The organism is Ruminococcus sp. AF31-8BH, from assembly GCF_003460605.1.
GTDB classification, from domain to species: Bacteria; Bacillota; Clostridia; order Lachnospirales; family Lachnospiraceae; genus Blautia_A; species Blautia_A acetigignens.
Genome location: NZ_QTVN01000002.1, coordinates 240,781 through 294,402 on the forward strand (window position 1 = coordinate 240,781; position 53,622 = coordinate 294,402).

General features: G+C 43.0%; 75 protein-coding genes, 2 pseudogenes and 1 riboswitch (1 of these 78 only partly in view). Of the genes and pseudogenes, 73 read left to right on the top strand and 4 right to left on the bottom strand.

The window, feature by feature from the left end; genetic code table 11:
* The 49 genes and pseudogenes from DWZ38_RS22095 to DWZ38_RS03835 all read left to right on the top strand — a co-directional run.
* A pseudogene (locus DWZ38_RS22095) lies at nt 1-302 on the top strand (hypothetical protein); the annotation flags it as partial.
* A gap of 127 nt (nt 303-429) precedes the next feature.
* Complete coding sequence (locus DWZ38_RS23075) at nt 430-564, top strand: hypothetical protein (RefSeq protein WP_278308848.1); 135 nt, start codon at nt 430-432, stop codon at nt 562-564.
* A gap of 7 nt (nt 565-571) precedes the next feature.
* On the top strand, nt 572-748 hold the full coding sequence (locus DWZ38_RS22100) for a hypothetical protein (RefSeq protein WP_178105266.1): 177 nt from the start codon (nt 572-574) through the stop codon (nt 746-748).
* Nucleotides 749-1,366, top strand: a complete 618-nt coding sequence (locus DWZ38_RS03620; RefSeq protein WP_117850102.1) for a single-stranded DNA-binding protein — start codon at nt 749-751, stop codon at nt 1,364-1,366.
* Nucleotides 1,356-2,018 (top strand): single-stranded DNA-binding protein, encoded by a 663-nt coding sequence (locus DWZ38_RS03625; RefSeq protein ID WP_117850105.1) that lies wholly within the window; start codon nt 1,356-1,358, stop codon nt 2,016-2,018. The genes DWZ38_RS03620 and DWZ38_RS03625 overlap by 11 nt, the downstream gene beginning before the upstream one ends.
* Nucleotides 1,963-3,990, top strand: coding sequence for an AAA family ATPase (locus DWZ38_RS03630; protein WP_117850108.1), 2,028 nt, complete (start codon nt 1,963-1,965; stop codon nt 3,988-3,990). The genes DWZ38_RS03625 and DWZ38_RS03630 overlap by 56 nt, the downstream gene beginning before the upstream one ends.
* Nucleotides 3,991-4,014: 24 nt before the next feature.
* On the top strand, nt 4,015-4,245 hold the full coding sequence (locus DWZ38_RS03635; protein WP_117850110.1) for a hypothetical protein: 231 nt from the start codon (nt 4,015-4,017) through the stop codon (nt 4,243-4,245).
* Nucleotides 4,246-4,247: 2 nt separating this feature from the next.
* On the top strand, nt 4,248-5,486 hold the full coding sequence (locus DWZ38_RS03640) for an HNH endonuclease signature motif containing protein (RefSeq protein WP_117850112.1): 1,239 nt from the start codon (nt 4,248-4,250) through the stop codon (nt 5,484-5,486).
* 154 nt (nt 5,487-5,640) lie between these two features.
* On the top strand, nt 5,641-6,585 hold the full coding sequence (locus DWZ38_RS03645) for a recombinase RecT (protein WP_117850115.1): 945 nt from the start codon (nt 5,641-5,643) through the stop codon (nt 6,583-6,585).
* Nucleotide 6,586: 1 nt separating this feature from the next.
* Nucleotides 6,587-7,192: a hypothetical protein gene (locus DWZ38_RS03650; RefSeq protein ID WP_117850117.1), complete on the top strand. Its 606-nt coding sequence runs from the start codon at nt 6,587-6,589 to the stop codon at nt 7,190-7,192.
* A 2-nt stretch (nt 7,193-7,194) separates the two neighbouring features.
* Nucleotides 7,195-7,794, top strand: coding sequence for a hypothetical protein (locus DWZ38_RS03655; RefSeq protein ID WP_117850120.1), 600 nt, complete (start codon nt 7,195-7,197; stop codon nt 7,792-7,794).
* A 181-nt stretch (nt 7,795-7,975) separates the two neighbouring features.
* On the top strand, nt 7,976-8,740 hold the full coding sequence (locus DWZ38_RS03660; RefSeq protein WP_278308849.1) for an MBL fold metallo-hydrolase: 765 nt from the start codon (nt 7,976-7,978) through the stop codon (nt 8,738-8,740).
* A gap of 13 nt (nt 8,741-8,753) precedes the next feature.
* Nucleotides 8,754-9,236 (top strand): hypothetical protein, encoded by a 483-nt coding sequence (locus tag DWZ38_RS03665; protein ID WP_117850126.1) that lies wholly within the window; start codon nt 8,754-8,756, stop codon nt 9,234-9,236.
* A gap of 2 nt (nt 9,237-9,238) precedes the next feature.
* The gene (locus DWZ38_RS03670; protein ID WP_117850128.1) at nt 9,239-9,562 is read left to right on the top strand and encodes a hypothetical protein; all 324 of its coding nucleotides are present in this window, start codon (nt 9,239-9,241) and stop codon (nt 9,560-9,562) included.
* Between the two features lie 3 nt (nt 9,563-9,565).
* Nucleotides 9,566-9,922 (top strand): hypothetical protein, encoded by a 357-nt coding sequence (locus tag DWZ38_RS03675; RefSeq protein WP_117850130.1) that lies wholly within the window; start codon nt 9,566-9,568, stop codon nt 9,920-9,922.
* Nucleotides 9,923-9,927: 5 nt separating this feature from the next.
* The gene (locus DWZ38_RS03680; RefSeq protein WP_117850133.1) at nt 9,928-10,116 is read left to right on the top strand and encodes a hypothetical protein; all 189 of its coding nucleotides are present in this window, start codon (nt 9,928-9,930) and stop codon (nt 10,114-10,116) included.
* A 6-nt stretch (nt 10,117-10,122) separates the two neighbouring features.
* A complete protein-coding gene (locus DWZ38_RS03685; protein WP_117850135.1) occupies nt 10,123-10,533 on the top strand; it encodes a single-stranded DNA-binding protein in 411 nt (136 codons plus the stop codon).
* 57 nt (nt 10,534-10,590) lie between these two features.
* Complete coding sequence (locus tag DWZ38_RS03690; RefSeq protein WP_117850138.1) at nt 10,591-11,181, top strand: GIY-YIG nuclease family protein; 591 nt, start codon at nt 10,591-10,593, stop codon at nt 11,179-11,181.
* Nucleotides 11,182-11,320: 139 nt separating this feature from the next.
* The gene (locus DWZ38_RS03695; protein ID WP_117850414.1) at nt 11,321-12,121 is read left to right on the top strand and encodes a site-specific DNA-methyltransferase; all 801 of its coding nucleotides are present in this window, start codon (nt 11,321-11,323) and stop codon (nt 12,119-12,121) included.
* 13 nt (nt 12,122-12,134) lie between these two features.
* A complete protein-coding gene (locus DWZ38_RS03700; RefSeq protein WP_117850140.1) occupies nt 12,135-12,443 on the top strand; it encodes a hypothetical protein in 309 nt (102 codons plus the stop codon).
* Nucleotides 12,440-12,733 (top strand): hypothetical protein, encoded by a 294-nt coding sequence (locus DWZ38_RS03705; RefSeq protein WP_117850143.1) that lies wholly within the window; start codon nt 12,440-12,442, stop codon nt 12,731-12,733. The genes DWZ38_RS03700 and DWZ38_RS03705 overlap by 4 nt, the downstream gene beginning before the upstream one ends.
* The gene (locus DWZ38_RS03710) at nt 12,693-13,079 is read left to right on the top strand and encodes a hypothetical protein (protein ID WP_178105268.1); all 387 of its coding nucleotides are present in this window, start codon (nt 12,693-12,695) and stop codon (nt 13,077-13,079) included. The genes DWZ38_RS03705 and DWZ38_RS03710 overlap by 41 nt, the downstream gene beginning before the upstream one ends.
* A gap of 35 nt (nt 13,080-13,114) precedes the next feature.
* Nucleotides 13,115-13,474, top strand: a complete 360-nt coding sequence (locus DWZ38_RS03715) for a hypothetical protein (RefSeq protein ID WP_117850147.1) — start codon at nt 13,115-13,117, stop codon at nt 13,472-13,474.
* Between the two features lie 30 nt (nt 13,475-13,504).
* Nucleotides 13,505-14,134: a hypothetical protein gene (locus DWZ38_RS03720; RefSeq protein WP_117850150.1), complete on the top strand. Its 630-nt coding sequence runs from the start codon at nt 13,505-13,507 to the stop codon at nt 14,132-14,134.
* 2 nt (nt 14,135-14,136) lie between these two features.
* Complete coding sequence (locus DWZ38_RS03725) at nt 14,137-14,430, top strand: hypothetical protein (protein ID WP_117850152.1); 294 nt, start codon at nt 14,137-14,139, stop codon at nt 14,428-14,430.
* Entirely contained in the window at nt 14,427-14,645 is a 219-nt protein-coding gene (locus DWZ38_RS03730; protein WP_117850155.1) for a hypothetical protein, read from the top strand. The genes DWZ38_RS03725 and DWZ38_RS03730 overlap by 4 nt, the downstream gene beginning before the upstream one ends.
* Nucleotides 14,642-14,986 (top strand): DUF551 domain-containing protein, encoded by a 345-nt coding sequence (locus DWZ38_RS03735; protein ID WP_117850157.1) that lies wholly within the window; start codon nt 14,642-14,644, stop codon nt 14,984-14,986. The genes DWZ38_RS03730 and DWZ38_RS03735 overlap by 4 nt, the downstream gene beginning before the upstream one ends.
* Nucleotides 14,987-15,139 carry a hypothetical protein gene (locus tag DWZ38_RS22105; protein WP_178105269.1) on the top strand — a complete coding sequence of 51 codons (153 nt, stop codon included), beginning with the start codon at nt 14,987-14,989 and terminating at the stop codon, nt 15,137-15,139.
* 111 nt (nt 15,140-15,250) lie between these two features.
* Nucleotides 15,251-15,565, top strand: a complete 315-nt coding sequence (locus DWZ38_RS03740) for a hypothetical protein (protein WP_117850160.1) — start codon at nt 15,251-15,253, stop codon at nt 15,563-15,565.
* The gene (locus DWZ38_RS03745) at nt 15,566-15,946 is read left to right on the top strand and encodes a hypothetical protein (protein WP_117850163.1); all 381 of its coding nucleotides are present in this window, start codon (nt 15,566-15,568) and stop codon (nt 15,944-15,946) included.
* Between the two features lie 3 nt (nt 15,947-15,949).
* The gene (locus DWZ38_RS03750) at nt 15,950-16,189 is read left to right on the top strand and encodes a hypothetical protein (protein WP_117850166.1); all 240 of its coding nucleotides are present in this window, start codon (nt 15,950-15,952) and stop codon (nt 16,187-16,189) included.
* Between the two features lie 22 nt (nt 16,190-16,211).
* Nucleotides 16,212-16,853: a hypothetical protein gene (locus DWZ38_RS03755; protein WP_243000139.1), complete on the top strand. Its 642-nt coding sequence runs from the start codon at nt 16,212-16,214 to the stop codon at nt 16,851-16,853.
* Nucleotides 16,850-17,092, top strand: a complete 243-nt coding sequence (locus DWZ38_RS03760; protein WP_117850171.1) for a hypothetical protein — start codon at nt 16,850-16,852, stop codon at nt 17,090-17,092. Before DWZ38_RS03755 ends, DWZ38_RS03760 begins: the two co-directional genes overlap by 4 nt.
* Entirely contained in the window at nt 17,085-17,240 is a 156-nt protein-coding gene (locus tag DWZ38_RS22110) for a hypothetical protein (protein ID WP_178105270.1), read from the top strand. Before DWZ38_RS03760 ends, DWZ38_RS22110 begins: the two co-directional genes overlap by 8 nt.
* Nucleotides 17,237-17,539 carry a hypothetical protein gene (locus tag DWZ38_RS03765; protein WP_117850173.1) on the top strand — a complete coding sequence of 101 codons (303 nt, stop codon included), beginning with the start codon at nt 17,237-17,239 and terminating at the stop codon, nt 17,537-17,539. The genes DWZ38_RS22110 and DWZ38_RS03765 overlap by 4 nt, the downstream gene beginning before the upstream one ends.
* The gene (locus DWZ38_RS03770; protein WP_117850176.1) at nt 17,540-17,731 is read left to right on the top strand and encodes a hypothetical protein; all 192 of its coding nucleotides are present in this window, start codon (nt 17,540-17,542) and stop codon (nt 17,729-17,731) included.
* Nucleotides 17,724-18,086: a hypothetical protein gene (locus tag DWZ38_RS03775; protein WP_117850178.1), complete on the top strand. Its 363-nt coding sequence runs from the start codon at nt 17,724-17,726 to the stop codon at nt 18,084-18,086. Before DWZ38_RS03770 ends, DWZ38_RS03775 begins: the two co-directional genes overlap by 8 nt.
* On the top strand, nt 18,087-18,989 hold the full coding sequence (locus tag DWZ38_RS03780; RefSeq protein ID WP_117850181.1) for a hypothetical protein: 903 nt from the start codon (nt 18,087-18,089) through the stop codon (nt 18,987-18,989). It begins immediately after the preceding gene.
* A complete protein-coding gene (locus DWZ38_RS03785) occupies nt 18,976-19,467 on the top strand; it encodes a hypothetical protein (protein WP_117850183.1) in 492 nt (163 codons plus the stop codon). Before DWZ38_RS03780 ends, DWZ38_RS03785 begins: the two co-directional genes overlap by 14 nt.
* Complete coding sequence (locus DWZ38_RS03790; protein WP_117850185.1) at nt 19,460-19,726, top strand: hypothetical protein; 267 nt, start codon at nt 19,460-19,462, stop codon at nt 19,724-19,726. Before DWZ38_RS03785 ends, DWZ38_RS03790 begins: the two co-directional genes overlap by 8 nt.
* Before the next feature lie 10 nt (nt 19,727-19,736).
* The gene (locus DWZ38_RS03795; RefSeq protein ID WP_117850188.1) at nt 19,737-20,027 is read left to right on the top strand and encodes a hypothetical protein; all 291 of its coding nucleotides are present in this window, start codon (nt 19,737-19,739) and stop codon (nt 20,025-20,027) included.
* Complete coding sequence (locus DWZ38_RS03800; protein ID WP_117850190.1) at nt 20,011-20,295, top strand: MazG nucleotide pyrophosphohydrolase domain-containing protein; 285 nt, start codon at nt 20,011-20,013, stop codon at nt 20,293-20,295. Before DWZ38_RS03795 ends, DWZ38_RS03800 begins: the two co-directional genes overlap by 17 nt.
* A complete protein-coding gene (locus DWZ38_RS03805; protein WP_117850192.1) occupies nt 20,288-21,409 on the top strand; it encodes a DUF4317 domain-containing protein in 1,122 nt (373 codons plus the stop codon). Before DWZ38_RS03800 ends, DWZ38_RS03805 begins: the two co-directional genes overlap by 8 nt.
* Nucleotides 21,410-21,431: 22 nt before the next feature.
* Nucleotides 21,432-21,953 (top strand): HNH endonuclease signature motif containing protein, encoded by a 522-nt coding sequence (locus DWZ38_RS03810; RefSeq protein ID WP_147342970.1) that lies wholly within the window; start codon nt 21,432-21,434, stop codon nt 21,951-21,953.
* The gene (locus tag DWZ38_RS03815) at nt 21,946-22,854 is read left to right on the top strand and encodes a phage replisome organizer N-terminal domain-containing protein (protein WP_178105271.1); all 909 of its coding nucleotides are present in this window, start codon (nt 21,946-21,948) and stop codon (nt 22,852-22,854) included. The genes DWZ38_RS03810 and DWZ38_RS03815 overlap by 8 nt, the downstream gene beginning before the upstream one ends.
* Complete coding sequence (locus DWZ38_RS03820; RefSeq protein WP_117850199.1) at nt 22,851-23,405, top strand: replicative helicase loader/inhibitor; 555 nt, start codon at nt 22,851-22,853, stop codon at nt 23,403-23,405. Before DWZ38_RS03815 ends, DWZ38_RS03820 begins: the two co-directional genes overlap by 4 nt.
* Before the next feature lie 226 nt (nt 23,406-23,631).
* The gene (locus DWZ38_RS03825) at nt 23,632-23,826 is read left to right on the top strand and encodes a hypothetical protein (protein ID WP_117850201.1); all 195 of its coding nucleotides are present in this window, start codon (nt 23,632-23,634) and stop codon (nt 23,824-23,826) included.
* Between the two features lie 51 nt (nt 23,827-23,877).
* Entirely contained in the window at nt 23,878-24,063 is a 186-nt protein-coding gene (locus tag DWZ38_RS03830; RefSeq protein WP_117850204.1) for a hypothetical protein, read from the top strand.
* 81 nt (nt 24,064-24,144) lie between these two features.
* Entirely contained in the window at nt 24,145-25,767 is a 1,623-nt protein-coding gene (locus DWZ38_RS03835) for a recombinase family protein (protein ID WP_117850206.1), read from the top strand.
* Here the strand turns inward: DWZ38_RS03835 and DWZ38_RS03840 are convergent.
* Nucleotides 25,692-25,922 (bottom strand): alpha/beta-type small acid-soluble spore protein, encoded by a 231-nt coding sequence (locus DWZ38_RS03840; protein ID WP_117850209.1) that lies wholly within the window; start codon nt 25,920-25,922, stop codon nt 25,692-25,694. The genes DWZ38_RS03835 and DWZ38_RS03840 overlap by 76 nt on opposite strands.
* 165 nt (nt 25,923-26,087) lie before the next feature.
* Here DWZ38_RS03840 and DWZ38_RS03845 point away from each other — a divergent pair, with 165 nt between their 5' ends.
* Together DWZ38_RS03845 and DWZ38_RS03850 are read left to right on the top strand one after the other, a co-directional pair.
* Complete coding sequence (locus DWZ38_RS03845; RefSeq protein ID WP_021926962.1) at nt 26,088-26,324, top strand: GyrI-like domain-containing protein; 237 nt, start codon at nt 26,088-26,090, stop codon at nt 26,322-26,324.
* Between the two features lie 75 nt (nt 26,325-26,399).
* Nucleotides 26,400-27,485, top strand: a complete 1,086-nt coding sequence (locus tag DWZ38_RS03850; RefSeq protein WP_021926961.1) for an endonuclease/exonuclease/phosphatase family protein — start codon at nt 26,400-26,402, stop codon at nt 27,483-27,485.
* Here the strand turns inward: DWZ38_RS03850 and DWZ38_RS23270 are convergent.
* Nucleotides 27,469-27,636, bottom strand: coding sequence for a DUF6783 domain-containing protein (locus DWZ38_RS23270; RefSeq protein ID WP_347518737.1), 168 nt, complete (start codon nt 27,634-27,636; stop codon nt 27,469-27,471). The genes DWZ38_RS03850 and DWZ38_RS23270 overlap by 17 nt on opposite strands.
* On the opposite strand from DWZ38_RS23270, the pseudogene DWZ38_RS23275 reads away from it, so the two are divergent.
* Nucleotides 27,574-27,789: pseudogene (locus tag DWZ38_RS23275) on the top strand (DUF6783 domain-containing protein); the annotation flags it as partial. The gene DWZ38_RS23270 and the pseudogene DWZ38_RS23275 sit on opposite strands and share 63 nt — an antisense overlap.
* Here DWZ38_RS23275 and DWZ38_RS03860 read toward each other — a convergent pair.
* A complete protein-coding gene (locus tag DWZ38_RS03860; RefSeq protein ID WP_178105276.1) occupies nt 27,749-29,326 on the bottom strand; it encodes a DNA methylase in 1,578 nt (525 codons plus the stop codon). The pseudogene DWZ38_RS23275 and the gene DWZ38_RS03860 overlap by 41 nt on opposite strands.
* Nucleotides 29,327-29,503: 177 nt before the next feature.
* Here DWZ38_RS03860 and DWZ38_RS03865 point away from each other — a divergent pair, with 177 nt between their 5' ends.
* The 6 genes from DWZ38_RS03865 to DWZ38_RS03895 all read left to right on the top strand — a co-directional run bounded on the left by DWZ38_RS03865 (nt 29,504) and on the right by DWZ38_RS03895 (nt 34,707).
* Nucleotides 29,504-29,920, top strand: coding sequence for a YolD-like family protein (locus DWZ38_RS03865; RefSeq protein WP_117850214.1), 417 nt, complete (start codon nt 29,504-29,506; stop codon nt 29,918-29,920).
* 284 nt (nt 29,921-30,204) lie between these two features.
* Complete coding sequence (locus DWZ38_RS03870) at nt 30,205-32,262, top strand: ATP-binding protein (protein ID WP_117850217.1); 2,058 nt, start codon at nt 30,205-30,207, stop codon at nt 32,260-32,262.
* Between the two features lie 347 nt (nt 32,263-32,609).
* Nucleotides 32,610-33,005 (top strand): methylglyoxal synthase, encoded by a 396-nt coding sequence (locus DWZ38_RS03880; RefSeq protein WP_021926957.1) that lies wholly within the window; start codon nt 32,610-32,612, stop codon nt 33,003-33,005.
* Nucleotides 33,002-33,556: a 16S rRNA (guanine(966)-N(2))-methyltransferase RsmD gene (rsmD, locus tag DWZ38_RS03885; RefSeq protein ID WP_117850221.1), complete on the top strand. Its 555-nt coding sequence runs from the start codon at nt 33,002-33,004 to the stop codon at nt 33,554-33,556. Before DWZ38_RS03880 ends, rsmD begins: the two co-directional genes overlap by 4 nt.
* Before the next feature lie 9 nt (nt 33,557-33,565).
* Nucleotides 33,566-34,054, top strand: a complete 489-nt coding sequence (coaD, locus tag DWZ38_RS03890; protein ID WP_021926955.1) for a pantetheine-phosphate adenylyltransferase — start codon at nt 33,566-33,568, stop codon at nt 34,052-34,054.
* A 17-nt stretch (nt 34,055-34,071) separates the two neighbouring features.
* Nucleotides 34,072-34,707, top strand: coding sequence for an ATPase (locus DWZ38_RS03895; protein WP_117850224.1), 636 nt, complete (start codon nt 34,072-34,074; stop codon nt 34,705-34,707).
* Nucleotides 34,708-34,771: 64 nt separating this feature from the next.
* Here DWZ38_RS03895 and DWZ38_RS03900 read toward each other — a convergent pair whose 3' ends face one another.
* Nucleotides 34,772-35,695 (bottom strand): nucleoside recognition domain-containing protein, encoded by a 924-nt coding sequence (locus tag DWZ38_RS03900; protein ID WP_117850227.1) that lies wholly within the window; start codon nt 35,693-35,695, stop codon nt 34,772-34,774.
* Between the two features lie 269 nt (nt 35,696-35,964).
* Between DWZ38_RS03900 and DWZ38_RS03905 the strand changes: the two genes are divergently transcribed.
* From DWZ38_RS03905 to DWZ38_RS03975, 15 genes are all read left to right on the top strand, one after another.
* The gene (locus DWZ38_RS03905) at nt 35,965-37,416 is read left to right on the top strand and encodes an aminoacyl-histidine dipeptidase (protein WP_117850229.1); all 1,452 of its coding nucleotides are present in this window, start codon (nt 35,965-35,967) and stop codon (nt 37,414-37,416) included.
* A gap of 207 nt (nt 37,417-37,623) precedes the next feature.
* Complete coding sequence (locus DWZ38_RS03910) at nt 37,624-38,457, top strand: M23 family metallopeptidase (RefSeq protein WP_243000140.1); 834 nt, start codon at nt 37,624-37,626, stop codon at nt 38,455-38,457.
* Nucleotides 38,458-38,599: 142 nt separating this feature from the next.
* On the top strand, nt 38,600-39,445 hold the full coding sequence (locus DWZ38_RS03915; protein ID WP_117850232.1) for a GTP pyrophosphokinase family protein: 846 nt from the start codon (nt 38,600-38,602) through the stop codon (nt 39,443-39,445).
* Nucleotides 39,446-39,486: 41 nt separating this feature from the next.
* Nucleotides 39,487-41,397 carry a YgiQ family radical SAM protein gene (locus DWZ38_RS03920; protein ID WP_117850234.1) on the top strand — a complete coding sequence of 637 codons (1,911 nt, stop codon included), beginning with the start codon at nt 39,487-39,489 and terminating at the stop codon, nt 41,395-41,397.
* A 10-nt stretch (nt 41,398-41,407) separates the two neighbouring features.
* Nucleotides 41,408-42,019 carry a hypothetical protein gene (locus tag DWZ38_RS03925; protein WP_021926947.1) on the top strand — a complete coding sequence of 204 codons (612 nt, stop codon included), beginning with the start codon at nt 41,408-41,410 and terminating at the stop codon, nt 42,017-42,019.
* A gap of 11 nt (nt 42,020-42,030) precedes the next feature.
* Nucleotides 42,031-43,029, top strand: coding sequence for an RluA family pseudouridine synthase (locus tag DWZ38_RS03930; protein WP_021926946.1), 999 nt, complete (start codon nt 42,031-42,033; stop codon nt 43,027-43,029).
* Nucleotides 43,013-43,582 (top strand): signal peptidase I, encoded by a 570-nt coding sequence (gene lepB, locus DWZ38_RS03935; RefSeq protein WP_021926945.1) that lies wholly within the window; start codon nt 43,013-43,015, stop codon nt 43,580-43,582. The genes DWZ38_RS03930 and lepB overlap by 17 nt, the downstream gene beginning before the upstream one ends.
* Nucleotides 43,583-43,584: 2 nt before the next feature.
* Nucleotides 43,585-44,115, top strand: coding sequence for a Holliday junction resolvase RecU (locus DWZ38_RS03940; RefSeq protein ID WP_117850236.1), 531 nt, complete (start codon nt 43,585-43,587; stop codon nt 44,113-44,115).
* 303 nt (nt 44,116-44,418) lie between these two features.
* Nucleotides 44,419-45,555: an ATP phosphoribosyltransferase regulatory subunit gene (hisZ, locus tag DWZ38_RS03945; protein WP_021926943.1), complete on the top strand. Its 1,137-nt coding sequence runs from the start codon at nt 44,419-44,421 to the stop codon at nt 45,553-45,555.
* Nucleotides 45,552-46,187, top strand: coding sequence for an ATP phosphoribosyltransferase (gene hisG, locus DWZ38_RS03950; protein WP_021926942.1), 636 nt, complete (start codon nt 45,552-45,554; stop codon nt 46,185-46,187). The genes hisZ and hisG overlap by 4 nt, the downstream gene beginning before the upstream one ends.
* 73 nt (nt 46,188-46,260) lie before the next feature.
* On the top strand, nt 46,261-47,574 hold the full coding sequence (gene hisD / locus DWZ38_RS03955; protein WP_021926941.1) for a histidinol dehydrogenase: 1,314 nt from the start codon (nt 46,261-46,263) through the stop codon (nt 47,572-47,574).
* Nucleotides 47,571-48,158, top strand: coding sequence for an imidazoleglycerol-phosphate dehydratase HisB (hisB, locus tag DWZ38_RS03960; RefSeq protein WP_021926940.1), 588 nt, complete (start codon nt 47,571-47,573; stop codon nt 48,156-48,158). Before hisD ends, hisB begins: the two co-directional genes overlap by 4 nt.
* Nucleotides 48,159-48,173: 15 nt before the next feature.
* Complete coding sequence (gene hisI, locus DWZ38_RS03965; RefSeq protein ID WP_021926939.1) at nt 48,174-48,512, top strand: phosphoribosyl-AMP cyclohydrolase; 339 nt, start codon at nt 48,174-48,176, stop codon at nt 48,510-48,512.
* A 28-nt stretch (nt 48,513-48,540) separates the two neighbouring features.
* On the top strand, nt 48,541-49,971 hold the full coding sequence (locus DWZ38_RS03970) for a VanW family protein (RefSeq protein ID WP_117850239.1): 1,431 nt from the start codon (nt 48,541-48,543) through the stop codon (nt 49,969-49,971).
* A gap of 156 nt (nt 49,972-50,127) precedes the next feature.
* A riboswitch (cobalamin riboswitch) is annotated at nt 50,128-50,326 on the top strand.
* Nucleotides 50,327-50,528: 202 nt separating this feature from the next.
* Nucleotides 50,529-53,622, top strand: the 5' portion of a protein-coding gene (locus DWZ38_RS03975) for a hypothetical protein (RefSeq protein ID WP_117850241.1). It continues 296 nt past the right edge of the window; the window shows 3,094 of its 3,390 coding nt (coding positions 1-3,094); the start codon lies at nt 50,529-50,531; its stop codon lies off the right edge, out of view.

Genomic DNA, 53,622 nt, shown 5'->3' on the forward strand with positions numbered 1-53,622 from the left:
CAGCGGCAACCAATACCGGATATCAGTCAGCGGCAACCAATACCGGATATCAGTCAGCGGCAACCAATACCGGAAATCGTTCAGCGGCAATTGTAGGAGGAAAAGAAAGTATTGCATTAGCTACAGGAATTAATTCAAAAGCTAAAGGGAAAATTGGATGTTTTATTGTTTTAGCAGAGTGGAAAGAGATCAATTATGAATATCATATTGTAGATGTTAAATCAGCAAAAGTAGATGGGGAAAATATCAAGGAAGATACTTTCTATACGCTAAAAGATGGAAAATTTGTAGAAGCAGATTAAGTGTCCTGGAAGGTGCTGACACACCAACCAGGACGGTATCTAACTAAGAATGAGTTAGTTAAATACAGGATTATTATATCACAACCTCCTGTATTTGACAAACAAAAATATAACAGGAGGATTTTTTATGCAAAAAAATGGCGAAAATCAGCCACTTTCCAGTGAAATCATTGCTGATCTGGAGGAAAAGCTGATGGCAAGAAATGTAATTATCGCTATTCTGGCAGCTGCACTTGCAGTAACCACATCCAGAAGAAAGTGAGGACAAAATGAAAGAGGTGGTAAAGACAATAGGAGAAATATTTGTAGGAATAGGGATGTTTACAGTAATCTTCTCAATCACATGGATGCTTACATCATTTGATGCTATCGGGGTGTTCTTTGTATCAACAGTCTTATTCTCAATGGTGTTTCTTCCTATTATATTGGAAATGGAGGAAACGTAAATGCAAAGATTAAATAAAGTAAGATTATCCGGTAGAGCCGGGGAAATAGTGTTCAGCCACGAACATTACGGAAGATACTATTACAAATTCATGCTGACAGTCATTCGTAAAAGCGGTGCAGTGGATATGTTTCCAATCGTTATAGAAGATTCCGTTGTGCGTGACAACGATTACAACGGAAAAGAAGTTTTGGTAACAGGAGCAATAAGAAGCATGGACACTTCTAAAAATCCAAATAAGCACCACAATGTTAATTATATCGCAGCTGACAAGGTGGAAGTTCTGGAAGAACAAGTTCCGGAGGGCGATATAAACGAAGTAGAGTTTATTGCCAGAAGTTGCACGAAAGAACCATATGCAAAACTTACACCAGTAACGCACAGGAAAGTTTTAAATCTTTTCGTGGCAATTCCAAGGGATTATTCGGAAAGAGCAGACTTTATTCGCTGTACTTTATGGGGAAAAGGTGCTGATCTGGCGGTAGATGTTAAAAGGAATGATTACATTAAAGTAACCGGAAGGTTAATGAGCCGTGATGTTTATGTTAATGGGGAAGAAACGGAAACAGTATATGAGATTTCCGTAAAAGAAATGGAGAAATTGGAGGATGAAGAATAATAAGAATGAAGTTCAGATATTTGGCGTAATAATGGATATTCAGCCAGGAACATTTTTTAAGGACGGAGAAAAGTTTTTAAGATTCTATATTGGTATAAAGCGTACCAGTGGGAACGTAGATTTGCTTCCAGTAATTGTTGAAGAAAAGCAGACGGAAGGCTTAAAGATTGGAAAACACGTCTATGTTGAAGGAAGATACAGTTCTTCAAACAAACATGAAAGCGGAAAGTCACATTTGATTCTTGAAATCAAAGCGGAAACAATCTGGTGTGGGGCTGGTGATGGGAGCGCAGAAGGTGAAAACAAAATCATTCTGGAAGGTTATCTTTGCAAGCCTCCTATTTACCGCAAAACACCAATAGGAAAAGAAATCTGTGATTTGATGATTGCTTGCAATGAATATGACTTGCGAAGAACAGATTATATCCCATGTATAGCATGGTGGAAAGAAGCCAGAGAAGCTGCTAATTTCAAGGTCGGAGATTTCGTAAAAATAATCGGAAGAATCCAGAGCCGGATTTATCATAAAAAATTATCTGGTGATGAAGTAGAGCTTAGAACTGCATATGAGGTATCAATAGGGAGGATAATCGAGCATGAAGGTGGAAGTAAAAAAGATTTCGTTGGAGAATTACAAGAAGTTTCCGAGTAAGTCTGTAGATTTGTTTCCAAGAACAGAGATTTCTGGCAGAAACAGAGAAGGGAAATCCACATTGCAGGACGCATATTTGGACGTTCTGACAGGAAAGATGGCAAATGGTACAGAACCTACTTCTATTCGCAGAAAAGAAAATGGCGTGGAAGTGCCAAAGGTTGATGTTGTAAGAGAGCTTACACTTTCGATTGATGGGAAAGAAAAAGTGATCCGCAAAATCACAAAACAGAAGTGGAGAAAACCGAGAGGACAGTCAGAAGAGGTATTCGATGGAAATGAAACTTCATATGAAATTGACGGATTCCCGGCTAAATCAAAGGATTATACCGAGTTCATCCAGTCAATAGCAGAGCCTTCAACGCTTCTGATGTGCAGCAATCCAAAACCATTTCTGGACACATTACAGAAGTCAACAGCAGAATCCAGAAAGGTACTGGAAAAGATGTCTGGTTTCGATATTGCTCAGTTTATGGAAGAGAATCCACAGTACGCTCATGTGGAAGAAATTACAAAAGGATACTCCGTAGAAGATACATTAAAAAAACTGCGAAAAGAACTGAACGCGCAGAAGAAAAAGGTTGATGCAAAAAATACAGAGATTGCATATGAAACCAATCGAAGCGTTGAAGCAGAAGACACTTCTTCCTTGGAACCCAAAAAGCAGGAGCTTAATGCGGAGATTTCCAGGCTGGAAGAACAGGAACAGATTCTTGAAGATTCAGCAAAAGGCTATGACAGCCTTTCATATGAAATCCGTGGTTTGAAATCTTCCAGGGATGGTCTGGTTAGCAAAGCGAATGAATGGTTAAGAGCCAGACAAAAATTTATTTCTGATACAGTTTCCGAACTTATGTTAAAAAAATCAGAAAAGGAATCAAGCATTCGTATTATTGGAATGGAACTGGATAACCACATAAGGGAAGCACAACAAGCAAAAGCTGACTTGGATAGAGCCAGACAGGACTATCCAAGAATCAAAGAAAAGGAGTGGAATGATTCTAGACTGAAAGCTATTGAAGCTGAAACATTCAATGATTCTGATACCATTTGCCCCACCTGCGGACAGGAACTGCCGGAAGAACAGGTTGCCGAATTGAAAGCCTCCTTTGAAGAAAAGAAGAAGTTTAGAATTGAAACTGAATTAACCCAAAAGAAAAATTGGGAATCAGTAAAGCAGAACCAGTTAAAAGGAATTTGCGACCTTGGAAATTCTGCTTCTGCAAAATTAAAGAAAACCAACGAGGAAATCAACAAATTACAGTCGGAAATCGGCGCAGCACAGGATGAAGTTGCTGAACTCACTAAACAGATTGAGGAAGAACAGTCCAAATTTACGGAGCTTCCAGAATCTGTAGATATGACAAATGATGAAGAATATCTTGCGGTTACAGCGAGAATTGCAGAACTTGAAGATAAATTAAAATCATTTGAAGATGTTCCTGGAAAGAAACAGGAATTGAGAATGCAGATCAGCAATGTTATGAAACAGATTTCCAATGTGGATGCAGACATTAAGATTGCACAGGCAGCAGTCACAGAGAAAGAAAAGCGAGTAGCCGAACTGAATGAGGAACTGAAAAACCTTGGACAAGTTCAAGCCGATATTGAAAAGAACATAGACACCGTTCTTAACTTCTCAATCCAGAAGAATAAGGCACTGGCAGAGAAAATCAATCCATACTTTAAGCATTTCCAGTTCAGTTTCCTTGATTACACGATTGAGGGAAATCCAGTGGAAACTTGCAAAATGATCTGTAATGGAATCGACTACAATAGCGGATTAAATCATTCCGACAAAATTCTTTGCGAGGTTGATTTACTGAATGGATTACAGGAAATGAACGGTCTGAATCTTCCGCTCTGGATTGATGATTCGGAGAGCATTGACAAAAAAAGAATCCCTGTATTAGACAGACAGATGATTGTTCTGAGAGTGACGGATGGGGATTTGATGATAAATGAAATTTAAAACAATCAGTTAGGGGGAAACATTATGACATTAATGGAATTACAAAAAATTTTAGGAGAAAGAATTGAATTAACAAACAGTATGGATGTTACAAGCGAGGAAGCAAAAAAAGAAAACGAAAAATCGGATATGATTGCTAGACTTGCAAAACAGATGATTAACAATGCAGATGTTGTTCTTAGAACGGATAAGTTGATTTCTGACGGAAAACTTGGAAAAGAAAGTATTATTTCAAAAATGGTTGGTGAAGAATAAGTATGCGTGGATACACAGAAGAACAATTGAAGTGGTTAGAAAAAAACTGCAAAAAGCATGGTTCTTATAGAGAAATGACAGATATTTTTAATTTTACATTCGGGGAATCGAAAAAATGGAAAAATCTTCATTCTGTATTAAAACGTCATGGATATATTGATTGTGATGGGCGTGGTAGTATATTTTCAAAAGAACAAAAAGAATTTTTACAAAAAACACTTCCACTTTTTTCGTATGAGGAAACCACTAGAAAATTTAATGAAAAATTCGGAGAAAGAAAAACCAGAAAACAGATAGAAATGTACTGCACAGACAATAGAATTAAAAGGAATTTGCCACAGCCAGAAATTGGTTCAGAGCATATAAGCGGAAACTATATTATGGTGAGAATAAATAATGACAAGGATGTATCAGAACATCAGCATTATAAAATGAAACAACATGTTGTTTGGGAAAAACATCACGGGAAAATACCAAAAGGGAAAATTATTGTTTTCCTTGATAATAACAGTTTAAATTGCGATATATCAAATCTGTATTTAACAGATAGGAAAGTGCTTAATCTTTTGACTGTTAATAAATGGCATTTTACAAATAGAGAGCAAAAGTTAGCTGCTTTAAAATGGTGCGAATTATATTTTGCTCAAGGCAAAGACATAAAAGAAGAGAATCCAAATAAGCGAATTTATATTCCAATGTCCTATGAAGAAAGATATAGAGTTTGCCCTGTATGTGGAAAAACATATGAAGTATTTCAGCGGAGAAAAAGTGTTACATGTAGTAGAGAGTGTGCAAGCACATTAAATCATGGTGAATCTCTAAGAAAATATATGCTTGCAAACCCAAGAAAAAGAAGTATATGTAAAGTTGAAGGGTGTGGAAAGTATGTAAAAGAACTAGGGTATTGTGATTTGCACTATAACCGTTTTCGGTCAACAGGAGATCCTCTTAAAATAAAAAGAATAACATGGAATTCAAAAGCGGATGCTCAATCATTGGAACGTGAAGTACCGAACAAAGATATTAGATTACTTATGAAAGAAAAAAATTTAAGATCATACCAACTGTCTAAAGCAATGGGGTATGCACCTGGATGGCTTGGTAAGAAAATGTCAAAACCTATGTGTGAAGAAACTAAAAAAATGGTTCTAAGCACAATTTATCAACTAGAAAACAAAAAGGAGATTATATGTCATCAGGAAGACCAACAACAGACCCAAAGCCCCACACTATTGCTGTGAGGGTAAATGAACAGACTATGTATAAGCTTGAACAGGAAGCAACCAGGACAGACAGAAAGGTTTCTGAAATTGTTCGGGATTTAATAACGCAGAACTTTAAATAATTGAGCAATATTTCAAAATATCCCAATAAAGAAAGAAAAGGAGAATTAAAATGGCAAGTAAAACACAGTTATCAACAGCAGGAGAACAACAGGCGGCAATCGTAATCAACAATTCATTCATTGATGGGCTGACAAAACAGTTAGAGGAAAAAACTAAATATGGACTTTCTTTTCCGAAAGACTACAATCTCAGCAATGCACTGATGGGAGCATATTTAACTCTGAAAGAGACAAAAGACAAAAATAATAAGCCAATTCTGGAAGCTTGTAGCCAGATCAGCATTGCAAACAGCCTTATGAACATGGCAACACTTGGTCTTTCGGTGCAGAAAAAGCAAGGATATTTTATTTCTTACGGAAATCAGTGTCAGTTCCAGAGGTCTTACTTTGGAAACATTACAATAGCCAGAAGATACGGTATGAAAGATATTCATGCGGAAGTCATTTATGATGGTGATGAATTCAAATACCATATTGAAGATGGAAACAAGGTGCTTGATTCCCACGAACAGGATTTTATGAATATTGATAATGATAATATTCTTGGGGCATATGCAGTAGTGCTGATGGAAGATGGTTCAAAACACCTGGAAGTTATGAATATGAAGCAGATCAAACAATCTTGGTTACAGGGCTATGGGTACAAAGAAAACGGCAATGGAACACACCAGAAGTTTACCGATCAAATGGCAAAGAAGACAGTTATTAATCGTGCATTAAAGCAGATCATCAATAGCCACGGTGATGCTTTTGTACAGGAAGCTGACGAAAACACAGAGAATATTCCAAAACAGGATATTATTGAACAAGACGTTGCTTATGAAATTAGTGAGAATGCAAACACAGAAGAATTCATTCCACAGCCAGAAGCAATCGAAGAAAAGCCAAAGCAGCCAACCGTAGCCGAAACCGTAAAAACAGCAGAGAAAGAGCCAGTTCCGGCAGCAGGTAAAGAACCAGAAATTCCGGATTTTATGAAGCAGGAGGAAATGTGATATGAACAATAAAGAAATTTTACAGAAAGCAAAGGAACTGGTTGAACTCTTGGAAAAGCAGGAAGAATCTGGAAAGGTTGAGTTATCAACACTGAAACGAGGAGATGTGTTCCAGACCACCGGAAAGCGTAAATACATGGTTCTGGAACAGTATGAAGATACAACGAAAATTATTTCGCTTGATCTGGTGAAAGAAAATGTAGAGTTTGGTGATACCTCAGATTACAAAACATCAAAGGTAAAGAAACTGTGTGACACTGAAATTCTGAAAGACTTCGAAAAAGAATTCGGGGCAGAAAATATCGAAACACACACAGCAGATATTATCACTGCGGATGGACAGAAATTAGGGACTGTTGATTGTAAAATTCGACCGATTACGTTTGATGAAGCGCGCGGATATACAGATATCACACCGAATCCGTGTTTAAACGATTGGTATTGGACATTATCGCCATGGTCAACGAAAGAACGTGGATGGGAGAAAGCCTGTGCCGTTGTTTCCCCTTCGGGCCTTATTTGCAACAACAATTGCGTCAGCGAAAATGGTGTTCGCCCAGCTTGTATCTTAAAATCTAATATCTTTGTATCTAAGGCGGAGGAATGATTATGAAGAAAAATCTGAAATATTTTGAGGATGAATTATCCCGATTAAGTAAAGAGTTCACGGAATTCAAGAAAAAGCACATCGGAAAGCCGGAAATCGGAAAAGCTATTGAACTTGCAGGTATGGAATGGCTGATTCTGGATAAGACAGAAAAAGGATATTTTGCCATTTTGAATGGATTTGATGGAAAAGAAAGAACATTTGATTCAGCTTCAAATAACTGGATTTTGAGTAAACTGAGAAATGAGTTAAATACTCGTTTTCTTAAAAAAATTACGGACGAGTTTGGAGAAGATGCAGTTATTGAGTTTGATCGAGATTTGCTTTCTTTGGACGGCCAGACAGAATACGGACATTGTAAAGATAAGATTTCGATGTTGACGGTGGATGAATACCGAAAATACAGAAAATTCCTTCCAAATATGGATAAATGGTGGTGGCTGCTTACTCCATGGAGTACACCAGCAAATGGTTACAGTGTAACGAATACCGTTGTTTCCCCTTCGGGCAGTTTTGACAGCAGCCTTTACCTCAACGAAATTGGTGTTCGCCCAGTTTGTATCTTTTCTTCTTCAATCTTTGAATCAGAGAATGATAAATGATGGCAAATGAAGATTTAAGAGTTATCACAAAAGCGAAGCAATTAGCCAAGCATACGTTAATTATGACTAATCTTAAGCGGACAAGAACCTTCTAAAAAATCCAAAAAGTCATTGGAGGATTTAAGAATTTCCTTACACGCCGCACAAATTACATATTGAAAGCGAGGTGATGAAAATGTTCATGCGAGTGGTAAACACAGGAAGCCAACATGGAAACTGCTATGTTCTGAAATCGAACAACGGAGAAATGCTTCTTCTGGACTGCGGATGCAAATACAAAGACATTTTGAAAGCTATTGATTACAGAACAAGTGATGTTTCTGGCGTATTGCTTAGTCATGAGCATGGAGATCACATCAAATCATTTCGAGAACTTATGAATGCTGGCATTCAGATTTACACCAATGATGAAACCGTGGATCATCTGCAAATCATCACTGGTGAGTTAATGAAAGACATTCCAGAAAAAAGACCGTTTCGTGTTGGCTCATTTACAGTAATACCGTTTTATTTGCCACATACCACAAGAGATAAGGATACAGGACAACTTATTCCTTGCTTCAATTATGGGTATCTCATAGAGCATGAAGAAATGGGAAAGTTGTTGTACATGACTGACTTTGAATACTGCAAGTACAACTTCAAGGCAATGCGATTGAATCACTTGGTTATTGAGTGCAACTATTGTAGAGAATTGGTTGACAAAACAGCTGAAAATTACACGCACAGGCTTAAAGGGCATTGTTCTTTAGATACTTGCAAAAGCTTAGTAAATACGAACCATACGGCGGCACTACGGACGGTAACGTTGGTGCATTTGAGTAATGAAGCAGCTGACCCGGAACAGATTTTGAAGGAAATAAAAGAAGCAGTGGTTTGGGATGATGCACTGGTTCAGATTGCAACACCTGGACTGGAAATTAACTTGGACTTATGCCCGTTTTGAAAGGAGAAAATTAATGCCAAAAAAAATTAGAAACTATGTAATTAAAGGACAGGAACATGTAGACCGCAAAACAGGAAAAACAATTCCTTCACCTAGTGCATGGCGTTTAGTAAATGACTCACTTCCAGAACCCCCAATTGGTGATACTGCATGTTTGTATTATGTAAAGCTGAAAAACTCTGAAAGAATCATCATGCTTGCATATACTGGAAATGGCGAATGGACTGACACACTAGGAAAAGAATACAAAGGTGTAGAGACATGGCTTGAATATATGCCAAAAGAACATCCAATAGTCGAAAGAAAGACTTTCTTAAATGAAGATACTTTGAAAGCTATTGTTTCTGATTATATGGAAAAAACTGAAGGAGTTACGGTTAATACAAATAATGTATTTTTTAAAGTAGGAAGAAAATCTGTCGGCTATGGAATGAGTGAACATGAGGAATTGGTATTTATTGGATGCGATGTGATAGCTATAGGGGAGGAAAATTGAAAATGAGCGTATTCAGCGTACCAGTAACGATTGGTATTAATGAGGAAGAAATTGCAAAGGAAATCCGTAAAAATGTTGAGGACAGGGTAGTTGAAAAAATTACAAAGGAAATTAAAGAGGCTATTTACGAAAAATCCACATACGGAAGTAGGGATACAAATGAGCCGTTGAAAAGAATGGTTCGTATGCAGATTGGAGAAATATTGGAAAAGAACGAAAACGTGATCGTACAGGAAGCGGCAAAAGCCTTAGCAGATAAGATGATTAAAACCAAGGCTGTGAAAGAAGCGATAAAAGAAACTATTGAAAAGGTCAATGAGGATTAACACATGAAAATCTTCTTAAAAACACTTGATAAACTGAAAAAGCCAGAACCTTCCGAACATGAATGCAAGTATGATAAAGGATGGAATGATGCAATCAAGAAAGTTGAAGAACTGATTTGTTCCTACAGCTCTGCGGATATGCGGATTCCAACAGATGTGAAGTTACCGCCGGAACCAGACAAAGGAGAAAACCCGGGAGATTGGAAAGAATATGCAGTTACAATTGATGGAGGTGTTCTTACAACAAGTCTTACTTATTTAGGAGACGGCGAATGGGGAAGCGTAGAAGCGTATGGGTTTGAGTATTACCCAGTCATTGCATGGCAGCCAATGCCACCAGTTTACAAAACAGGGAGGTAACACCATTGGAAATTACAATCGGAATTTGTGCAGAGGAAATCAAAGAAATCCTTGTTGAGCACATCAAGACAAAAGGGTTCAACGTAACAGAAGATGATATTTCCTTTGTTATCGGGAAAGAAGAAACTGTAACAGGAAATACAAAGAAAATCAAACACGCACTTATCAGGTGCGACATTCAGATTGAGAGGTGATAAATTGTGAATATTGTTATTCTTTCTGGAAGATTAACTGCTGACCCAGATATCAGAATGGGAACGAATGATACCAAAATCGCAAGATATATTTTGGCTGTCGAGAGAAGAGTGAAAAAGAATACAGAAAGAAAATCTGACTTTATCACTTGCGTATGCCTTGGAAAAAATGCAGAATTCGCAGAGAAATATCTTAAAAAAGGCACGAAAGTAAATGTGCGTGGAGAATGGCAGACTGGAAACTATACGAACAAAAATGGCGAAAAAGTCTACTCAAATGATTGCCTTGTTGCAGAACATGAATTTGCAGAAAGAAAGAAACAGGAAGCAGACACACGACCAGTACCACCGACAGAACCTAGTTTCATGGATGTGCCAGATTTAGGCGGTATGGAAGATGAATTTCCGTTTAGTTAGGTAATGAAAAACGAGTGTAGAAAGCTTGTGGATCAAATAGAAAAGGAATGAAGCAAGTTGGATTATAAAAAACTTAGACAGGCAAAAGCTATTGAAGCAACAAACCGTGAAAGATGGTTAAAAGTTAATCCGAATCTGAACGACAAATCTGGAATTTATATGCTCACTAGATGCGACGAAGAGGGATTCAAGTATGCGTACATAGGACAAGCAAAGCATATTTTATCAAGACTTTGTGGACACAACATGGGATACAAGTCGCATATTGACAGAAGCTTAAAAAAACATGGGGTACTTTCAAAAATTAATCCATATGGATGGAATGCGACATTTATAAATTGCCCTATATCAGAGCTTGATGAAAAGGAAAAATTTTACGAAAGACAATTTGCAGACCACGGTTATCAACTTAGAAATAAAACAGGTGGCGGTCAAGGAAAGGGGAAGAAACAAATTGACGAATTTCGTCCGGCAAAAGGATATAGAGATGGAATCCAACAGGGCAAAATAACCCTTGCAAGAGAACTAAAACACATCATTGATACTCACTTAAACGTATCAATAAGACCAGAAAAAGTAAATAACAAAGTATCTATTAAGGCGTTGGAAAAATTCAACGACTTACTCAATGAAGAAAACTATCACTGATTCTAACACACCAGTAGTTCTACTGGCTAAATTCAAAAGATAAAAAATAAAAATGAAAGGAGCTTGCCTTCAGCTGACGTAAGGGTGCACCGGGCTTCTTTTGAAAATGAAATTAAAGTGTGAAATATATCGTGATTCTATGCAGAACTATAAAAAATACGCAATTCCAAGAGCGCAACTCGTAATTGCTGATGTTCCATACAATGTAGGATGTAATTTCTACGGAAGTAATCCTATGTGGTACACGGGCGGAGACAACAAGAACGGCGAAAGTAAACTTGCTGGTAAAGCAGCATTCAATTCAGATTTCAATTTCAATCTGTATGAATACTTCCATTTTTGTTCAAAAATGTTGAAGAAAGAACCAAAAAAGGCAGGTGTAAGAGGAAGAAGTTCAGACGCACCATGTATGATAGTGTTTTGTTCATTTGAACAAATTCAAACTCTGATTAATGCGGCGGCGAAACATGGATTTGTTCACTATATACCGCTTGTATTTATAAAAAACTACAGCCCACAGGTGCTTAAAGCAAATATGCGTGTGGTAGGTGCTACAGAATATGCTCTTGTATTCTACAGAGATAAACTTCCAAAATTCAGAAATGGAGCGCAGACGGACGAAAACGGAAAGACTATTCGTGGAACCGGGAAAATGGTATTTAATTGGTTCCAATGGGAGAAGGACGGAAAAGATATTCCGAAAATTCATCCAGCGCAGAAACCAGTATCAGTTCTAAAACGACTGATTGAAATATTTACTGACCCTGGGGATGTAGTGATTGACCCTTGCTGTGGAAGTGGCAGCACATTGAGAGCCGCCATGGAACTTGGCAGAAGTGCATATGGATTTGAAATTGACAGGAACTTTTATAGCAGAGCAAAAAACGAAATGCTTGTTTTTGAAAATGATAGCCAAATGAGCATAGGAGATTTTATATAAGGAGCATGATTAAATGTCAGAAAATACAAACGAATGTGTAATTGAGTGGATTCCCGGAAGAGATTATGTAGGGGTTACTGCTAAGAACGGAAGTTCCTGGAAGAATAGATGTGAGGAATTAGAAAAGGAATTTCCAGACGATGTGAAAATTCTTGCCAGAAATAATGATGGATCTATTTTCGCTCACTTGCCGTATTCCTACATTAAAATCAATCCACCAAGAAAATATTCCGATGAAACAAAGAAGAAAGCTGCGGAAAGATTAAATAAAATGCGTGCAGAAAAAAGTAATACTGCGGAAGAAAATCCGTTTTGCCTATGAATTACCGTCAGAGGAAATATAATGAGGGGCAATCTTCTAGAAATGATATTTACGGATTTCTTGTCAAGTATTTTGAGAAACACGGATACATGCCTTCTTACGAAGAAATCATGGATGGAACAGACCTCACAAAGTGTACCGTCCAGAGACATATGCGGCAATTGGAGATGGATTCTCTGATTGCCACAGAACATCCGGGAGTATCAAGAGCGTACCGTTTGACGGAATACAGATACGAAAGGAAAAAATATGGGAAGCAAATTAAAGATGAAAGCGCCAAAGAAAAATAGGGTGTTGGAATGTGACAATCAGATGTCACAGGCATTCGCCAGAGCCATGCAGAATTCACGTAAAGAGCTGGAAGTCATGCAAGATCAAGCCTATAACGATGGATTCAATACTGGTGATGACTGGGTGAATACGATCAATTCCGTAACTATGATGTTGGCATTAAGAAAACTGCATGGATTTTCAACCAAAAGGATTTTAGACGTAATCAATTGTGCAAATGAGTTTGTGGGACAAGCGAACCGTGGCGAAAGAAGCTTTATGAGCATGATTGAGGAATTGGAATCTGAAACAGATGTACGGATTCCAGATTTGAATAAAGAATTGGTCAGAAGGTTCGGAAAATAAAGGGAGAAAATCTAAGTGAGGAAAGTGAGGACACAATGACAGAACAGGAAAAGAAGGAACTTCTGGATGAACTGGAAAAGCGCATTGACGAAAAATACAAAGGTTGTCTTACCAGAGAAGATGTTGCAACCACATTAAAAGCACCGAGAGAAAAGTGGTTCAGAGACGAGAATGGGAACGGAAGAAATTCTCTGATGACGGATGCTTTTGATTCATCTATTATCTCATGGCAGGTTTGGGAAACAATCAGAAAATTAACTTGCGTTATATGTGGTAAGCAGTATGTAAGACATCTTGCAAATGTAGAGAATGCGGATGAGATTGCAGAGAAACTTTGCCAGTTTGTCTATGATTTAAAGATGGGATTTAAGAATCAGGAGGACACAAAATGTTAATCAGAAGTCAGGATAAAGGGAAAATGGAATATGAGTAAGTTTGTAGACTTAACAGGAAGACGTTTCGGGAGATTAACAGTAATAAAGCGAAAAAAAACGGACGATACCAATAGAACATATTGGATATGCCAATGTGATTGCGGAAACATAAAAACCGTAGAAGCATACGCGCTCAAAATAGGAAGAACAAAATCGTGCGGTTGTTTAAGCGTTGATATTGCAAGGCAAAAAGCTACAAGACACGGATTAAGGCATACAAGGATATATAACATCTGGCGCAATATGAAATATAGATGCGAGCACAAAGATCACCCACAATATATTGATTATGGCGGTCGTGGAATATCTGTTTGTGAAGAATGGCATGATTTTATGATGTTTTATAAATGGGCAATAGAGAATGGGTATCAAGACAATTTAACGATTGACCGCATTGATAATAATAATGGATATTCGCCTGACAACTGTAGATGGGTGGATGCAAAAATACAAGGAAATAATAAAAGAAATAATTTGATTGTAGAATTCAAAGGAAAGCCAATGACAATTTCTCAAATTTCAGATCTTACTGAAATTAATTATGAAAAATTAAGAAAGGCATTTCATTCTGGCCGTATATATAAAATGTTTAATGAAGAGCCAGAAGATAGTGAGGTGTGAGTATGAGGTATAGAAAAAAACCAGTTGTAATTGACGTGGTACAGTGGACTGGTACAAATCATCGAGAAATGTTCGATTTCCTGACGGACTATCAGTGTACAGACCAGTACATGTCGGCAGAAGGTAAGAATTTCTATATTGACCATTGGAAGGTCCCGGGCGGATTGGTTATTAAGACACTAGAGGGCGAACATCTGGCAAATATTGGTGATTATATCATCCGCGGTGTACACGGTGAATTTTATCCGTGTAAGCCAGATATATTCAGAGAAACTTATGAGGAGGTAGAAGCATGAAGTATAAATGCGTGAAGGCGTTCACATTAGATACATACGATGGTGATGGATTTTACGTTGACGGATACATGGAAATTAAGGTAGGCGAAGTTTACGAAGTAGGAAATGAAAATATTATCGATGGAGAAATTCATCTTGACGGAGCGAACGTTAACAGATGGATTGAAATATCGAAAGAAACGTTAGAAAAGCATTTTGTAGAGGTGGAAGCATGAGTCATATCAAAGACAGATTATCGGATTATCATGATTTCATGAAGAAACTTGCGGATGGCCACCAGATGGTTTTAGCAAGTGATGTTCTGGAAATGATAGAACAGATTAAGGATGATCTGGAACAGGACGAGAAAGAAAATGGTTGGATTCCTGTCAGTGAGAGATTACCGGAGAAAAATAAAGATGTAATTACAACTGTTAAATATAGTGGTTTTATGGGAATGTACGGAAGGTGGTTAAAGACAGCATTCATTGATGGCTATGGCGAATGGAATGGAGAATGTATAGGCGGTGAAGTTATTGCATGGATGCCACTACCAGAACCATACAAGGAGGACTAAATGGGATATTGCAAATTAGAGTGTCCAGACGGTGAAACGCAATGTTGTATCTGCTGTGAGAAACAAGACGGTTGCGATAACCGGTGTGATATGATGGATAGCTACGAATATGCAGAAGATTGCGAAGATTATGTTGAGGAGGATGAGCCATGATTACATTCTTATTAGGACTTGCACTTGGAATCATAGTCGGAGTGGTTGGTCTTGTATGCGTAGCGATCATGTACGACAAACACCACCCAGACGATTAGAAAGGAGAACGGTATGCTGACAAGGAATAAGAAACTGAAAGACTACGGTATTCCGGCTGAAGATATTGAAAAACTGAATACGATGCTGAAAGACTTCCCGGCAGAATACGGATACCTGCTTTCCGGTGCTGCCTTGTCAGCTTGCCCGAAGAACACGGTGATAGCGGATATGGTTATTGAGAATATCTTGCACCGGAAAAGTTACAGGAAAATCAGCAAAGAAAGATATATCCCGATGAACCCGAAAGACTTCTACGGATACAGACGCAAGACCGTCGCTGTACTGTATGAGAGGATGCGGTTGTTGGGAGTGTGGGAGGAAAAATAAATGAAAGAATATAAATGTCCAAAGTGCAATAGTAAAAACCTTTTTGTCAAGAAAGTTGGGAATAATACGGGATTGTATTGCGGGGATTGCGGTGCATGGATTAAATGGGTCGGGAAAAATGAGCTGAGAGCGTTTGAATATTTAACTAAGCAGAAACACGTAGACGATGCTAATAGCAAACAAGACGATATTGCAAGTATCATTTATAGCACTCTCGATCATATGTATTGCGATAATTGCAGATTCGATAGTGAAATTCAAGAAGATGATAGTGACGAATGGTGTTGCGATGATTGCCATAGAAAATATAATGGGTGGGGAATTTCGATGTATACAAGTAATGAGATTGCAAAAGAGATTTTAAAACGGTTAGGAGAATGATATATGAGCAGATTAATTGATGCAGACAAAATAATTGACTCTCTTGGAAATTCGGATATGGATTTTGCAATAGGTGCAGTTATTGACGAACAGCCGACGGCTTTTGATGTAGATGAAATTGTTCAACAGTTGGAAATGTTAATCGAAGATAAATGTTCAGAATCAGGTGACGATTGGTATACAGCCCAATGTCTGAATGAAGCAGTTGAAATTGTGAAAGGCGGTGGAGTAGATGGCAACTAAACCGATTTTATTCAACACCCAAATGGTTCGAGCAATTCTGGACGGAAGAAAAAGCTGTACCAGAAGAATTGTAAAACCGCAATGGAAAGAGTGCCCGAATTGCAAATATGTTCACAACGAATACATATATGATAACCTGGCAGAGAACGTATACTGTGCAAGATGTGGCTATCCGCTGGTGCCTGAAAGAAGAGCTCCCTATCAACCGGGAGATATCCTGTATGTCCGGGAAACATGGGAGCGTTTTGAATGTTGGAACTGTGAGGGAGACGAAAAAGGAAATTGCCCCAAAGAACCAAAGAAAAGCGTTTTGGATAAAACTTGTGGTTGCTACATGTATCGGGCAACAGATGAAATAAGTGGAGACGCGAAGTGGCACCCATCCATCCACATGCCGAAAGAAGCCGCACGTATCTGGCTTAAGGTTACGGATGTTAGGGTGGAGCGGCTACAGGAGATCACTGCTGATGATATTCGCAATGAGGGACTCTCTTCCGCAGCTGTTCACTGCGGAGATATGGAGATTGCGTTAAAAGAATGGGAAGATCTCTGGAATAGCACCATCAAGAAATCTGACCTTGGCCGCTATGACTGGAATGCATCACCGTGGGTCTGGGTAATCGAGTTTGAACGGTGTGAGAAAATGCAGGAGGAACACAAATGAGTAGCGCAAGCGTAAGATTCGGAACAAAAGCGTATGTATGCGCAAGGTACTTCATCAGACCTGGAAAGTGCTTCAAATACATCGACCAGCGTGGCGAGGATGTCACAGAACACGTTTATGAGGTCATGGCATTATACTCTTATTGTGTATTGTTAAGAGATACAAGAAACGGAGTCAGAACTTGCCCGGGATATAACACTTTGAGCCTGATGCTGAGAGGAAGTGAAGCGAGTGAGTAAAGGAAAAGACATTTCGACTATGTTTACAAGAGAAGAAAACAAAAAGAACGGAAGACTTGGATATTGTCAGGCTACAAGAGAAAAAGATACTATCATTAGTCCTTCGCAATATGGAGCATTCTTGCAGAAAAGAGGTAGGAGAAGATGAGTAAATCGGTATTGGTGTTTGATACGCCGAAAAATTGCTATGATTGCCCGTTCGGAACTGAATATTGTGGAAATCTTGAATATGAGGGACGTTGTGAATTAGCTGACTGTTTAGATTATGATGCAATTCTGATGACAGAAGAACATTATGATTGCGAAAGCAAATCAAGACCTGATTGGTGTCCACTTATGGATTTGCCAGAGAAAGACAATGGAGATTATCCAGCTAATACATTTGATGCGGGATTCGCAGAATGGTGGAATCAGTGTATTGATGAAATTACAGGAGAGGTGAAGTAAATGGCAAGGAATAGGTATCCAGGAACTTGTTATTGTTGCGGTGAAAAAGTCCCAACAGGTTATGGACATTTCGAAAGATATAAAGGTGGTTGGAGAATCAAATGTGTAAAATGCGCAAGTGGTAGAGTTGTCAGAGATTCTGATAAAGAGGTAAAGCGAGCAATAAGATTAAGGGAGGAAAAATATGATTAATTTAACAGGAAAAAGCGTGTTCGTAAAGACACAGGAAGAATATTTGAGCGTTCTGAAAATAGCAAGGTTTCAGGGATTCACATGGGCGAGAGAAAACCATTTAAACCTTATCGAAATTCCATTTCCAAACATATTGAATTTCTGCGACGGCAAGATCGCTACTTACAGCTGTGTTGAAAAGACATTGTATGAAGCGTCCAAAATCGTCGAAGATGAAGAAAGAATCAAGGATGCAGTAAACCTTGTCAGAACATTCGCTAAATACCCAGACAGAACAGCATTGACGGATACATTCATTGAATCGTTGAAGCTACTTGCAGATACTGTAGAAAGCCAGATGGAAGAGGTGAAGTAGATGACTGATGAAATTTTCGGTCTTATGGAATGCTTCCCCGGGAGCTACATAAACAGATTTGGGAAAATAATTCTTTCCGAAAAAGGAAACGTATATTTCACAGCAAAGAATTGTACCGATAAAGAAGATATTATCTGCAAGCTGCTTGAACACTGTTCAAGATCAATGGCAAAAGGAGAACCATACAGTTCACCTAAAAGGAACAATGAATGGAGAGAACAACTGATATCAAGCCTTAACAGATATCTGGGTACAAACTTTGACCAAGAGGATATGTACTGGATTTACGATCAACTCGGAAATTCTGTAAATCATAAACTGACATTGAGGTTTATTAGAAGCGATTTCAATATGGCAATTATATATCAAGAAGCAAGGGGGGGTAGAATGATGGAAAAGATAATACTTGACGATATGATAAAGGCACTTAAATGCGTTGCAAGTCAAGATGCCAATGGCGATTGCTATGCAGACCACGAAAACTTCATGCATATGAAGGATGAGCATAAACGCATTGTCTGTGGAACTGGAGAGGATTTAAGAGATTATATCAGTGGGAAGGAAGCGGTTGGTTGCCCGTATCACCAGAAAACGTATGGGACTTGCTGCGAAGATGGAGAATTGTATTGGCTGAAAGACGTTGCAGAGCTGTTGGAAGAGTTAAAGTCTTATAAAGACTTAGAAGAGCATGGCTTGCTTGTGAGATTACCGTGTAAGGTTGGAGATACGGTGTATAAGTTTTGGTATTATGATAGAAGTCCATATAAAATCCAACAACATGTGACCAGGACATTATCTGAAATTTGCGAGCTTATAGAGAGTAAAAAGCTTGGAAAATCTGTTTTCCTCACTCGTGAGGAAGCCGAGAAGAAGTTGGAGGAGATTCAAAATGACAAGACCTGAGATTACAGTAAAACTATCAGCAATGATCGAAAAGAAAATCAATCCTCACAATGATCCACGTATTTATTGGGCTAAGGAAGTGACATTCGATTATTCGACAGATCATGCGGTAAGGGTGGATTATATGCGGTTCGTGCCGGTGAATAATAGCGTGTCCGGGATAGAAAAAAGTGACTGCTATTGTTATGAGGTTAAATCATCAGTTGAAGATTTTCGTTCTGGCCATGGGTTGAATTTTATTGGCGATTATAACTACCTGGTTATGCCGACAGATGTATGCGCTGCGGTATCCCTTGAAATTCCACATTATGTAGGAATATATGTACCAGAAGCAAATGATCTTACATGCATCAAAAAAGCAAAGCGAAGAAATCGGACAAGGCCTGTGTCTGAAATACTTTTGATGATGTTCCGGTCTGCGAATAGGGATTATAGAAAAGCAGTAAAACAACTGGAGGAGATGAAGAAGAATGATTGAAGTGATAAAAGAAATTTTTATGGCAGTGGGAATGTGTGTAGTTGCTGTTATTATTTACGGATTGTTCTGCACAATAATCAATAAATTAAATAGATGGCGCAAGAACGGTTGCAAAATAAAATGCCTCTGCAAACCACATAAATATAAATTGGTTTGGTATTGGAGAAATACTGAGGAAGCTGTTTTGGAATGCAAGAAATGCGGTAAAAGAAAGCAAGTATTCATTGATTATGATTCCATTAAGGATAAATTTCATTAGGAGGATTAACATGAAACCAGAAGAAGCATTAGAAGAATTAAGTTACGAGGACACAGCTTATGGCGGTAACTGTACGTATGAAGTTAGACAAGAAGCTATTAAAGCATTGCAAAAACAGATTCCAAGGAAGCCGATTGATAAAACAAAACCAGATGATACCGCAAGCCTTGCTTATGAAAATTGTAATATTATTGTTTGTCCAACCTGCAGCAGACGGTTGAAACTGAAATCAAAAGGAAAATATTGCGATAAGTGCGGGCAAAAATTAGATTGGAGCGAAAAAGATGGCGTACAACATTGATGAAAGCGTTATTTCTAAAAGCATTAAATATTACGGAGCAGAAATTCAGTCTACCGTCTGCATGGAAGAATGCGCAGAACTTATCCAAGCAATCAGTAAGGCAAAGCGTGGAAAAATCAACCGTGATAACATGATAGAAGAAATTGCAGATGTGCTTATCTGTATCGAAATGTTAAAGCAAATGTACATGATTTCCGATGAGAAAATTAATAAGTGGATTGAGAAGAAACAGGCAAGAGAAGCAGAAAGGATGGAAAAAAATGAATAAGAAAGAAATCGCAGAGATCAAGAAACAGTTTACACCAGCAAATTGTTCTATTACACGCATTTGTGGTTGTTATGTGGATGCAGAAAAGAATAAGAAAACCAAAATTAAAGAAGCATTCCTGTCTCTTCCAGAGGAAGAAATGTTTAAGTATTTTGACATTTTCAAGAAAACTATGTCTGGCAGACTTGGAAAAAACCTTATGAACCTTGAATTCCCATTATCACAGGAAAAAGAGGGTGGAACACAGGAATTTCTTATGCGAATCAGAGCAAGTAAGCTTAAAGATGATGAACTTTTGGACGAGTTTTATGATAAAGTGATTGAAAGTTATGATTATCACGAAAATTACTACATAATTCTCATTCATGCAGTATATGACATTCCCGGAAAAGCTTCTGATGGAACCGAAATGCACGATGCATCAGAAGAAATTTATGAACACATTCTGTGCAGCATTTGCCCGGTGAATCTTTCAAAGGCTGGGCTTAGCTATGATGTGGCTGAAAATAACATCAAAGACAGAATTCGTGATTGGGTAGTCTCAAGACCAGAAACAGGATTCTTATTCCCTGTATTCAATGACAGAAGCACTGATATTCATGAAACCTTGTATTTCAACAAAAACACAAATAATATTCATACAGACTTCATCGAAAACGTTCTTGGAACACCAATTCCACGTATACCAGGCAATGAGAACAATGTCTTTTCGGATTTCATCATGGGTAATTTCAATGGAAATACAACATTCAATTTCACGGAAAGTCTAGTTGAATCTTTGCAGGAAGTAAGAGAACAGAAGAAAGACAGCCCGGAGATGATAACTGTATCATGTGACGAAATGGAACAGATTTTTGGATATTGTGGAGTTCCAGACGAGAAGTTATCAGATTTCAAGGAAAACTGGGAAATGTATTTCAGCAATGAGCCTGTTGTCCTTGACAATATCCATAATTCAAAAACTACAAAAATTGTAACACCAGATGCAACAATCTGCATTCAGCCAGATAAAATTGCTCTGATTGAACTGAAAGAAATAAACGGCGTTCCATCCCTTGTAATTCCAGTAAATGGAGAACTGAAAATCAATGGAATTGAAGTTGAATTAAAATAAACACTTTTGAAAAAGCCAGGAATTGGAGAAAGGAATTTTAGAATTGGCAAATAAAAGAATGTTCACAATGAAAATTGTTGATAGTGATCAATTTTTAAATATGTCAATTGAGGCACAATGTGCATATTTCCAACTATGTATGCGCTCAGATGATGATGGATATTTAAGAAGCTGGAAACGCACAATTAGAATAATAGATGCAAAAGAAGAATTCGTATCTGAATTAATAAGTAACGGATATTTGGAGAAAAAATCTGAAAATGTATATAAATTACCATTGTTCAAAGAAACAACAGGATATGGAGAAAGAGATAAACAAAGGCACACTAAAGAATATAAAAAATGGAGAAAAGAGGTGCTTAAAAGAGACAATTATATTTGTCAAATGTGTGGAAAACCAAACTCCAATATTGCACATCATAAAGTAAGGTTTAGAGACTGCTATGACGATAAAAATATTGTTTATGATATAGGAAACGGAGTTTGTTTATGTAAAAGATGCCATAAAATAGCACATGGAGGGGGCAATTACATTAATGGCTAAAGTAAGCTGGATTAAAATAGAGATTGAAATGTTTAGTAACCGAAAAATTAAGCAAATAAGGAAAATGCCTGAGGGAAACAATATTGTTCTTATTTGGGTAATGCTTTTGACAATGGCCGGCAGATGTAATTCAAACGGAATTATTTTTCTCACTGAAAATATTCCATACACAACAAAAATGCTTGCAGATGAATTGGATTTTGAGGAAAGCATTATTCAATTAGCACTAACAGTTCTGGAAAAGTTCGGGATGATTACCAGAGATTCTGAATTACTTTCTATTCCTGGCTGGGAAGAGCATCAAAGTGCAGACGAATTGGAGAAAATACGAGATCAAAACAGAAAAAGGGTTGCAGAATATCGTGAGCGTCAAAAAAATAAGGTCGCTTTGCTTTGCAAGAAAGATGATGTAACGTTACAGAAACGTTACAGTAACATTACTGTAACGGAACAGAATAAGAATAAAGATAAAGATTTAGAATTAGATTTAGATACAGAATTAGATAAAGATAAAGAAAAAGATATAAATGATTTAATAGTATCTAAAGATACTATTCGTCAGACTGACGTCCAACGAATTATTAATGAATGGAACAGCCTGGAAGAATTTGGTATCAACCCTGTAAAAAGAATGACACCAAAACGAGAACAAGCAGTAAAAGCAAGAATCCGTCAGAACCATATAGATGATATCTTAGAAGCCATTGAGAACATTCGCCATAGTAGTTTCTTACAAGGGCAAAATAAAAATGGCTGGATGGTTACGTTTGACTGGTTCTTAAAGCCTGGAAATTTCGCAAAAGTATTTGAAGGGCAATACGCAGACAAGTCTACGAATAGACCGTGCAGCTACATGGAGAAAATTCAAAACAGAGTAAGCGAGGTGGATAATTGGGTATGAAAAGAGAAGAATGGGCGGTACTCGTAAAGGCAATGAAAGCTGTGTACACTTCTCCATCATTTCTGCCAGATCAATATGCTTTTGATACTTGGTACGGATTACTGAAAGACCTAGATTACAAGCTTTTAAGTTTCGGATTAAAGAAATATATGCAGACTGAATGGAAAGAGCCATCAATAGCCGCATTAAGAAAATGTGCCGATAGCATTGCGCCACAATCCACAGAATTGAACGAAACGGAAGCCTGGGAAAAGGTGTCCAAAGCAATCCGAAATTCCGGGTATCATGCAGAAGAAGAGTTTGCTAGGTTACCGGAATTAATACAAAAAGCTGTTTCAAGCCCAGGACAGCTTAGGGAATGGGCATTATCTGAAAATGTGGATGGAACATGGTTAAGTGTAATTCAATCAAATTTTCAAAGGACTTACCGGGCAGAAGTGCAAAGAGAACAAGAACGAAGAAAGCTAAGCCCAGACCTTTTGAAAATTATGGATGTTGCCAAATTGGGAGGTGCGGAAAATTGCCAGATAGAAAACCATGGAGAGAATTAAAAAGCACTGAAATTATAGGCTTAAAGCGGAGACAATGCTCGAAATGCGACTATTACAGCAAAAGCGAAAATGCATGGAGTACAAATGCAACCTGTGATTATATCTTGATCGAAGAGCATAGCAGAGGATGTGATCCGAGGGATTGTGTTAAAAATGGTATCTTCAAGAAGAAAGCGAGAGGAAATTCAAGAGTAAAGCGAGTGATTCTATGAGGAAGATAAGCGAAATGTATAAGCGGTCTGGTGGTACAGCTTATCAGCATACCTGTTCAGATTGCAGATTCTTCCGTGATGGAAAGCATCCGCAGTGCCTGCAATACGAACTGGAAATTGATTGGAATCCAGATTATATAGCTTGCAAATTTTACAATCTGGAAGAATCTCAGATTGATGGACAGGTAAACATCTTTGATTTGTTGTAAAATGTGATAATTGTGTACTTAAAATAGTGCAGAATCGTTCAAAAGAGAATAATGGTAGAAATTATAGGGCATACAAAAGATAAAGAAAAACAGCACTTAAAACGAGATAATTATATGGAGGGACAATTAATGGAAAAAGCTATATTGTATGCCATAAACGAAAGAATGTTCTCACTTGGTCTGATAGATGAGAAAACAAGAGATAAAATTAAAGCTGAAATCAGCATTAGAAAGTAACGAAAATGTATTGAGTGGAGTTATGTGAAGTGTTATACTTTATATGATTCCACTCCCTGTATATTGAGGGAGAAATGCACTATGAATATTTATTATGTCAGAGAAAAATTAAGGAGTTGTTCTATTTACGACATTGAACTGAATGTTGCTTATTACGCTAGGGTTTCTACGGAAAAAGTTGAACAGCAAGCATCCATTAAACACCAGGAGGAACATTTCGAAGAACTGATACATTCTAACAACAGATGGAAGTTTGCAGGTTCTTACATTGATGATGGTATTTCCGGAATGCACGCAGATAAAAGAGAAGAATTTCAAAGAATGCTCAGAGATGCAAAGCTCGGAAAAATTGACATGATTATTACGAAAGAAATTTCAAGATTTGCACGAAATACTCTTGACAGCATCCAATATACCAGGGAATTGTTATCTTACGGCGTATGCGTGTGGTTCCAAAATGACGGAATCAATACCATTGATGAAGATAGTGAACTTAGGCTAACAATTATGGCTGGAGTAGCACAGGACGAAATCAGAAAATTATCTTCAAGAATAAAATTCGGCCATGCACAGTCAATTAAAAACGGTGTTGTACTTGGGCACAGAATGTATGGATACTCAAATCATCAAGGAAAACTTGAGCTAATCCCGGAAGAAGCAGATATGGTTCGAATGGTCTTTCGAGACTATGCTTCTGGAATGTCTACACCAAGAATCGAAAAAAAACTCTGGAATATGGGATATAGAAGTTTCAAAGGCGGTAAGATCAGTAGAGATGTCATAAAAAATATTATTCGGAATCCAAAATACAAAGGATACTATTGCGGAGGAAAAGTCAAGATCGTTGATATGTTCACAAAAAAGCAGGAATTTCTTCCGCAGTCAGAATGGGTAATGTTTAAAGACGATGGTTCCAGAGTACCGCAGATTATTGACGAGATTACTTGGGAAAAGGCAAATGCGTATTTAAGGGAGCGCGGAGAAGCTATAAAATCAAGAAAAACCTCTTTTAAGAGTGAAAATATTTTCACTGGAAAACTTTTCTGCGCTAACGACGGAGCACCATACTGGATGAAGCAACATTATATTCGAGGAAAAGAAGATGTTCGATGGGTATGTAGTTATAAGATAAAAAACGGAGCAGCTTCATGTGATTCATTTGGACTGGCAGAATCAGAACTGAAAGAAGTAATCGCAGAATTAATAAATAAATCTTCTGAAAACATTGATAGCATTTTGGAGGAATATTTTGAAATTTTGCAGTCCTCGATCAAAAACATTCCAGACAATAAAAACGAAATCTCACGACTTGAAAAACAGATTGATCTGTTAAAACAAAAACGTGAAAAAATACTGGAATATAATCTGGATGGAAAAATATCTGATGATGAATTTATTTCAAGAAATAAAGAATACGTGAAGCAGATAAAGCAGATTGAGAGCCATATTCTAGAAATCCAAAATACCAAAAGTCCAGAGCCAGTAGAAATACAATTAAGTGCTATTAAAGAAAAGTTAGAAAAGTTTAAGGGCGTTAATCCAAAAGACATTAACAGGCAGATTGTCAATGAACTTTTTGAAAAAATTACCGTGGAACCGTTGGCGGCTACATGTGCAACACTAACATTTCAATTGAGGTCTGGAAACCTTGAAAAATGGGGATTTCCTTTGCGTTGTTCTGACGATATGATTTTCACCATATAGCCGCCAACGCTTCCGTTCTGCTTGGAAGTAAGGTTTCCGTTGTATCCGTCTGTAAGCGGCACACCCAGCTCATTTGCAACCTCAAATTTGAAACGATTTAATGCGCCCTTTGCTTCTGGTACAGCTGCTTTGTTAGAAGAAGTATTGTTTGACATAATCATTTTCCTCCTTGGTTAAGAAATGTTTTGTTTGATGTTACATTGCTAGTATGTACTTTGAAAAAGAAAATACACTGGGAATTAATGGATTGAAAAATTTAAAACATAGCTTGATTTTTTCTTCTGGATGAAGAAGATCAGTATGACGGCAAAGTGGAAAGTATGCCAGAAACCCTCTGTGTCAGCATTCGTTTCCGTGGAAGTCACGGGGAAGCACCTGCGCAGTATGAGAAGCTTCTGAAATATATAAACGATCATAATTTGCAGGTGACTGGTTTTTCCAGAGAAATCACTATGATCGACTATGGTCTCACCAGCGACACGGAGAAATTCGTCACGGAAATCAGTATCCCGGTAGTTGCTGTAAACGAAAGGATTCCCGGCAGCAACTCTTTATAAAATGAATATGAACTTGTGAATAGGCTCCTTTTATGTTAAGCTTTCTATAATCTTACATAAAGGAGCTTTTACAATATGAAAAAATTTCTGAAAGCAGTGGGAATCCTGCTTGGGGCGGTTCTGGTACTGCTTGTAGGATACCTGATCTATCTGTTCGCCAGTTACCACCGGATTCCGGACAACCAGGAACTTAAGGTGGAAACTTCTGCAGCGCAGACATCAAACCTTTCTTCCCTTCACACTGATACGGAATATTCTGCCCTTACCTACAACATTGGTTTCGGCGCCTACACCCCGGATTTCAGCTTTTTCATGGACGGAGGCAAATCCTCTTGGGCCAAAAGCAAGGACAGCGTGCTGGATGCCGTTCAGGGAGCAGGAGAGCTGGCAGCCTCTTATGATCCGGATTTTGCCATGATCGAAGAGGTGGATCTGGACTCCACAAGAAGTTACCATGTAGATGAATATTCTATTTTGAAGGACTGCTTCCCGGATTACAATTATGTGTTTGCACAGAATTATGACTCCGCATTTTTGTTCTATCCATTTACCCAGCCCCATGGAAGCAGCAAATCCGGCATCGGGCTCTTCTCCAGATATCCGGTGACTTTTGCACTTCGAAGAAGCTTTCCGGTGTCCACATCCTTTACCAAGTTTTTTGATCTGGACAGATGCTACAGCATTTCCAGAGTGCCTGTGGAAAATGGGAAAGAACTGGTGATTTTTGCCTTACATATGTCTGCCTACGGAAACAGCGATGAGATCCGGGAAGGCCAGATCAGCATGCTTACCGCTGACATGGAGAAAGAATACGAAGCTGGAAACTATGTTTTGTGCGGCGGCGATTTCAATCATGATTTAAAGGCGTCTGAAGATGACGACAGCGAAAGAGAGTCCTGGGCTTATCCGTTCCCAAGGGCAGAATTGCCGGAGCACTTTACCTTCGGCATTGACCTTCTTACAGAAGAAGAGCGGGACAGCCTGTGGAACAGCGCCCGCAACGCAGACATGGAGTACGTGCCGGATGTGACCTACACCGTCACCCTGGACGGATTTATCCTGTCTGACAATATGGAATGCATTTCCTACGAAAACATCAACACCGGATATTCCTATTCCGATCACGACCCGGTGTATATGAAATTTAAACTGAAATCCTGATATTGCTGATTCCCCTGCTAGAGCGTGTTTGAAAAATCATTCCCGCAATCTGCACGCCCCACTTTGCGGGAGATTTCACCCGAATTCGGTTGTCGTAGCCCGCTACGACGCCCTCATCCGGGTAAAATCTCCCGCAAATTGTGACGCACATCTTGCAGAAAGCCTTTTTCAAACACGCTCTAGTGCTGCGCACCCGAATTCGAGCGAAATGCACTGCAAAATGAGGGATATATTAGGCGGGCACAAGGTACCGGGGAATTCCCCTATGCCTTGTGTCCGCCAATCTGTTTATTACGCTCTATAGTGGTGGTGCCTTCCTGAAGGTTCATACCTTTCAAAATCGCATTTTTCCCGAATTTTTTCTTGATATCCAGCATGGCCTGCTGCATTTTCTTCTCTTTTTCCAGAAGCGCGTTCTCCTCCTGCTGTTGTTTTTCAAGTGCAGCATAATCAGTAAAAAGATCCATCTGTTCAAAGGCAGTGTTCTGTTTCCTCTCAGATTCCGGAACCAGGTTATTGGCAGTAAGAGAAAAGCGCCTTACCAGCAGGTGCGGATTGATAATGCGGTCATACAGCCTAAGGGCGGCCTCTGTGAGAAGTCTGGCAGAGGAGGTCTGCAGGGAAAGATTCTGCGTCCCGTGGGCATGCTTGGGAACCTGGCGGCCATAGCAGTCGGTTGTCACAGGACCGTGGTAACTTTTTCGGATGGCGGGATCTGTGAGGTTGTCAATGTCGTATCCCACTGTGAGCACCAGCTGGTCTGTTACCAGGCCTTTTTCTACCAGATCCAGAGCCATAAGGTCCGCCATTTCCTGTACCACCAGCCGTGCTTTGTCCGCTGGATAGGGACATGTCAGAACCTGACCGGAGCAGATGCTGCTGGATTCCGGTTTATAAGCCTTAATGTGGGAAATCCGGCAGGGCTCGCAGCCCCAGGCGTGATCAATGAGAAGTTCGGCATTGATTCCGAACAGCCGGTACAAAAGCTCCTCATTATAGTAGTCCCCAGGTCCGCCAAGAGAACATCTTGCAATATCACCCATGGTGAAAATCCCGTTCTCCTCAAGCTTTTTCGCATAGCCCCTTCCCACGCGCCAGAAATCTGTAAGAGGCCTGTGGCTCCACAGCTGCAGCCTGTATTCCCTCTCATCAAGAAAAGCAATGCGGACGCCGTACTCATCTGCGGGAATGTGCTTGGCCATAATGTCCATGGCAATCTTGGCAAGGTAAAGATTGGTGCCGATTCCGGCTGTGGCTGTGATTCCTGTGGTCTGCAGCACATCCAGGATCATTTCCCGGGCAAATTCCCAGGCTGTTTTGCCGGAAGAGGGCAGGTAATCGGTCAGATCGATAAAGACCTCATCAATGGAGTAAATATGGATGTCTTCCGGTGCAACGTATTTCAGGTACAGCTTGTAGATCCTGGTGCTTTGTTCCATGTAGAGGGACATTCTGGGCGGCGCAATGATATAGTCGATGGCATATTCCGGATGGGCAAAAAGCTCGCCTGTATCGCAGGAAGCCCCGGTAAACTGGTGCCCCGGCGCGTATTTCTGCCGCATGTAGTTGGCCTTTTTGATCCTCTGTTCCACCTCAAAAAGCCTGGCCCTTCCAGGAATCCCATATGCCTTCAGCGCCGGGGAAACCGCAAGACAGATCGTCTTCGATGTACGGGACGCATCCGCCACCACCAGATTCGTCACCATCGGATTCAGCCCCCGCCTGGTACATTCCACGGATGCATAAAAGGATTTCAGATCGATGCACAGATAAGTGCGGTTCTGCAAATCTGTTTTATTTTTTTTCAAATCTATATTTCGATCATTTTCATAATCATTCATGTCCATAAGAAAGAATCTCCCTTGCCGCCTGTTTCTCTTTCTCTTATTATAATCCATTTTGCAGGTCAAAAAAAGGGACGAATCTGCGGCATCCTTAATTTTCAACACTATTGAGGAAACTTCTGGGAAATGTTATGATAAGTGAAAATTCTGATAGTGCAAAGGAGGAGGTATAGTATGTCATCCCTACACCGTACAAATAAATACGACGACATGATCGATCTGCCCCATCATGTTTCTAAAACCCATCCGCCTATGGACATTATGGACCGGGCGGCGCAGTTTTCGCCGTTTGCGGCGCTGACGGGGTATGAGGCGGCTGCAGAGGAAACCAGGCGTCTGACCCAGCCGAAGATCGAGCTGGACGAATCGGAGAAAGAGCTTCTGGACATCCGGCTCCATGATCTTGAGACGCAGTTTTCCCAACGCCCAGAGATCACGATCACCTACTTTATTCCAGACACCAAAAAAGAGGGCGGCGCTTATCACACCTTTACCGGAAACATAACCAAAATCGATCACACCCGGCGAAGCCTGATTCTCGCAAACGGCGAAATCATCCCCATAGAAAACGTATATGATATTCAGTTTTAAATGAAACAGAAGGACTATTTCGTGATCTGCTTTTTCAAAGTTACTGTTCATAGGTAATATTCCGCGAGGTGTTTTTTGTGAACAAAGTTCACAGAAAACCCGAGGATTGCGGCGCGAAATCATGCAAAGCATGATTTCTGTGCATCGCGAAGCGTGTTACTGGGCACGGAGTGAACAGTAACTTTTCAAACACGCTCTAAGGAAAATAGGGAACAAATGGACAAAAGCAAGAATCTGTGGTAGTATAAACTCATTCAGCATATGGATGAGGAGTCATTTTTGATATGAATAGAAAAATCACCCCGAAAACAATCAGGCTGCACACTGTATTTGCCTTTTTGATAACCTTCGCTGTTGTTATGATCTGCGCTGTGATCTTGAACCAGAACCAGGTGAAGGAAGAGCAGATGAAAGCTACCTTTACCGCAGAGTCCACAGTAAACCGGATCGAATCCCAGATGAACCAGTATCTGGTCGCTTCCGATTTTATGAAAAACGTGGTAGAAAGCGGTTATGTGGTTACGGACAATCAGTTTGCCCAGATGGCCACGCTGCTTCAGGACGAGGAACATGTAATCGAAGCCTTTGAGCTGGCCAAGGACGGTTTGGTCTCCCAGGTATATCCCCTGGAGGGAAATGAGGAAGCCATCGGACTTGACATGCTCACCCAGCCTGAGCGCAGGAAGGAAGCCCAGCTTGCCAAGGAAAGCGGCCAGTACACCATTGCCGGTCCTTTTGAACTGGTACAGGGCGGCACCGGAGCCCTTCTTTTTGACCCGATCTATATGGAAGATGCATCCGGGGAAGAAACCTTCTGGGGATTTTCCCTTCTGGTTCTGAACTGGGATAAATTTGTGGACAGGCTGGGGCTTGATTCCCTTGAAAATGCCAACTATCACTACCGGATCTGGAAGCACAATATGAGCACAGACCAGGATGTTTCCATTGCACAGTGTGATGACCTGGATCTGACCTCTGTACTGGAAGTTGCCTGCAAGGTGCCAAATGATACCTGGTATTTCGAGATTGCAGCAAGGAACGGCTGGTTATCCGCCAACACGGTTCTGGCAGATTTTGTGATTGCCCTTGCCATCGCATTTCTGGCGGGAATCGGATTCTGGCAGTTTGAGCAGCAGCGCTACAAGGACCGGGTATATGCCAGAGAGATTGAGAAATCCGCCGCCAAGGCCCGCCTGGCAAACGAAGCCAAGACCCGCTTCCTTTTCAATATGAGCCACGATATCCGGACGCCAATGAACGCCATCATCGGCTTTTCCGAGCTTTTGGAGGAGCATATCACAGAGCGGGAAAAGGTTGTCGACTATATCCAGAAGATTAAATCTTCCAGTGAGTTTCTGCTCTCTTTGATCAACGATATTCTGGAAATGGCAAGGATTGAAAGCGGAAAGGCATCCCTGAATCCGGCACCTGTGAATTCGAGAAAGCTTTTGGAATCCTTAGAAGCTGTTTTCGAGCCAACCATGAGGAAGAAAGACCTGCAATATACCTGCAGGCTGAATATCAACCATGACTATGTGATCTGCGATGAAACCAAGGTACGTGAGATCCTTTTAAATGTACTGGGCAATTCTGTGAAATACACGCCGGATGGCGGACAGATTTCCCTGATCGTTACGGAAATCCCTTCTCCAAAAGCCGATTGCGTCTCTACCCGCGTGATTGTGGAAGATACCGGAATCGGCATGAGCGAGAAATATCTGCCCCACATTTTCGAGGAGTTTACAAGAGAGCGCACAAGTACAGAGAGCAAGGTAGTGGGGACCGGACTTGGACTTCCCATTGTGAAAGCGCTGGTTGAGCTGATGGAGGGAACCATCCAGGTAGAAAGCGAGCTTGGAAAAGGAACCCGAACCACCATTGAACTAACATTTCCAACTGCAACAAAGGAGCAGATCGACTCTTTACATATCCAGCTTCCTTCAGATGAAAAATCTGATTTTGCAGGCAGGCGGATCCTTCTTGCAGAGGACAACGACTTAAATGCAGAGATTGCCATGACCATTTTAGAGGAGAACGGTTTCCTGGCAGAACGCGCCGAGGATGGCCAGATCTGCGTGGAAATGGTGAAAAATGCCAAAGACCGCTACTACAGCCTGATCCTTATGGACATCCAGATGCCGAACCTGAATGGCTACGATGCTGCCCGGGAAATCCGCAGATTAGATGGGGAGAAGGCCCGCATTCCAATCATCGCCATGACCGCAAATGCTTTCGAGGAAGACAAAAAGAAAGCCCTTGCCGCCGGAATGAATGCCCATATCGCGAAGCCCTTCGACCTTCAGGTCCTGCTGAAAACAATGGAACAGGTTCTTTCTAAGTAAATTATTATTTAAAATAAAGATGCAGACTGCTAAAATAAGTTCCGGCAGTCTGTTTTTTATTGCAAAAACAGCTGTATCTCTTCGTTGTCGAATCTATTGGGGGAAAGGTATACTATAAAGTAATAGTTTTGAGGGGGAAGGCCTACATGGGAAAGAATAAAAAGTTAAAAAAATTAGTTATGCTGCACACTTTGCTCTGGATGATGATAGGAGCAAATAAGAAAAGAAAATGTGAACATTTTTTAACAAAAATGAATTTTGTATATATTTTCAGCTTTTTCTTGCACTTCTTTTGTCAATTTGCTATAATTGTCTCAATAAACAGAAAGAAATGGGAGAGGTGAATTATGAATTTAGGTATCATTGCACATAATAGCAAAAAAGTTCTCATTGAAGATTTCTGTATCGCCTATAAGAATATCCTGGCCAAGCATGAGGTTTATGCTACAGGCACTACAGGAAGAAGAATCGAAGAGGCTACCGGCCTTCATGTCCACAAATTTTTACCGGGCAGTATCGGAGGCGATAAGCAGTTCATGGAGATGGTAGAGCGGCAGGATCTGGATATGGTAATACTTTTCTATAATCCTGTTATGATAGATCCGAAGGAGCCGGATATCACAGCCATTGTGAAGCGCTGTGACCAGTATAATATTCCGGTAGCGACCAACATCGCTACAGCAGAACTTCTTATTCTGGGGCTGGCCCGTGGAGATCTGGATTGGAGACTGAATCTGAAATGAGAGTCATCGCAGGAAAAGCAAGACGACTAAACCTTAAAACCGTGCCGGGCATGGAAACACGCCCCACCACGGACCGCATCAAAGAAACTCTTTTTAATATTCTTCAGCCTGAACTTCTGGACTGTCGTTTTCTTGATCTGTTCAGCGGAAGCGGAGCCATCGGCATTGAAGCACTCAGCCGCGGAGCTGCTCAGGCTGTTTTTGTTGAGAAAAATCCCAAGGCATGTGCCTGCATAAAAGAAAATCTTACATTTACAAAACTTGCAGATAGTGGTAAACTGCTGAACATGGATGTGCTGCAGGCCCTTCGTTCCCTGGAGGGGAAGGGCGTTTTCGACTGCATATTCATGGATCCGCCATATAATCACGAACTGGAGCGCCAGGTTCTGGAGTATCTTCAGGACAGCACCATCCTTGATGAGAATACACTGATCATCATCGAAGCTGATTTGGCTACAGATTTCGGATATGTGGAGGATCTTGGATATCGGCAGCTGCGTTCCAAAGAATATAAGACCAACAAGCATATATTTTTATGCCGGGGAAAGTGAGAAAAATACATGGTAATAGCTGTTTATCCTGGAAGTTTTGATCCGGCCACCTACGGTCACCTGGATGTAATCAGACGTGCAAGCGTTTCTTTCGATAAAGTAATCGTAGGAGTTTTGCATAATTCTGCAAAAAGTCCGTTGTTTTCTGTGGAAGAACGTGTTAATATACTAGAAAAGGCAACAAAAGACATGCCGAATGTCACTGTTAAGGCATTTGAAGGTCTTTCTGTGAATTTTGCCCGAGAGAATCATGCACAGGTAATCGTGCGCGGGCTCCGTGCAGTGACGGACTTTGAGTTCGAGCTGCAGATGGCACAGACGAACCGGGTACTTGCTCCGGATGTTGACACCGTGTTTCTGACGACCAGCCTGGAATATGCTTACCTCAGTTCCACCATCATGAAGGAAGTGGCAAGCTATGACGGCGACCTGAGCAAATTTGCTCCGCCGGAAATTACCAAAGCTGTAAAGGAAAAGATGCACGATTTGAAGAAATAGAATAAGGAGAGTTTACTATGAGCAGCAGAATTGAACAGATCATTGAAGAAATCGAAGAGTATGTAGACAGCTGTAAATATCAGCCGCTTTCTACAACCAAGATTGTAGTGAATAAGGAAGAAATCGAGGAGCTTCTTCGTGAACTCCGTCTTAAGACACCAGATGAGATCAAGCGTTATCAGAAGATCATCAGCAATAAGGATGCTATCCTTGAGGATGCACAGACCAAGGCTGACGCTCTGATCGCAGATGCTCAGAATAAAGCGCAGGAGCTTGTGACACAGCATGAGATCATGCAGAAGGCATACGCTCAGGCCAACGAGACCATCAATGCAGCGAACCGTCAGGCTCAGGAGATCCTTGACTCCGCTACACAGGATGCCAACAGCATTCGTCTCAGTGCGATCACCTATACAGATGATATGATGGCCAACATCGGCTCCGTTCTGAATCAGACTCTTGAGGATGCAGGCGGCAAATACAAAGGATTCATCGATGCCCTTCAGGCTTGCCTGGACGTTGTAAATCACAACCGTCAGGAGCTTGCTCCGCAGACTGCACAGGCAGCTGCCATTTCCGGATCCTATCAGACATCTGATACAGAGACATCCAAGGAAGATGAAGACCTTTTAAATGAGATTGGCGATAACTAAATGATTGTCCATAATCAGGAATTTTTCTCTGGCACAGCGTATTCTCATATATGCTGTGCCAGTTTTATAAGAAGAGAAGGGTAAGCACAGCGGTTATGGCTGTGTTCAGGCATTTTGCAGAAGCGTATGGACGAAGGGAGAGATCCTTTCCAAGTACGCTTTTTGTCTGCGCCACAATGCAAAGCCCGCCGAATGCACTCATGCAAAGGGCAAGAAGAACCCGCAGCCGGAAAGGAAAGCCAGAAAACAAAAGCCTGTGGACGCCTGTGGTTACCTCGATCATTCCAAAAAAAATATATTTGCCCCCAGGCGGCAGAAACCAGAAATGGCTGACGCAGGCGGAGATAATGGAAAACATCAGGATGTAGCCGCCCAGCTTTGCCATGGTTTCAAAACTGTTCATGATCACGGAATCGAGGATGCCTCCCTGTGCGGCTGCCCTGTTTTCTGTAGATTCCAGGTCTGCCAAAACAGGCGTGCTTTTTTTTCGAAAGACGAAGAAGCGGAAAAAGCACATGCAGGTCATATCTGAAAGAAACAGAATTCCGACCAGAAATCCCACCGGAACTTTTCCCTCCAGACAGATCTGGCCCACATATGTAACAAGAAAGGCAGGACTTGGATTGTTGCAGAAGGTCAGCAGGTATTCCGATTCCTGGCGGCTGATTTTCCCGGCGTGATACAGGTCGGCGGTGAGCTTTGCACCCATGGGATAGCCGCAGAGCAGGCCAAGAACAAAGGCGTAGGCTCCTTCTCCGGAAAGTCCGGTAAGCACCTTGAAAAATGGTGCGATTGGTTGTACAATTCTTGTAATTCCATCTGTGCGAAGCAGGATCCCGGTCAGGATCAAAAAGGGCAGAAGAGTGGGAAGCAGGGTGTCCAGCCAAAGCCCCAGTCCCTCCCGCGCAGCCGCCAGTGCTTCCTTTGGGAATGCAAGAAGAAATGCCAGAAGCAGACATATGGTGAGAATTGTGATTCTTTTTTTCATATTGACCTCATAAATGTTGACGTTGTTGTTCACTTGAATCAGCTGTACTGCGCCTATGGGCGCTTCCACAACTGCCGACCATCCCGATGTCCAAGAATTCGCTCGTGCGGGGCATGGTTCGTTCCTGGCTGCCGTCTGGGGGCTTTCATAGTAAAGCACCTTGCGGAACGCTGCCAGTGAACAGCAATCAGACAGTTCTTTCGTACTAACATCTTATTCTAAAAAGAACGAAACTTTCCATTAAAAAACGAAAACGGAGGTAATTTTACATGCCAGTATTAGAAAACTATGAACCGAAAAAGGTATTCCACTATTTTGAAGAAATCTGCGCCATTCCCCACGGCTCCGGAAATACCAAGCAGATCAGTGATTATCTGGTAAAATTCGCCAAAGACCACGACTTTGACTACGTGCAGGATGACATGAACAATGTGGTAATCTATAAACCAGCCACCCCAGGCTATGAAAAAGCCTCTGTGCTGATCCTTCAGGGACATATGGACATGGTCTGCGAAAAGCGCCCGGAGGTAGAACATGATTTTACCAAAGACGGCTTAAAGCTTCGTGTAGACGGTGATTTTCTCTCGGCAGAGGGAACCACACTTGGCGGTGACGACGGAATTGCAGTGGCTTACGGGCTGGCAATTCTTGACAGCACAGATCTTCCCCATCCTGCACTGGAAGTCCTTTTCACAGTAGATGAAGAAATCGGACTTCTCGGCGCAGACGGCTTCGACTGCAGCGTGTTAAAGGGCAGACGGATGATCAACCTGGATTCTGAGAACGAAGGCAGTCTGTGGGTAAGCTGTGCAGGCGGCGTTTCCGGAAATTCTTACCTTCCGGTACAGCGTGTGGACGCATCCGGGGAAAAGCTTTCTGTGAAGATCTGCGGCCTTACAGGCGGCCATTCCGGTGCGGAGATCGACAAGAACCGTGCCAGCGCCAATATTCTCATGGGCCAGTTCCTCTATGAGCTGGGTGCGGTCTGCGGCTATGCCCTTGCAGAGTTAGAAGGCGGCCAGAAGGACAACGCCATTCCAAGAGAGTGCCAGGCTTCCATTCTTGTGCTGCCGGAGGAAGTATCTGCAGTTACCTCTCTTGCAGAAAAAATGCAGAAGGATTTCCGGGAGGAATACACAGGCTCCGATGAAAACATTACCATCCAGGTAACAAAAGAAGGGGAAGCAGACGCATCCGTCCTTCACCCAACCAGCCAGGAGAAAGTAATTTTCTACCTGATGAACCTGCCCTTTGGCGTGAAAAAAATGAGCGGCACCATTGAAGGGCTGGTAGAGACCTCCTGCAACCCTGGAATCCTGAAACTGTACGGAGATGAGCTGTTTGTACAGACCAGCATCCGAAGCGCTGTAGGCACAGCCAAGGAAGCCCTTTCCCACAAGATCCAGTATCTCACAGAGTTCCTGGGCGGAGAGTACGACACAGAGGGCGATTATCCGGCCTGGGAGTACCGCAAGGATTCCCCTCTTCGGGATAAGATGGTAGAAGTGTACCGTGACCTGTACGGCAAAGAACTGAAAGTAGTTGCCATCCACGCTGGACTGGAATGCGGACTTTTCTATGAGAGAATGGAAGGGCTTGACTGCACCTCCCTTGGCCCGGATATTCTGGATATCCACACCTCTGAGGAGCGTCTGGACATGGGTTCTGTGAAACGGGTGTGGGAATATTTAATAGAAGTTTTGAAAAATTTGAAAGATTGAATCAGCCTTAAAGATTCGCTTTCCTGCAACTGATTCTCATCGAAAAAGTTCCAATTGAATCATTATTCTGACAATTTCAAAACAGCTGCACAGGAAAAATTTTTCCGCCGCAGCTGTTTTTTTGTTCTACTTTTTCCTTTTCCACATATATTATCTGAGGGTAAAAAAATCGCCCCACATTTTCCCATATCTAAGAGAGGAAATGCCATGAAAAGAAAGACCGGAAAACAGCTGATCCTTCTTCTGTTTCTTTTGTTTGCGGTAACTGCGCTTCAGAATTTTATTCAGCAAAGGAGCAGGGCATCCCTGCTGCACACGGACACCTGTTTTACAGAAAGCTTCCGTGAACAGGCACTTTTGCCCTTGCTTTACCAGCAATTGGAAGCAGGAAATTACACGGATGGAGAATTTGCCGATCTTCTTACTGCCACTATGCTGAACCAAAGGTTTTACCCCAAAAAGATTTCCGGCGACAACTGCCCCTATCTTCGCTTTAAACAGGACGAGTATCTTTTTTTGAAAGACTGCTACAGCGCCATCTGGAACGACCTGGAAACCTTCCCCATTCCCGCCCGGACCGGGACGGACATTCAGGAAGAGATTTCCTATGAAAACACCTTTGGCGCCAGGCGGGATTATGGCGGCAGCCGCACCCACGAGGGCTGTGATCTTTTTGGCAGGATTTCAGAATCCGGATTTTATCCAGTGATCTCCATGACTTCTGGAACTGTGGCAAAAATCGGATGGCTTCCTCTTGGCGGGTATCGGATCGGCATACGTGCTTCCCACGGCGGCTATTTTTATTACGCTCACCTTGCTTCCTATGAGAAAAATTTTCAGATCGGGGAACCGGTAAAAGCGGGCCAGATCCTGGGATATATGGGCGATACCGGATACGGAGAGGAAGGAACCGCCGGGAAATTCCAGGTGCATCTTCATCTTGGAATCTATATAGATACCCAGGCGGGAGAGGAGCTTGGCGTAAATCCCTACTATGTTTTACAGGCTATGGAGAAAAAAGCGAAAAAATACACGTATTGATAACAAATTTTTCGAAATATATGTTATAATAACTCAATAGTGCCGGGGAAGATATTTTCCCGCGCCCTGATATCCGCGAATTGCTTCGCTGTAAAGCAGCTCCTGCAATTCGGGGGCATTCGTTTTGTAAGGAGCGATTTATATGGAAATACAGTTATGGAGAAGCATTTTATGCCCCTACGAACTGGCGGTCAAGGAACTGATCGTCAAATTTGAACACATTATCAGCGAACACAGAGAAAATGATCTGTATTCCCCCATCGAGCAGGTAAGCGGCCGCGTGAAAAGCGTGGCCAGCATCCTGGAGAAAATGCAGCGCAAGCATATTCCCATGGAGCGCATGGAAGAGGAAGTGGAAGACATTGCCGGAATCCGCATTATCTGCCAGTTTGAGGAAGATATTGAGACAGTCGCCTCCCTGATCCAGAACCGTTCTGACATGACCATCAAAAGTGAGAAGAACTATCTGAAGCATGTGAAGCAGAGCGGCTACAGAAGCCTTCACCTGATCATTTATTATACAGTGGAAACCTTAAACGGCCCCAGGAAGCTTCAGGCGGAGATTCAGATCCGCACCATGGCAATGGACTTCTGGGCCACCATCGAGCATTCCCTTCAGTACAAGTACAAAGGGGACATGCCTCCCCATGTTGCAGAGCGCCTGACCAATGCGGCAGACGCCATTATCCTTCTGGACCAGGAGATGTCCTCTGTGCGTAATGAGATCATGGATGCACAGAATTCTTCCCAGATGCAGTCCAACCTTGTGAAGGATATTCTCAATAATATAGAGAATCTTTACCGCGTATCCAGCGAGAGAGAAGTGACCAAGATCCAGACCGAATTCCTTCGGGTTTTCCATACCAAGGATCTGAAGCAGCTGGAGCGCTTCCACAGACAGCTTGACATTATCGCAGAGGGCTACCGGGCCCAGGCTGTCTACCATGACATCGGCGGTCACCAGCCTGGGAAAGGATGCATTTCCTGACGCCCTGCCGGATTTTGACCATACATAGGAGAAAAGAATCAATGTCACAATTTTTACCTGTTAACCAAAAAGATATGGAAGAGCGCGGCTGGGACCAGCTTGATTTTGTCTACGTGACAGGAGATGCATATGTGGACCATTCTTCCTTTGGAAGCGCCATTATCAGCCGTCTTCTGGAGAGCCGGGGGTACAAGGTGGGCATCATTCCTCAGCCGGACTGGCGCAAAAAAGAAAGCGTCACCGTGCTTGGGGAGCCCCGTCTTGGCTTTCTGGTCAGCGCAGGCAACATGGATTCCATGGTGAACCACTACACCGTTGCCCGCAAGCATCGCCAGAAGGATTCCTATTCCCCCGGCGGGAAGATGGGACTTCGCCCGGACCGCGCCGTGATCGTATACAGCAACCTGATCCGCCAGACCTATAAGAAGACACCCATTATTCTCGGCGGGATTGAAGCCAGCTTAAGGCGAATGGCCCACTACGACTACTGGGAAAATAAAGTGAAGCACAGCATTCTTATGGATTCTGGCGCAGATCTGATTTCCTACGGAATGGGCGAGCACTCCATTATCGAGATTGCAGAAGCCCTGGACAGCGGCATTCCTGTGGAGGAGATCACTTATGTGGCAGGAACGGTGTACAAGTGTAAAGACCTTTCCCGCACCTACCAGCCTGTTGTTCTTCCTTCCTTCGAGGAAGTGAAAGAGGACAAAATGGCCTATGCCAGAAGCTTTGCCATCCAGTATCAGAACACAGACCCATTCACAGCAGCCACCATGGCAGAGTCCTACGGAAACAAAGGCTATGTGATCCAGAATCCTCCAGCTCTTCCCCTTACCCAGGATGAGATGGACGATGTGTACGACCTTCCCTATACCGGGCAGTATCACCCCATGTACGAGAAGGACGGCGGCATTCCTGCATTGGAGGAGATCAAATTCAGCCTCACCAGCAACCGGGGCTGTTTTGGAAGCTGCAGCTTCTGCGCCCTCACCTTCCATCAGGGAAGGATCCTGCAGACCAGAAGCCATGAATCCATTCTCAAAGAAGCGTTTCATATGACCCAGGATAAGGATTTCAAGGGTTATATTCATGATGTAGGCGGACCTACCGCAGATTTCCGCCAGCCATCCTGTCAGAAACAGCTGACCAAGGGCGTGTGCAAGAACCGGCACTGTCTTTTCCCAACGCCCTGCAAGAATCTGACCGCAGACCATAAGGATTACGTTTCCCTGCTTCGGAAGCTCCGTGCTGTTCCTAAAGTAAAGAAAGTATTCGTCCGTTCCGGCGTGCGTTTTGACTACGTTCTTGCAGACCCGGACAAGACCTTTCTCAATGAGCTTGCACGGTATCACGTAAGCGGACAGCTTCGCGTGGCACCGGAGCATGTTTCTGACCAGGTTCTGAAATACATGGGCAAGCCTTCCCATGAGGTTTACCAGAAGTTCCTGAAGGAATTTGACAAGGCTACCAAAAGCGCCGGGCTGCAGCAGTTTGCAGTTCCCTATTTTATGTCCTCTCATCCTGGCTGTACCATGAAGGAGGCGGTAAAGCTGGCAGAATATGTGCGGGATCTTGGATTTACCCCGGAACAGGTACAGGATTTTTATCCCACCCCGTCCACCTTGTCCACTTGCATGTATTACACCGGAATCCATCCCCTTACCGGGGAGAAGGTTTACGTGCCTAAGAACGCCCATGAGAAATCCATTCAGCGTGCCCTTATGCAGTATAAGAATCCTGCCAACCGGGAGCTGGTTCTGGAGGGATTGAAGATTGCAGGGCGCATGGACCTGGTAGGCTATGGAGAGAAGTGCCTGATCCGTCCAATCAGAGAGGGACATGAGAAAGCATCCGGTGAGAAATCCCGTTTCGGGCACCAGCAGGGACATGTCTCTTTCGGCAGAAAGAAAACCATCCGTAATAACCACACAAGAAAAAAGCAGAAATAGGAGTGTTTTCATGAAATTAATGCAGACAAACAAAGGAGAATTCGGGTATCTGAAGCGTGAGCGGAAGCGCAGGATCATCATTGCTGCCATTTTGCTTGGCGTACCCTTATTTATTTTTATCAGCATGTGGATCTACCTTGGCACAAGGAACACCATCTGGACCATCATTGCCCTGGTGGGCTCCCTTCCCGGCTGCAAGGCTGTGGTAGACGTGATCATGGTCATGCTTGCCAAGCCTGTGAACCCTGCTGTATACAAGAAGATCCATGCCCATCAGGGAGACCTTGTGATGGCATATGAGATGTACATGACTTTCTACGAGAAGAAATGTGCCATCGACGCCATCGCCGTGTGCGGCAATACAGTGGTGGGCTACACCAGCGATCCCAAGGCTGACACAGGTTTTATGGCAGAAGAGGCCCAGAAGCTTGTGCGCAAGAACGGCTACAAGGTAGATGTGAAGATCCTTAGCGAGCTCCGGCCGTTTCTGGAGCGCCTGGATTCCATGAACGCCCACAAGGATTCCTTAGAAGAAGGGCTTAAATTCACCCCGGATCCCAGATATCCGGACTTTACAAGAGATGATATGGTAAAACATGTGATCCTGAATCTTTGCATTTAAAGGGGACTCCCATGAAAGAATTTATCATTAACGAAAACGAAGCGGGACAGCGTTTTGACAAGTATCTTGGGAAGCTTCTTCGGGAAGCGCCCAAAAGCTTTTTTTACAAAATGCTCCGCAAGAAGAACATCACCTTAAACGGAGGGAAAGCCACAGGCAATGAGAAGCTTTCTTCCGGCGACCATGTGAAGCTGTTCCTTTCCGATGAAACCTTTGAAAAATTTTCCGGCAGTGAGGAAAAGGTGGCAAGGGCGCACCAGAAGCTTGAGATTGTATACGAGGACGAAAATGTGCTTCTCATCAACAAGCCTGCAGGCATGCTTTCCCAGCCTGCGGATGATAAGGAGCCGTCCATGGTGGAATACCTCACCGGATATCTCTTAGAGGAGGGAGCTGTGACAGAAGCTTCCCTTCACACCTTCCGCCCGTCCGTGTGCAACCGCCTGGACCGAAATACCAGCGGAATTGTGGCAGCGGGCAAAACCCTTGCCGGGCTGCAGGAGCTCTCTGGCCTTTTCCACGACAGAAGCCTTCACAAGTTTTACCGCTGTCTGGTAAAGGGCGTCATAAAAAACGAAAAATATATCAAAGGTTATTTGCATAAAGACGAAAAATGTAATAAAGTAACAGTACAGGAAAAAGAAACCCCTGGAGCACTTCCCATTGAGACCAGATACCGTCCCCTTGGGGATAACGGAAGCGTCACCCTTCTTGAGGTGGAGCTGATCACAGGACGGACCCATCAGATCAGGGCCCACCTTTCTGGAACCGGCCACCCTCTTGTGGGAGATTACAAGTACGGCTCCCGCGCCTTTAACGAGGAGTACCGTAAGAAATATGGCCTGAAATCCCAGCTGCTCCATGCATACAGACTGGAGATCCCGGAAATTCCCGGGCGGCTTTCCTATCTGTCCGGCAGAGAATTTACAGCACCTTTGCCCCGGCAGTTTCAAAATATCCTGAAAGAGGAACACGTAGAGGAGAATAAATCATATGAAAATCTGGCATGAAGTATGGGACTATGTAAAAATGATCATCATTGTAGTGGCAGTGGTCCTGGTGGTCAACAATGTGGTACTGATCAACGCGAAAATTCCTTCTGAGTCCATGGAGAAAACAATTATGACCGGAGACCGTATTTTCGGCTTCCGTCTTGCTTACGGAATCAACCTGGATCTGTTCGGACATGAGATTTCCAAGAAGACCAAAGATCCGGAACGTTTTGACATTGTAATCTTCAAGTATCCGGATGACGAGAGCCAGCTTTTCATTAAGCGTGTGATCGGTCTTCCGGGAGAAACCGTTGAGATCAAGGACGGAAAGGTGTACATCGACGGATCTGAGACGCCTCTTGATGACTCCTTTATCCCGGAGAAAATGCGAGGCAGCTACGGGCCCTATACTGTTCCCGACAACTGCTATTTTATGCTGGGAGACAACCGGAACAATTCCAAGGATTCCCGTTTCTGGACCAACACCTTCGTGCGGTTTGACCAGATTGTGGGAAAAGCAATTGTAAGATATTATCCGTCCATCAAGCTTCTTGGCTACGAGGAGCCGTAACCATGTCCACATGGAACAGCCGAGGCCTCCGGGGTTCTACCCTGGAGGACCTGGTAAACAGAACCAACGAACAATACCGGGAAAAGGGACTTGCCCTTGTGCAGAAGATTCCTACCCCGATTACTCCGGTACGCATGGACAAGGACAGCCGCCATATCACCCTGGCGTATTTTGACCAGCGAAGTACCGTTGACTACATAGGTGCAGTACAGGGAATCCCTGTCTGCTTTGACGCAAAAGAATGCAGCGCCCAGACGTTTCCTCTGGCAAATATCCACCCCCATCAGGTGAAATTTATGGAGGACTTTGAAAAACAGAATGGCGTGGCATTTTTTCTTATATTTTTCAGTCATTTAAATGAATTCTACTATCTGACCTTCCGGGAGCTGATGGGCTTCTGGAAAAGGATGGAAGAGGGCGGGCGAAAGAGTTTCCGGAAGGAAGAACTGACCGAAGAATTTTACCTGCCGAAAAAGGGCGGGGTGCTGGTGCCTTATCTGGAGGGGATTAAGCTGGATCTGGAGAGACGATAATTCCAATAAAGTTACCGGACAGATCGTGAACAGTAACATCGGCGTTACTGTTCATAGGTAACATCGGCACGACCTGCCGGTAACGGGACGAAACAATATCTTGACATTCTCACTTGATTCTACTATAATCAACATTGATTTTGTATTATCGTGGTAGCGTAGTAAAGTGTTTATAGATTAACAAACTACGAAAACATCGGGAACTGACAATCGATTTTCCCTGTTATCCACCACAAAAGAAAACAAAGAAGAACTGTGGCATTATCGCAGTTACAACTAAGAAACAACATGGAGGAATATGATATGCAGAGGATTTTTCATACGCCGGAAGGAGTACGGGACATTTACAGTCAGGAATGCAGCCGAAAGCGCAGGCTTCAGGAGAAGCTTCACCACGTATTCCATCAGTATGGATTTGAAGATATAGAGACTCCCACCTTTGAATATTTCGAAGTATTCAGCAAGGAAGTGGGAACCATTCCCTCCAGGGATCTTTATAAATTTTTTGACAGAGAGGGCAATACCCTGGTGCTTCGCCCGGACTTCACCCCGTCCGTATCCAGAGCCTGTGCCACCTATTTTAACCCGGAGAAGGAAGTGGTAAGCCTTTGCTACACAGGCAACACCTTCATCAACAATTCCAGCTTCCGCGGCAGACTCAAAGAGACCACACAGATGGGCGTGGAGCGCATGGGAGATGATTCCCCGGAGGCAGATGCAGAGATTCTCGCCATGACTGTAGAGTGCCTTCTGACTGCTGGTCTGACAGAATTCCAGGTAAGCGTAGGCCAAGTAGATTACTATAAGGCCATTTTTGCCCAGACCGGAATGAGCCAGGAAGAGGAAGAAGAGCTTCGGGAACTGATTTCCCAGAAGAATTATTTCGGCGTGGAAGAGCTTGTTAAGAGCAAGAAGATGGACAAATCCCTTGCGAAGGTTCTTTCCCAGCTTCCTCAGATGTTCGGTTCCGCAGAGGTTCTTGAGAAGGCCAAAGCCCTGACCGATAACCCGCAGGCTTTAAAGGCAGTGGCACGCTTAGAAGAAATTTATGAGCTTCTTAAGGTTTATGGTTATGAGAAGTATATTACCTTTGATTTTGCCATGCTCAGCAAATATCATTATTATACCGGAATTATTTTCCAGGCTTACACCTACGGCACAGGAGAGCCTCTGATCAAGGGAGGCCGCTACAACCAGCTGATGAAGCATTTCGGTAAGCCGGCAGCTTCCATTGGATTTGCCATTGTGGTAGACAACCTTCTTATGGCACTTTCCAGACAGAAGCTGGAAATGGAAGACCCGGATGACGTGACCGTGATCACTTACCGCAAGGAGAACCGGATCCAGGCAATCAAGGAAGCCAAAGAACTTCGCGCTCAGGGCAAGAACGTAGCCCTTCGCCCGGAGAAAGTAACGAAGGTATGTGAGGTGGAATTATGAGATATCTGACTTTTGCCCTTACCAAGGGAAGACTTGCAGACAAGACCCTTGCTCTGCTGGAAAAAACAGGAATCACCTGTGAGGAGATGAAAGACAAAGACTCCCGTAAACTGATCTTTGTAAACGAAGAACTGAAAATGCGTTTTTTCCTTGCAAAGGGACCGGATGTGCCCACCTATGTGGAATACGGCGCAGCGGATATTGGAATCGTAGGCAAGGATACCATATTAGAAGAGGGACGGAAGCTTTATGAGGTGATGGACCTTGGCTTTGGTGCCTGCCGCATGTGCGTGTGCGGACCGGAGAGCGCAAAGCCCCTTCTTGCATCCAACCAGCTCATCCGCGTGGCAACCAAGTATCCAAATATTGCCAAGGATTATTTCTATAACAAAAAGCACCAGACGGTTGAGATCATTAAACTGAACGGTTCCATTGAGCTTGCTCCTATTGTAGGGCTTTCCGAGGTGATCGTGGACATTGTGGAGACCGGAAGCACCCTTCGTGAGAACGGCCTGAAGGTTCTGGAGGAGGTTTGCCCTCTTTCTGCCAGAATGGTAGTGAACCAGGTAAGCATGAAAATGGAAAATGAGCGGATCAGCAAGCTGATCGAAGAGCTGAGAGAAGTGATTTAAAGAAAAAAGTCGCAGGCCAGCGATATGATCATATTGGAAAGTCAGTTACAGACAGAAAGAGAGACGAAGTAAAATGCGTACAGTAAGATTAACAAAGGAATCTACAAAAGATATTCTGGAAAATCTGTTAAAAAGAAGCCCAAACAATTATGGCAAATTTGAAGCAGCTGTTGCAGACATTCTTGCCAATGTGAAGGAAAAAGGAGACGAAGCCCTGTTCTCCTATACAAAGGAATTTGATAAGGTAGAGGTTACCGCAGACACCATCCGTGTAACCGAAGCGGAAATCCAGGAGGCCTATGAAGCAGTGGACGCCTCCTTACTGGAAGTCATCCGCAAGGCTCTTGTAAACATCCGCAGCTACCACGAGAAACAGCGCCAGAACAGCTGGTTTACAAGCACAGAGAACGGCACCATGCTGGGCCAGAAGGTAACTCCTCTGAACCGTGTAGGCGTTTACGTTCCAGGAGGAAAGGCAGTTTATCCTTCTTCCGTTCTTATGAACATTGTGCCTGCCAAGGTTGCAGGAGTGCCCCACATTGTAATGACCACCCCTCCGGGAAAAGATGGTAAGGTGAATCCATCCACACTGGTTGCAGCCAAGGAAGCCGGCGCTGACGAGATCTACAAGGTGGGCGGCGCGCAGGCCATCGGCGCACTTGCCTACGGTACTGCCAGCATCCCGAAAGTAGACAAGATCGTAGGACCTGGAAATATTTTCGTAGCACTGGCAAAGAAAGCTGTTTACGGCCATGTCAGCATTGACTCCATCGCAGGACCAAGTGAGATCCTGGTTCTTGCAGATGAGACAGCCAACCCACACTATGTTGCAGCTGACCTTCTTTCCCAGGCAGAGCACGACGAAATGGCTTCTGCAATCCTCATTACCACCAGCACTGAGCTGGCGCAGAATGTGGAGAAAGAGATTGATGGCTATCTGAAGGTTCTCTCCAGAAGAGAGATCATTGAGAAATCCCTGGAGAATTTCGGATACATTCTCATTGCAGAGGATATGGATGAAGCCATTGATGCGGCTAATGAGATCGCATCCGAGCATATGGAGATCGTGACCAAGAATGCCTTCGAGGTGATGATGAAGGTGCGAAACGCAGGCGCTATCTTTATCGGTGAGTACAGCTCCGAGCCCCTGGGCGATTATTTTGCAGGGCCGAACCACGTACTTCCAACCAACGGAACTGCCAAATTCTTCTCCGCACTTTCTGTGGATGATTTTATTAAGAAATCCAGCATTGTATATTATTCCAGATCTGCACTGAAAGAAATCCACAAGGATATCATCCAGTTTGCCACCTCCGAGCAGCTGACCGCACATGCAAATTCCATTGCAGTCCGTTTTGAGGATGAGGACAAAAAGGAGGAGCCATGACAAGAGAGGCCCAGGTAACACGAAACACAAAAGAAACCCAGATTTCCCTAAAGCTGGGATTGGACGGAAGCGGCAAAAGCAGCCTGGACACTGGTGTAGGATTTTTTGACCACATGCTGGACGGCTTTGCCCGCCACGGACTGTTTGACCTGGATGTGAAGGTGAAAGGGGATCTTCAGGTGGACGATCACCACACCATCGAGGACACGGGAATCGTCCTTGGCACTGCCATTAAAGAAGCAGTGGGAGACAAGAAGGGAATCCGCCGCTACGGAAGCTGCATTCTTCCTATGGATGAGTGCCTGGTGCTCTGCGCAGTGGATCTTGGAGGACGTCCCTATCTTTCCTTTGACGGAGAGTTCACAAGCGAAAAGATTGGCGATATGTCCACAGAAATGGTAAAGGAATTTTTTTATGCGGTTTCCTACACTGCGTCCATGAATCTTCACATTAAGGTTCTTACCCCGGGAAATAACCACCATATGGCAGAAGCTATGTTCAAAAGCTTCGCCAAAGCCCTGGACATGGCGGTAGCGTTTGACCCCCGCATTACAGACGTGCTTTCCACAAAGGGAAGCTTGTAAAAGGAGTATTTTTACATGGAAAATTTAAAAAGCAAACTGTCCTGGTCTGATTTCAAGCTGAACAGTGACGGCATGGTTCCGGTCATTGTCCAGGATTACAAGACAGACCAGGTTCTGATGCTTGCCTATATGAATGAAGAGGCCTATCTTACCACTTTGAAACTGGGAAAAATGACCTACTGGAGCCGCAGCCGAAACGAGCTGTGGACCAAAGGACTTACCTCCGGCCATGTTCAGTACGTGAAATCATTGACTATTGACTGTGATAATGATACAATCTTGGCAAAAGTGGAGCAGGTAGGTGCTGCGTGTCATACTGGAAACAGGACATGTTTTTTTACCCCGCTGCTCTAAAAAAGTAAGCCAAAGGTAAAACTATCATATGAACAAACAAATGAAAAACACCCTGATCAAGGTTCTGATCTTCTTCGTGCTTCTTGTGGGCGCATACTGTCTGTGGTGCCATTTCCTTACAGACAATGTGATCTGGACAAAGCTGAAAGTAAACGGCATTGCCATCCAGGGAATGACTGAAGAGGAAGCCATCATCGCCATTACAGAGGATTTCCAGAAAAATTATCAGGACAAGCAGATGACGGTCACTCTGAACGGACAGGAATTTCAGGTGTCCATTTATCCGGCGCTGAGCATAGATGCGAAAGCCGTTGTGGCAAGTGCCTATTCCCTTGGACATGGTTCCTGGATTACTCACGGAACTGACCGTATCCAGCTTATGAACAGCAAGACGAAGGAAGAGTTGACTCTTCTGCCTACTGTGCGCAATCAGGATGACTTAGATGCGGTGCTGGAGGAAGCCGGGATCCAGAATGGTTCTACTACCATCCAGACCTCCTGTGAGCTCACAGATACCAGCCTTGTGATCACCAAAGGAATCACCGGAATGGGGCCGGATCTGAATGCTCTGAAAAAAGAAATCTTAAGTGCCATTTCCCGGGAAGATTACGAAGCGGTGATTGAATGCCCTACCGTGGAGACTGCGCCGGAAGAATTTGACATGGAAGCTTATTATGAGCAGGTACATACAGAAGCAACCGATGCTTCCCTGGGAGAGAATAATGAGATCATTCCTGCTGTGACGGGCATTTCCTTTGATGTGGAAGCTGCGCAGAACCGGCTTGACCGGGCAAGAGAGGGGCTTGTGATCACCATTCCTCTTGAGATTACTTTGCCGGAGGTTTCCACGGAGGAAATTGAGGCTCTGCCTTATCTGAACCTCCTTGGAACCTATACCACTTACGGCGGCGGTACCAAGAACCGGATCACCAATCTGAAGCTTGCAGTAGAAGCATGCGATGGGGTGGAACTGCAGCCGGGACAGACTTTTTCCTACAATGATACCTTAGGTCCCAGAACAGAAGAGCGGGGCTATAAGGAAGCGACGGTAATCGTAGGCGGCGAGCACGCCCAGGATATCGGCGGCGGAATCTGCCAGGTGTCCACCACCTTGTTTATGGCGTGCCTGCAGGCGGATCTTTCCATCGTAGAACGCCATAACCATGCAGCGCGTATTGACTATGTGGATGACGGACTGGATGCAGCAGTTGTTTACGGAAGCCAGGATTTCCGCTTCCAGAACAATACCTCTTATCCCATTAAGATCTCTGCCGTTTATGACGAGGCGGAAGAGTCCGTAACCGTATCCCTCTACGGGACAAAGGAGAACAACAATACCGTAGAAATCACCACCGAACATTCCGATCCCAACACCTGCAAAACCTACCGCAGCGTGTATGATGAGGCGGGAAACCTGCTCCGCACAGAAGAGGTTGGGTATAGTCAGTATAAACAGTAAAGCGATGTTGCGTATTTCCCGCACAATAATTTAAAATATATGTTAAATTGTAGTTACTGGGCACGGAGTGAACAGTAACAAATTGTAGGCTGTCAGGTAGAAAGTGCCTTGGCAGCCTATTGATTTCAGTATAATAGTCTGCTATAATGAAATGAATTGAATAAATCCGTTTTCAGTGCCTTTGCAGAAAAAAGAATCTGCTGGCTAAGAGGGAATCAGGTGCAAATCCTGAGCGATCCGGTCACTGTAAACAGGGAATGAAATCCGAAGATGCCATTGGCAATGCGTTGCTGAGAAGGCTGGATTTCGTATTGATCTGTAAGTCAGGAAACCTGCTGAATTCGTTAATGAAAGCTTCCGAGGAAAGCACTTCATTCTCATGTAGCATATATTTCGACTATGGGATATATTGATTTCTGGTGCCTGTTCCCTTATGGGAGCGGGCATTTTTTTGCATTAGAAGAGTTTTCTGGAATTTTCCGAATACTCTGAGGCAGTCTTTGATTTATTCAGGCAACAATACCAGAAGATAACCATAAAAGAATCGAGGGAGAAAAATGAAAAGAAATTCAAAACGCTTTCTGGCACTGTTTCTTTCTGTGGCAATGACCGTCACTCCGGCTGCCCTTACACAGGCAGAAAGTGAGAGTACAGGCGTACAGGTTACGGTAACTCCGGCGGAAGAAGCTGTTGTGACAGAAGCTCCGAAAGAGGAGACTGCTCCTGCACAGGAAGAGAAGGCAGAAACAACTGCTCCGGAAGAGACCACGGCACCTACAGAGACTCCGGAGCAGACAGAAACTGCTGAGGTTTCTGTTACAGAAGCGCCAGCACAGACAGAGGATGCCAAAGAAGAGACTGCTGCTCAGCCAGCAGAAGACGCAGCTGTAACAGAAGCTCCGGCTGCAGAAGAAGCTTCCGGCAATGGGATTGCCACTTATACCATGCCAGAGGATTTAAAAGAAGACGGCTCAAACATGACCATTGATAAAGCAGATGATACTGCTTACAAAATGTTCAAAATTGCAAGCTCCTCTGCAGAATTAAAGGGTGATAAAATTAAAATAACCCTGACTTCTAACGGAAAGAACTACAATAAGATTTACCTTGGACATAAAGAAGATGCTGCATCTGTGATGGATGCCAATGCAATCGCAGGAACAGAGACAGAAACCGGATATACCTTCGTTTTCGAAATTGATGCAAAGGCAGAAGCTCAGACCATTTATCTGGTTCCCCATTCTGTAAAAAATAATGCATGGTATACGACCCAGGATCTGAAGCTGAACGTTCCAGGAATGAAAGCCCCGGAACCAACTGCCACACCAGAACCAACCGCAACTCCGGAGCCAACCGCAACTCCAGAGCCTACCGCCACACCAATTCCAACCGAGACTCCGGCAGCCTCTGACAACGAGATCAAGGACGCTGGCATCAAGCTGGTAAAAGAAGACGGCAACGAATTTGCCATGTTCGTGATCACTGGTTCTACTGTAAAATTAGAGGGCGACAAATACATCGTAACCCTTTCCACAGAGAAGCAGAACTATGACATGATTTACTTCGGAAGTTCCAGCGATGCAGATAAAGAGACAAAAGCTGTCCACGGCGTAGAGAATGCAGCAGGCGGCTATACATACACTTTCGAAGTTCCTGCAAGCAAGGAGACACAGACTGTTTCTGTAGTACCTCATTCCAAGAAGAGCCAGCACTGGTATGAAAAAGGAATCCTTACCATTACAATTCCGGCAGTTCCAGGATACGGCCAGGAGCCAGAGGTAACACCAGAACCAACCGTAACTCCTACTCCAGGCGAGACCCCGGAGCCAACCGCTACACCGGATTCCCCAGACAACGAGATTAAGGACGCAGGTATTAAGCTGGTAAAAGAAGACGGCAACGAATTTGCCATGTTCGTGATCACTGGTTCCACTGTAAAATTAGAGGGTGACAAATATATCGTAACTCTTTCCACAGAGAAGCAGAATTATGACATGATCTACTTCGGAAGTTCCAGCGATGCAGATAAAGAGACCAAAGCCGTTCGCGGCGAAGAAAATGCTGCAGGAGGTTATACATACACTTTCGAAATCCCGGCAAGCAAGGATGTGACCACTCTTGCAGTCGTTCCGCACTCCAAAAAGAGCCAGCACTGGTATGAAAAAGGCATTCTTACCATCAGTGTTCCGGCAGTTCCAGGATATGGCGAAGAGCCAGAGGTAACACCGGAACCAACCGCTACCCCGGCTCCAAGTGAGACTCTGGCTCCGACCGCGACTCCAGAGCCAACTTCCACACCAGAGCCAACCAAGATTCCATCCGGCACATGTGACAACGGAATCTACAATGTAAATGTAACTTCCAGTTCCACCATGTTCCGCGTAGTAGACTGCACCCTCACTTCCAAAAACGGAAAAATGACCGCAGTCCTTACCTTAAGCGGTACCGGATACGATTATCTCTATGTGGGAACCAGTGAGCAGGCTGCAAAAGCAGATTCCTCCAAATGGGTTCCATATTCCGTAAATGCAAACGGCAAATATACCTATGAGATTCCGGTAACATCCCTGGACAAAGGACTTGCAGTTGCTGCATTTTCCCACAGAACCCAGAGCTGGTATGACAGAACCCTGACCTTTGAGTCTGCTACCTTAAATAAGATTGGTGAGATCAAAGACGACACCCAGAAACCGGATGCCACACCAACACCAAGTGTTGCTCCAACAGGCACTCCAATCCCAACCGAAACACCGACTCCAACTCCTACACCAGATGCAAATCCTGACAAGGAGTCCAAGTACGACTCTGACCTTAGCGGCGGAACTTCCTCTGTAAACAGCTCCACCACACTGGCAGACGGAACCTACACACCAGACAGCTTCTCCTGGTCCGGCGGTACCGGTAAGGTAAGTATTTCCTGTAATAAGATTACTGTAACCGGCGGAAAAGCCTATGCAACAATTGTATTCAGCAGTGAATATTACGGATATGTAAAGGCAAACGGCAACACCTATTACGGATCCTGCGGAGGCGGTATCTCCACCTTTACTATTCCGATTGCATTAAACCAGAACAATACCATCATCGGTATGACCACCAGAATGTCTCAGGCTCATGAGATTACTTACACCATTTATGCTGCATTAAAGGGTGCAAGCGATCCGAAAAAAACAGACAAGGAAAATCCGGCAGATGAGAACAGTATGCTTTCCACAGGAAACAAGAAGCTGGATGAAAGTGCACCGGAGATCACAGGTCTTGAGTACAAGGATGAAACCAAGCTTGAGCATGCAAAATACTTTAAACTGTATAACTATGCAAAAGGCATCACCCTGTTTGAGGTTGACATGACCGCAGACACTGCAAGAAAACCGGAAACTGCAGATTCTAAGGAATCCACAGCGGCAGAAGATAAAGATGCATCCGCTTCTGAGAAGCTTTACACAGGCAATGTTATCAAATACCTGATCGTGCCGGAAGGTGCAGTGATCCCTGCAGGTCTTGATAAAGACGTAATCCTGATCCAAAAACCGGTTGAAAGCGTTTACGTTGCATCTGAGGGTGCCCTTAACCTCCTGGATGAGCTTGGTCTTACTGACAAGATCACCAGCCTTGGCCTGGAAAAAGACGAGGTAACCTCTGACAGTCTCA

Excerpts from the sequence above, each read along its gene's own strand:
- DWZ38_RS03870 (WP_117850217.1), top strand. The coding sequence starts at position 30,205 with ATGAATAGAAAAATCACCCCGAAAACAATCAGGCTGCACACTGTATTT.
- DWZ38_RS03780 (WP_117850181.1), top strand. The coding sequence starts at position 18,087 with ATGACTGATGAAATTTTCGGTCTTATGGAATGCTTCCCCGGGAGCTAC.
- DWZ38_RS03915 (WP_117850232.1), top strand. The coding sequence starts at position 38,600 with ATGGAAATACAGTTATGGAGAAGCATTTTATGCCCCTACGAACTGGCG.
- coaD (WP_021926955.1), top strand. The coding sequence starts at position 33,566 with ATGGTAATAGCTGTTTATCCTGGAAGTTTTGATCCGGCCACCTACGGT.
- DWZ38_RS03775 (WP_117850178.1), top strand. The coding sequence starts at position 17,724 with ATGATTAATTTAACAGGAAAAAGCGTGTTCGTAAAGACACAGGAAGAA.
- DWZ38_RS03745 (WP_117850163.1), top strand. The coding sequence starts at position 15,566 with ATGAAAGAATATAAATGTCCAAAGTGCAATAGTAAAAACCTTTTTGTC.
- DWZ38_RS03635 (WP_117850110.1), top strand. The coding sequence starts at position 4,015 with ATGACATTAATGGAATTACAAAAAATTTTAGGAGAAAGAATTGAATTA.
- DWZ38_RS03920 (WP_117850234.1), top strand. The coding sequence starts at position 39,487 with ATGTCACAATTTTTACCTGTTAACCAAAAAGATATGGAAGAGCGCGGC.
- DWZ38_RS03765 (WP_117850173.1), top strand. The coding sequence starts at position 17,237 with ATGAGTAAATCGGTATTGGTGTTTGATACGCCGAAAAATTGCTATGAT.
- DWZ38_RS03665 (WP_117850126.1), top strand. The coding sequence starts at position 8,754 with ATGCCAAAAAAAATTAGAAACTATGTAATTAAAGGACAGGAACATGTA.
- hisD (WP_021926941.1), top strand. The coding sequence starts at position 46,261 with ATGCGTACAGTAAGATTAACAAAGGAATCTACAAAAGATATTCTGGAA.
- DWZ38_RS03720 (WP_117850150.1), top strand. The coding sequence starts at position 13,505 with ATGAGTAAGTTTGTAGACTTAACAGGAAGACGTTTCGGGAGATTAACA.
- DWZ38_RS03850 (WP_021926961.1), top strand. The coding sequence starts at position 26,400 with ATGAAAAAATTTCTGAAAGCAGTGGGAATCCTGCTTGGGGCGGTTCTG.
- DWZ38_RS03735 (WP_117850157.1), top strand. The coding sequence starts at position 14,642 with ATGAGTCATATCAAAGACAGATTATCGGATTATCATGATTTCATGAAG.
- DWZ38_RS03755 (WP_243000139.1), top strand. The coding sequence starts at position 16,212 with ATGGTTCGAGCAATTCTGGACGGAAGAAAAAGCTGTACCAGAAGAATT.
- hisB (WP_021926940.1), top strand. The coding sequence starts at position 47,571 with ATGACAAGAGAGGCCCAGGTAACACGAAACACAAAAGAAACCCAGATT.
- DWZ38_RS03660 (WP_278308849.1), top strand. The coding sequence starts at position 7,976 with ATGCGAGTGGTAAACACAGGAAGCCAACATGGAAACTGCTATGTTCTG.
- DWZ38_RS03895 (WP_117850224.1), top strand. The coding sequence starts at position 34,072 with ATGAGCAGCAGAATTGAACAGATCATTGAAGAAATCGAAGAGTATGTA.
- DWZ38_RS03750 (WP_117850166.1), top strand. The coding sequence starts at position 15,950 with ATGAGCAGATTAATTGATGCAGACAAAATAATTGACTCTCTTGGAAAT.
- DWZ38_RS03840 (WP_117850209.1), bottom strand. The coding sequence starts at position 25,922 with ATGTCAAACAATACTTCTTCTAACAAAGCAGCTGTACCAGAAGCAAAG.
- DWZ38_RS03675 (WP_117850130.1), top strand. The coding sequence starts at position 9,566 with ATGAAAATCTTCTTAAAAACACTTGATAAACTGAAAAAGCCAGAACCT.
- DWZ38_RS03715 (WP_117850147.1), top strand. The coding sequence starts at position 13,115 with ATGACAGAACAGGAAAAGAAGGAACTTCTGGATGAACTGGAAAAGCGC.
- DWZ38_RS03800 (WP_117850190.1), top strand. The coding sequence starts at position 20,011 with ATGGCGTACAACATTGATGAAAGCGTTATTTCTAAAAGCATTAAATAT.
- DWZ38_RS03825 (WP_117850201.1), top strand. The coding sequence starts at position 23,632 with ATGTATAAGCGGTCTGGTGGTACAGCTTATCAGCATACCTGTTCAGAT.
- DWZ38_RS03865 (WP_117850214.1), top strand. The coding sequence starts at position 29,504 with ATGTCATCCCTACACCGTACAAATAAATACGACGACATGATCGATCTG.
- DWZ38_RS03630 (WP_117850108.1), top strand. The coding sequence starts at position 1,963 with ATGAAGGTGGAAGTAAAAAAGATTTCGTTGGAGAATTACAAGAAGTTT.
- DWZ38_RS03925 (WP_021926947.1), top strand. The coding sequence starts at position 41,408 with ATGAAATTAATGCAGACAAACAAAGGAGAATTCGGGTATCTGAAGCGT.
- DWZ38_RS03805 (WP_117850192.1), top strand. The coding sequence starts at position 20,288 with ATGAATAAGAAAGAAATCGCAGAGATCAAGAAACAGTTTACACCAGCA.
- rsmD (WP_117850221.1), top strand. The coding sequence starts at position 33,002 with ATGAGAGTCATCGCAGGAAAAGCAAGACGACTAAACCTTAAAACCGTG.
- DWZ38_RS03940 (WP_117850236.1), top strand. The coding sequence starts at position 43,585 with ATGTCCACATGGAACAGCCGAGGCCTCCGGGGTTCTACCCTGGAGGAC.
- DWZ38_RS03790 (WP_117850185.1), top strand. The coding sequence starts at position 19,460 with ATGATTGAAGTGATAAAAGAAATTTTTATGGCAGTGGGAATGTGTGTA.
- DWZ38_RS03860 (WP_178105276.1), bottom strand. The coding sequence starts at position 29,326 with ATGAATGATTATGAAAATGATCGAAATATAGATTTGAAAAAAAATAAA.
- DWZ38_RS03970 (WP_117850239.1), top strand. The coding sequence starts at position 48,541 with ATGAACAAACAAATGAAAAACACCCTGATCAAGGTTCTGATCTTCTTC.
- hisI (WP_021926939.1), top strand. The coding sequence starts at position 48,174 with ATGGAAAATTTAAAAAGCAAACTGTCCTGGTCTGATTTCAAGCTGAAC.
- DWZ38_RS03670 (WP_117850128.1), top strand. The coding sequence starts at position 9,239 with ATGAGCGTATTCAGCGTACCAGTAACGATTGGTATTAATGAGGAAGAA.
- DWZ38_RS03625 (WP_117850105.1), top strand. The coding sequence starts at position 1,356 with ATGAAGAATAATAAGAATGAAGTTCAGATATTTGGCGTAATAATGGAT.
- DWZ38_RS03640 (WP_117850112.1), top strand. The coding sequence starts at position 4,248 with ATGCGTGGATACACAGAAGAACAATTGAAGTGGTTAGAAAAAAACTGC.
- DWZ38_RS03880 (WP_021926957.1), top strand. The coding sequence starts at position 32,610 with ATGAATTTAGGTATCATTGCACATAATAGCAAAAAAGTTCTCATTGAA.
- DWZ38_RS22100 (WP_178105266.1), top strand. The coding sequence starts at position 572 with ATGAAAGAGGTGGTAAAGACAATAGGAGAAATATTTGTAGGAATAGGG.
- DWZ38_RS03795 (WP_117850188.1), top strand. The coding sequence starts at position 19,737 with ATGAAACCAGAAGAAGCATTAGAAGAATTAAGTTACGAGGACACAGCT.
- DWZ38_RS03700 (WP_117850140.1), top strand. The coding sequence starts at position 12,135 with ATGTCAGAAAATACAAACGAATGTGTAATTGAGTGGATTCCCGGAAGA.
- DWZ38_RS03725 (WP_117850152.1), top strand. The coding sequence starts at position 14,137 with ATGAGGTATAGAAAAAAACCAGTTGTAATTGACGTGGTACAGTGGACT.
- DWZ38_RS03730 (WP_117850155.1), top strand. The coding sequence starts at position 14,427 with ATGAAGTATAAATGCGTGAAGGCGTTCACATTAGATACATACGATGGT.
- DWZ38_RS03645 (WP_117850115.1), top strand. The coding sequence starts at position 5,641 with ATGGCAAGTAAAACACAGTTATCAACAGCAGGAGAACAACAGGCGGCA.
- DWZ38_RS03740 (WP_117850160.1), top strand. The coding sequence starts at position 15,251 with ATGCTGACAAGGAATAAGAAACTGAAAGACTACGGTATTCCGGCTGAA.
- hisZ (WP_021926943.1), top strand. The coding sequence starts at position 44,419 with ATGCAGAGGATTTTTCATACGCCGGAAGGAGTACGGGACATTTACAGT.
- hisG (WP_021926942.1), top strand. The coding sequence starts at position 45,552 with ATGAGATATCTGACTTTTGCCCTTACCAAGGGAAGACTTGCAGACAAG.
- DWZ38_RS03900 (WP_117850227.1), bottom strand. The coding sequence starts at position 35,695 with ATGAAAAAAAGAATCACAATTCTCACCATATGTCTGCTTCTGGCATTT.
- DWZ38_RS03910 (WP_243000140.1), top strand. The coding sequence starts at position 37,624 with ATGAAAAGAAAGACCGGAAAACAGCTGATCCTTCTTCTGTTTCTTTTG.
- DWZ38_RS03835 (WP_117850206.1), top strand. The coding sequence starts at position 24,145 with ATGAATATTTATTATGTCAGAGAAAAATTAAGGAGTTGTTCTATTTAC.
- DWZ38_RS03930 (WP_021926946.1), top strand. The coding sequence starts at position 42,031 with ATGAAAGAATTTATCATTAACGAAAACGAAGCGGGACAGCGTTTTGAC.
- DWZ38_RS22105 (WP_178105269.1), top strand. The coding sequence starts at position 14,987 with ATGGGATATTGCAAATTAGAGTGTCCAGACGGTGAAACGCAATGTTGT.
- DWZ38_RS23270 (WP_347518737.1), bottom strand. The coding sequence starts at position 27,636 with ATGTGCGTCACAATTTGCGGGAGATTTTACCCGGATGAGGGCGTCGTA.
- DWZ38_RS03845 (WP_021926962.1), top strand. The coding sequence starts at position 26,088 with ATGCCAGAAACCCTCTGTGTCAGCATTCGTTTCCGTGGAAGTCACGGG.
- DWZ38_RS03905 (WP_117850229.1), top strand. The coding sequence starts at position 35,965 with ATGCCAGTATTAGAAAACTATGAACCGAAAAAGGTATTCCACTATTTT.
- DWZ38_RS03815 (WP_178105271.1), top strand. The coding sequence starts at position 21,946 with ATGGCTAAAGTAAGCTGGATTAAAATAGAGATTGAAATGTTTAGTAAC.
- DWZ38_RS03820 (WP_117850199.1), top strand. The coding sequence starts at position 22,851 with ATGAAAAGAGAAGAATGGGCGGTACTCGTAAAGGCAATGAAAGCTGTG.
- DWZ38_RS03830 (WP_117850204.1), top strand. The coding sequence starts at position 23,878 with ATGGTAGAAATTATAGGGCATACAAAAGATAAAGAAAAACAGCACTTA.
- DWZ38_RS03770 (WP_117850176.1), top strand. The coding sequence starts at position 17,540 with ATGGCAAGGAATAGGTATCCAGGAACTTGTTATTGTTGCGGTGAAAAA.
- DWZ38_RS03710 (WP_178105268.1), top strand. The coding sequence starts at position 12,693 with ATGGGAAGCAAATTAAAGATGAAAGCGCCAAAGAAAAATAGGGTGTTG.
- DWZ38_RS03705 (WP_117850143.1), top strand. The coding sequence starts at position 12,440 with ATGAATTACCGTCAGAGGAAATATAATGAGGGGCAATCTTCTAGAAAT.
- DWZ38_RS03760 (WP_117850171.1), top strand. The coding sequence starts at position 16,850 with ATGAGTAGCGCAAGCGTAAGATTCGGAACAAAAGCGTATGTATGCGCA.
- DWZ38_RS23075 (WP_278308848.1), top strand. The coding sequence starts at position 430 with ATGCAAAAAAATGGCGAAAATCAGCCACTTTCCAGTGAAATCATTGCT.
- DWZ38_RS03695 (WP_117850414.1), top strand. The coding sequence starts at position 11,321 with ATGCAGAACTATAAAAAATACGCAATTCCAAGAGCGCAACTCGTAATT.
- DWZ38_RS03650 (WP_117850117.1), top strand. The coding sequence starts at position 6,587 with ATGAACAATAAAGAAATTTTACAGAAAGCAAAGGAACTGGTTGAACTC.
- lepB (WP_021926945.1), top strand. The coding sequence starts at position 43,013 with ATGAAAATCTGGCATGAAGTATGGGACTATGTAAAAATGATCATCATT.
- DWZ38_RS03620 (WP_117850102.1), top strand. The coding sequence starts at position 749 with ATGCAAAGATTAAATAAAGTAAGATTATCCGGTAGAGCCGGGGAAATA.
- DWZ38_RS03655 (WP_117850120.1), top strand. The coding sequence starts at position 7,195 with ATGAAGAAAAATCTGAAATATTTTGAGGATGAATTATCCCGATTAAGT.
- DWZ38_RS03785 (WP_117850183.1), top strand. The coding sequence starts at position 18,976 with ATGACAAGACCTGAGATTACAGTAAAACTATCAGCAATGATCGAAAAG.